The sequence below is a fragment of the Nitratireductor sp. WH36-1 genome (genome assembly GCF_058725515.1).
Map to the genome: position 1 here is coordinate 3116351 of NZ_CM178970.1, position 54938 is coordinate 3171288.

The window sequence follows — 54938 nt, forward strand, 5'->3', positions numbered from 1 at the left end:
TCGCCGATGGAAACCTGGTGCTTGAACAGCTTGGAATAGACCACCTCACCGGCGCGTAATGCGACGATGCGGATCGGCATGGTGATCGTTCCGGTCTTGCCAAGCGGGCCCGGCACCACGCGGCCGGCAACGGCGACCGTCATGCTGAACGCGCCATTGTTGTAGCTGCACTTGCGCGTCACATCGGTGATGGACGCCTGATAGATTTCCTGACCGGCCTCGCCCTGCGCACCCTTCTTGTAGGTGGTGAAATAGGCCGTGCCCTCGCGCAGCGAAACAGGCGGGCAGTAGGCGCGCAGCTCGCTCTCGAGGATCGTCTCGACCGGCTGATCGCCCGCCTGCGCGACCTGGGTCTGCGTGTTGTTGCCGGACTGCAGGTTCATGCCCCCGGTTGCGTCATCGGATTGACAGCCGGAAACAAAAGCGGCGGCGGAAAGCAGTATGGAACTGACGAAAAGACGATAATTGACCAAGTGACATGCCCCGTGAATCTGCGCGCGCCCGAAGCCGACTGAAGTTCAACCGGCAAAAGGCAGCGGAGAAATGACAGATTTCGGCGGCAATTGCCAGAAAACCCGTCATCGACAATCAATTTCCATGCGGTTTGAGTGGAAAACCGGTTCCCACCCGTCCAGATCATGCTCTATATCAGACGCGCGGCCGGAATGCGAAGGGCTCTTGTCCGCACCGGCTGTTCTTCCTCGCAGTTCATGAGGCAATACGACGTATGGCGACAGATTACATTAGCACGCGTGGCGACGCGCCGGCGCTCGGCTTTTCCGATGCAATGCTTGCGGGCCTCGCCCGCGACGGCGGTCTTTATGTTCCCCGCGAGTGGCCGCATTTCTCGGCCGATGACATTCGCGCCATGCGCGGCCTTTCCTACAGCGAGATCGCCTTCCGCGTCCTCTCCCCCTTCGTGGGAGACGAGATCGCTCCGGCGACCCTGCGCCGCATCATCGAGGAAAGCTACGCAACCTTCCGCCATCCGGCAGTCTGCCCGCTGGTGCAGACCGGCCCCAACGAGTTCATCCTCGAACTCTTCCATGGGCCGACGCTGGCCTTCAAGGACGTTGCCATGCAGCTTCTGGCGCGCCTGATGGATCATGTTCTGGCCGAGCGCGGCGAGCGCGTCACCATCGTCGGTGCGACGTCCGGCGATACGGGCGGCGCGGCCATCGAGGCCTTTGCCGGCACCGAGCGCGCGGATGTGTTCATCCTCTTCCCCGAGGGCCGCGTCTCGCCGGTCCAGCAGCGCCAGATGACCACGTCCGGCGCGCCCAATGTTCACGCTCTGGCCGTGAAGGGCAATTTTGATGATTGCCAGGCCCTGCTCAAGGACATGTTCAACGATCACGCCTTCCGCGACGGCGTTTCGCTCTCCGGCGTGAACTCGATCAACTGGGCGCGCGTCATGGCCCAGATCGTCTACTACTTCACCGCAGCCCTTTCGCTCGGCGGACCGGATCGCGCGATTTCCTTCACGGTTCCGACCGGCAATTTCGGCGACATCTTCGCAGGCTACGCCGCCAAGCGCATGGGCCTGCCGGTCGACCAGCTGGTGATCGCCACCAACGACAACGACATTCTCGCCCGCACGCTCGCCACCGGCGAATATGCGACCCGAGGCGTGGTCCCCACCACCTCGCCCTCGATGGACATTCAGGTGTCCTCCAATTTCGAGCGGCTGCTCTATTTCGCCTCCGGCGGAAATGTCGACGAAATCCGTCGCTACATGCAGTCGCTGAAACAGTCGGGCAGCTTCACCGTCGAGGAAAAGACGCTTGAGGCGATCCGCGCGGAATTCGCCGCCGGCCGTTCCGACATGGCCGAGACCGCCGGCACCATCGGCTCCGTGCTTGAGGAAAGCGGCTATCTGCTGGATCCGCACACCGCCACCGGCGTGAAGGTCGCGCGCGGACTTGAAGCGTCCAGCGCGCCCATGGTCGTCTTGTCGACGGCCCATCCGGCGAAGTTTCCACAGGCCGTCAAGGACGCCAGCGGCGTTGAGCCGCCCCTTCCCGCGTGGCTCGGCGATCTTATGGAACGGAAAGAATCCTTTACAGTCGTTCCCTCAGACTTAAAATTGTTGCAGGATCACATCAGCCGCCACGCACGTGCGGCGCGTTAAGTATTGTTCAGGGAGTCACGTCAATATGGGTGTTGAGGTAAGCCGTCTGTCGAACGGCCTGACGGTCGCCACCGAAACCCTGCCACATCTGGAAACCGTTGCGCTGGGCATCTGGGTCAAATCCGGCTCGCGCAACGAGTATGAGAACGAGCACGGTATCGCGCATCTCCTTGAACACATGGCGTTCAAGGGCACGAGCAAGCGCACCGCTCGCCAGATTGCGACAGACATCGAGGATGTTGGCGGAGAGATCAACGCCGCGACCAGCGTCGAGACCACCGCGTTCTTCGCGCGTGTTCTCAGCGCAGACATGCCGCTGGCGGTCGAACTCCTTTCCGACATCCTGACCGATTCCAAGTTCGATCCCCATGAGCTTGAGCGCGAACAGCACGTGATCCTCCAGGAGATCGGCGCTGCGCACGACATTCCCGACGACATCGTCTTCGACCGGTTCACCGAAACCGCTTTCCGCCACCAGGCGCTTGGCCGCTCGGTTCTCGGCACACCCGAAACCGTCCAGTCCTTCACCTCCGATCAGCTGCGCGGCTTCCTTGAGCGGCAATATTCCGCTGACCGCATGGTCATTGTCGCCGCTGGCGGCCTGAAGCACGAGGATTTCGTGCGCGAGGTGGAAAACCGGCTGGGCAGCTTCCGCAGCAAGGCCGAAGGCGTTGCCCCGCAATACGCCCATTATGTTGGCGGTGACTTCCGCGAGCATCGCGATCTGATGGATGCGCAGATCATCCTCGGCTTTGAGGGCCGCGCCTACCACATGCGCGATTTCTATGCCTCGCAGGTGCTCTCCACCATTCTCGGCGGCGGCATGTCGTCCCGCCTGTTCCAGGAAGTGCGCGAGAAGCACGGCCTGTGCTACTCGGTCTACGCCTTCCACTGGGGCTTTTCCGATTCCGGCATTTTCGGCATCCACGCCGCCACCGGAAAGAGCGACATCGAGGAACTCGTTCCCCTTCTTCTGGGCGAATTGCAGAAAGCCGGCCAGAGCATCGGTCAGGACGAGCTTGACCGGGCCCGCGCCCAGTATCGCGCAGGCCTGATGATGGCGCGGGAAAACCCCGCCAGCCGCGCATCGCAGATCGCCCGTCAGCTTCTGCTTTACGGTCGTCCCATCGACGTGGACGAGCTGATGGACCGCCTTTCCAACCTCACCGTGGACCGCCTGACGGACCTGTCTCAGCGTCTCTTCACCTCCAAGCCAACCCTCGCGGCCATCGGCCCCGTGGGCACGCTCGCACCGTTCGAGACGATCCAGGACGCACTTACCGATCAGGGGCCCATGCCGCGCAAACTCGCCGTGTAGGACCGCCCCGCCATATGTTGGACGTGCCCTTCTTCCGCCGCCCGCCTCCGGCGCTCAAGGGCGAAACAGTGTTCCTCAGGGGACCTGTCATGTCCGATCATGCGGAGTGGGCGGCACTGCGCGAGGAAAGCCGCAATTTCCTCGTGCCGTGGGAGCCGAGCTGGGCCTTTGACGAGCTGTCCAGAAGCGCCTTTCGACACCGGTTGAGGCGCTATCGCAGCGAATATGACAATGGCACCGGTGTCAGTTTCTTCGTTTTCGATGCCGGGACCGGTGCGCTCGCCGGCGGCATCACCATGTCGAACATCCGCCGCGGCGTCGCCCAGACCGCAAGTATCGGTTACTGGATGGGCGAGCGTTACGCGGGACGCGGCATGATGCTTGCTGCGGTGCATCTCATCATTCCCTTTGCATTCGAGACCTTGCGGTTGCACCGTCTGGAAGCGGCCTGTATTCCAAACAACAAACGATCTGTCGGTTTACTTGAAAAAGCCGGATTTCAGCGCGAAGGCCTGCTCAGGTCCTATCTCAGGATCAACGGTTCTTGGCGTGATCACTGTCTTTATGCGCTGGTCGCCGAGGAGCGTCATGTGCCTGCATTAGAAACACGAGGCTGATTTCCTTGTCGCGCTCAAACTTCTTCGCATCCCTTGCGACCATCGCCGCCATTGTCATCGCTCTTGTGTCCTCAATCGGCATGGCGCACGCCATCGAGCCGATCAAGATCGCACGCGACGACGTGGCGCTCGACCTCTCGGGCGCGGTGGAGATCTATCGTGGTCAGGGCGAAGCGTTTCAGGTGTCCACGGCGCCGGATGTCGATGGCATTGTGCGACGCATCGAGGTGGAAGCCCAGGATGAGCGCTCCACCGGCGACTGGGCGGTCTTTGCGCTCGCCAACACGACGGATCAGCAGCTCGACCGCCTGATTGTCGCCCCGCATTTCCGTCTGGTCGGCTCCGGCCTCATCTGGCCCGATCTCGGCTCCCAGCGCATCGCGGCGATCACGCCAAGTTCCGGCTTCACGCTCGACCGTCAGGAAAGTGCCGATGCCGATGAATTCCGCGTCACGCTCAATCCCGGTTCGGTCGTCACCTTCGTCGCCGAGCTTTCCTCGCCGAACCTGCCACAGATCTATCTTTGGGATCCCGGCGCATACAAGGACACGGTGAACGCCTACACGCTGTTCCGCGGCATCGTCCTTGGCATTGCCGGTCTGCTGGCCCTCTTCCTCACCATCCTGTTCGTGGTCAAGGGCACCTCGATGTTCCCGGCCACCGCAGCGCTCGCCTGGGCGGTCCTGGCCTATATCTCCATCGATTTCGGCTTCCTGAGCAAGGTCATCGAGATCACGCCCGGCAATGAGCAGATCTGGCGCGCCAGCACCGAAGTCGGCCTTGCCGCCACGCTGGTCATCTTCCTCTTCGCCTATCTCAACCTCAATCGCTGGCACGACCATTTCAGCTACGGCCTGCTCGCCTGGGTTCTGGGGCTCGGCATCATTGCCGGTTTCGCCATCATCGATCCCGCCGCCGCCGCCGGCATCGCGCGCATCTCCTTTGCGGCCACCGCCGTGGTCGGTCTCGGCATCATCGTCTATCTCAGCATTCAGGGTTATGACCGCGCCATCATGCTGGTGCCAAGCTGGGTGATGATCATCGCCTGGATGGTCGCCTCCTGGATGGCCATAACGGGCGTTCTCGACAACGACATCGTGCAGCCGGCCATCGGCGGCGGCCTGATCCTGATCATCCTTCTCATCGGCTTCACGGTCATGCAGCACGCCTTTGCCGGCGGTGCGCTCTTCCAGGGCCTGTTCAGCGATATGGAGCGCCAGGCGCTCGCCATTTCCGGTTCCGGCGACGTGGTCTGGGACTGGGACGTTTCGCGCGACCGCATCATCACCCGCCCCGATGTCAGCCGCCAGCTCGGCCTGCCCGTGGGGGCGCTTCACGGCCCTGCCCGCGACTGGCTGTCGAACCTGCACACCGAAGACCGCGACACGTTCCGCACCACACTCGACGTGGTTCTGGAGCAGCGCCGCGGCCGCATCTCGCAGAGCTTCCGCCTGCGCGGCGCGGATGGTCACTATCACTGGTTCGATCTGCGCGCCCGCCCCGTGATCGGCTCTGATGGCGAGGTCATCCGCTGCGTCGGCACCATGGTCGACGTGACCGAACAGAAGAAGGCGGAAGAGCGCCTCCTGCACGACGCCGTCCACGACAATCTGACGGGCCTGCCCAGCCGCGAACTGTTCCTGAACCGGCTCGACGCGATCATCTCCATCGCACGCACCGAACAGCAGGTGCGCCCCACCGTCTTCGTCATCGACATCGACCGCTTCAAGCAGGTCAATGACGAGCTTGGCATCTCGGTCGGCGACACGATCCTGCTCACCATCGCGCGCCGGCTCCATCGCCTGCTCAAGCCGCGCGATTCGCTGTGCCGTCTTTCCGGCGATCAGTTCGCCATGATCCTTCTGTCCGAGCAGGAGCCCGCGCGCATCGCCGCCGTTGCCGATGCGGTGAAACAGGCGATCCGCACGCCGGTCACCTTCGCCCGCCGCGAAATCGTGCTCACTTCCTCCATCGGCCTGATTTCCTGGACTGCCACGCAGGAGTCGGCCGAGGAGATGCTGAAGGACGCCGAGCTGGCCATGTATCAGGCCAAGCGGTTTGGCGGCGACCGCATCGAACCGTTCCGCCCGGCATTCCGCTCCATCGACAACAATCGCCTGCGCATGGAATCGGACCTGCGCCGCGCCATCGAGCGCTCCGAGCTCAAGCTCGTCTATCAGCCGATCATCCGCCTTGAGGACCGTTCCATTGCGGGCTTTGAAGCGCTCCTGCGCTGGGATCACCCCCGCCGTGGCGCCATTTCTCCCTCGGACTTCATTCCGATTGCCGAAAGTTCAGGCCTGATCGTTCAGCTTGGCCACTTCGCAATGCAGAAATCGGCAGAAGACCTCTATCGCTGGCAGAAGCAGTTCAGGGACACGCCGCTCTTCGTCTCGGTCAATCTTTCAAGCCGCCAGCTTATCCGGCGCGATCTTGTCGGCGACGTCCGTTCCGTCATCGCGCGCTCCGGCATCCGGCCGGAAGGCTTCCGGCTCGAACTCACCGAATCGATCGTCATGGACAATCCCGAGCAGTCCGCCCATGTGCTCCAGAAGCTCAGGAAAATCGGCATCGGCCTGTCGCTGGACGACTTCGGAACCGGGTATTCGTCCCTCTCCTATCTCTCCAGCTTCCCGTTCGACACGATCAAGATCGACCGCCGCTTCCTGGAAGATCACAGCCCCCGTGGGCTCGTTCTCGTCCGTTCCATGGTGCGCATGGCGCAGGAGCTTGAGCTCTCGGTCGTCGCCGAAGGCGTGGTCGACGAGCAGGACGCAGCACAGCTTGCGGAAATGGGATGCGATTACGCGCAGAGCTTCATCTTCGGCGAGCCCGCAGATGCAGAAGCCACCGACAGGCTCCTCTTCGAGCACACGACTGCTGCAAGGTCATAAGGCGAAGCATGCGCCTCAAGAGAGCGACAAACGCTCTCCTTCCCGGGCTTCATGCATAAGCCCGGGATGACCCGGCATGAAACGGGCGGCGACCTGCCCGGCAATTTTCATGAAACGATGAGCCGCTTCAGGCGTGGCCTGCCACCTGGCTCAGATTGGCCGCATCGACACCGATGGTAGCGAGAACGCCTTCATATTTGTGCTCGAGATCACCTTCGAAAACGAGCTGTGGCGTGGCCGGGCATGTAAGCCAGCCATTCTCGCCGATCTCCATTTCAAGCTGGCCTGCGCCCCATCCGGCATAGCCGAGCGCCATCAGCGCGTGGCGCGGCCCCTGCCCGAGCGAAATGGCCCGCAGCATGTCGACCGTCGCGGTCAGGCAGATGCTTTCTGAAACGGGCATGGACGATTCCACAACATAGTCATCCGTATGGAGAACGAAACCGCGGCTGCGGTCGACAGGACCGCCATTGCGCACCGGCATGTCGCGCGCTTCCTGCGGAAGCCGGATGGCTTCGGATTGCTCCAGAATGCCGAGCTGCACCAGAATGTCTGGAAAGGCGAGCTGCTGTGGCTGATTGATGATCAGCCCCATCGCGCCTTCCTCGCTATGGGCGCACAGATAGATGACTGCGCGCGCAAAACGCTCGTCGCGCATGCCCGGCATCGCGATCAGGAAGTGGTTTTCCAGATACGGAAGTCCCGTCATTCCCTTGCTATACCCTTGGATTTCACCCTAAATTTCCATGCAGACAGCCTAGCGCGTTTTCATGAAGCTTGAAAGGCGGATGTATTCCCGGACCGGCCCAGCGCTCACGCATTTATGATGCCAGTGCGCGCAAGCGTGTGTTGCCGCCCGAACCACGCCGCTGCACTCTTCATCCATGATTCGACACATCGCGCTCGCATTGCCCCTGTTTCTGGCTACGCCTGCCCTCTCCGCTTCCAGCCAATGGCAGCAGAGCGAGGGCGGGGCCGTGCGCATCGTCACCAGCGGCCTGCCCGACGCCGGGGGGCGTCTCAAAGGCGCGCTGGAGATCGAACTCAAGCCCGGCTGGAAGACTTACTGGCGCAACCCCGGTGCGGCGGGCATCCCGCCGCAGCTTGATGTTTCGCGCAGCACCCATGTCAGCGCAGTCGACATGCAGTTTCCGCCGCCACAGCGCATTCAGGACGGCGATGTGACATGGGCGGGCTACAAACACTCCGTATCGCTCCCCGTCACCTTCACGATGGACCGGCCGGACGCCGTGGCGCTGATCGACGCTGACGTGTTTCTGGGCATCTGCGAAACGATCTGCATTCCCTTCCAGGCGTCTTTCCTGTTCGATCCCGGAGCAGATGCCGATAACGCCGCCGACGCGCTCGCCGTTGAGCGCGCCTTTGCACAGCTGCCGGACCCTGCCGGCGCGGGCTTCGGGATAACGCATATCAGCCGCAGTGCCGACGCGCTGACCCTGACCGCCAGCCTGCCTGAAGGCGCACAGTCTCCCCTTCTTTTCATCGACCACAGCCTGTCGCGCCATCTGGGCACACCGAGACTCGCAGAACAAAAGAATGAGACGGCAAACTTCGTTGTTGAAATATTCGATGACGCAGGCGGGAAACTTGAAGGCAGCGCTCTTATATATACGCTGACGGCCGGCGAGAAAGCCGTCATGGGGGAATCCGAAATCCCCTAAAACAATTTGATTTTAAACGTTTTTCAGGAGTCCCAGATGAAAGTATCGGTTGGCGATCGCATTCCCGAGATCACCTTCAAGAAGGTTGAGGGAGATGGCGCGACGGATGTCGCAACGCCTGATTTCTTCGCCGGTCGCAGGATCGTCGTCTTCGGCGTTCCGGGTGCCTTCACTCCGACCTGCAGCAACAGCCATCTGCCGGGCTTCGTCGAGAACGGCGATGCAATCCGTTCGCGCGGCGCGGACGACATTGCCGTTGTCTCGGTCAATGACGCGTTCGTCATGAAGGCCTGGGCGGGCTTCACCGGCGCGCAGGACAAGATCACCTTTATCGCCGATGGCAATGGCGATTTCACCAAGGCGCTCGGCCTCGACATCGACCTGTCGGTCGCCGGTCTTGGCAGCCGCTCCAAGCGCTACTCGATGATTGTCGAAGACGGCGTGGTGAAAACCATCAATATCGAGGAAAATCCCGGCGAGGCCGAGACCAGCGGCGCCGCCCGTATCCTTGAACAGCTTCAGGCCTGATACTGAATGGAAAAGGCCGGTCGAGACATCTCGGCCGGCCTTTTTGCATCAATGGGCGCCTGCCCGCAGCGCTTCGCGCCTCAGCGGCGGTTCTTCTTGAACGGCTCCATGCCGGCCCGCGCCAGTGCGTCGGCGCGCTCGTTCTCGGGGTGGCCCGCATGGCCCTTCACCCAGTGCCACTTGATCTGGTGGCGGCGGCGCGCCTCGTCCAGCGCCTGCCAGAGCTCGGCATTCTTCACCGGCTTCTTGGCAGCCGTTTTCCAGCCATTGCGCTTCCAGCCCTCGATCCAGCCGGAAATGCCGTCGCGGACATAAACACTGTCCGTGTAGAGATCGACGTCGCAGGGCCGCTTGAGCGCACTCAGCGCCTCGATGGCTGCCTGAAGCTCCATCCGGTTGTTCGTGGTCTCGGCTTCGCCGCCCGACAGTTCCTTTTCCGTGCCGTTGAAGCGCAGCAGCGCGCCCCAGCCGCCCGGCCCCGGATTTCCCGAGCAGGCTCCGTCGGTGTAAATTTCCACGCTTGTCACTTTATGCCGATCCCATATTCCGAAGGTGAGCTGATTTTCCGGTGGAAGCGCAGACGGCGCACATATTCCATCGGGTCGCGCTTGTTCACCAGCGCGCCGTCAGGGATCGTCAGCCAGTCATAGAGCCGCGTCAGCATGAAGCGCAGCGCCGAACCGCGCGCCAGAAGCGGCAGCGCCGCAATCTCGGCCTGCTCCAGCGGCCGCACGGACTGATAGCCCTCGAGCAGCGCCGTCCCCTTGGTCAGATTGTAGGAACCATCCGCCTCAAAGCACCATGCATTCAGGCAGGTGGCGATGTCATAGGCGAGGAGATCATTGCAGGCGAAATAGAAATCGATGATGCCCGACACCTCGTCGCCGAGGAAGAACACATTGTCGGGGAAGAGATCGGCATGGATGATGCCGGTGGGCAGATCCTGCGGCCAGCCTGCCGTCAGAGCGGCCAGATCGGCCTCCACTTCGGACACCAGCCCCGGCTCCACTTCGTCGGCGCGCGGCTTTGCCTTCTCCCAGAGCGGACGCCAGTCGCCCACCGTCAGCGCATTGGGCCGCGTCAGCTCAAAGCCCTGCCCGGCGAGATGCATGCCGGCCATCGCCTTGCCCACTTCGCGGCAGTGCCTTGGCGCGGGCTTCCGCAGCCACATCCCTTCCAGAAAGGTGATCAGCGCAGCAGGCCGTTCGGCAATCTCGCTCACCACCACGCCATCGCGCCGGTGCACCGGCAGCGGGCAGTTCACGCCATTCTGTGCCAGATGCTCCATCAGCCCCAGAAAGAACGGCAGGTCCGAGCGCTCCACCCGCCGCTCATAAAGCGTCAGGATGAAAGCCGCCTTCGACGTGTGCAGCATGTAGTTGGAGTTTTCCGACCCTTCGGCGATGCCCTTGTAGGAGAGCAGGTCACCGACGTCGTATTCCTTCAGCAGCGCACCGAGTTCGAGTTCGGTAATATCCGTATAGACTGCCATGCTTATGCGTTGCCGTTCACAAAGGCCATATCGGCGCTGGTCAATTCCACGTCCCTGATGGCGCGCATGACGGGGAAATTCTCCGTCTCCTCGGCCGTGATCGCGAGCTCGACATTGATGTGGAAGCGCTCGCCGAACGCATCGATGATTTCGTTGACGATGATCTCGGGGGCAGAGGCGCCAGCCGAAAGGCCGAGCACGCGAATGCCGCCCACCTCGTCCCACGGGATCTCGGACGCGCGCTGTACCAGCAGCGAGCGCTTTGCGCCGGCGCGCTCCGCCACTTCCACCAGACGGCGCGAATTGGAGGAGTTCGGCGCGCCAACGACCAGAAACAGGTCCGCCCCCGGCGCAGCCTTCTTCACCGCCTCCTGGCGGTTCGTGGTGGCGTAGCAGATGGATTCGGCTGCCGGCGCATGCAGATCCGGAAAACGCTCTTCAAGCGCCTTCAGAATGTCCGCCGTATCCTCCACCGAAAGCGTCGTCTGGCTCACGAAGCCAAGCTCCACCCCTTCCGGGCGCACCAGCGCGTTCGCGCCTTCCACGGTTTCCACCAGCGTCACCGTGCCTTCCGGCAGCTGCCCCATCGTGCCGATCACCTCGGGATGGCCCGCATGGCCGATCAGAAGCACATGGCGGCCAAGCCGGTGGTGCCGCATGGCCTGCTTGTGCACCTTGGAAACGAGCGGGCACGTGGCGTCGAGATAGAACAGGTTGCGGTTCTGCGCATCGGCGGGCACCGATTTCGGCACGCCATGCGCGGAGAACACAACCGGGCTGTCGCGGTGTTCCTCGGGGATCTCGTTCAGCTCTTCGATGAACACGGCGCCGCGTTCCTGCAGGCCCTCCACCACATAGCGATTGTGCACGATCTCGTGGCGCACATAGACCGGAGCCCCGTATTTCTTCAGGGCCAGAACAACGATCTGGATAGCGCGGTCAACGCCCGCGCAGAAACCACGCGGACCGCAAAGCCGCACCGTCAGCTTCTGTTTTGTCATATCGGCAGCCGTCATCTGTCTTCCCCTTGCTCGGGCCGGAATTGGCGGTGTCAGGCGGTCAATGTCAAGAGCGCCGGCGATTTCTCCGCCACCAGACAAACAGCACCCCGCAAAGCGCCACTGCCAGCCCGTACCAGGTGATCGCATATTGCAGATGGCTGTTGGGAAGGTCGATGCGCGTCACGCCGCCCACGGGCAGACCGCCGGGATTGGGCGAATCATCGGCATCCATATAAAATGGCAGCACACGCGAGGCCTCGGGCAGCCCGGCCGTTGTCGCCATTGCCTTCAGATCCTTCCAGTAGAAGATGTTCTTGGCTTCGTCATTCTCGGGAACGATGAAGGACGGCTTCTCCTCAATGCCGTTGCGCGCCAGTCCGGCAACCCGCACACCGCCGACCACCTGCCCTTCGGCGCGTGCCTCGGCGTCCTTGCGGTCGAACGGAACGAACCCGCGATTGACGAAGATGAAGCGGCCATCGTCAAGCTTCAGCGGCGTGTGGACGAAATAGCCCGACTGCCCCTTCCAGGTCGCAAAATAATGGCGCTCGCCCGTGTGCCGGAACGCCCCCTCCACCTGGAGCGGGCGGTATTCCACATCGCCGCTCTCGGCATAGATCCGCTCCATGCTCTCCAGATCGACGGGATCCGCATTGACCCGCTCTTCGATCTGCGCGATCAGCGCTTCCTTCCAGTAGAGCCGTTGCACCTGCCAGGTGCCGAGCGCCAGAAGACAGGCAAGCACCACAAGGCTCAGCAGAAGCAGAAGCCAGGTCATGCCAGACCGGCGGAATGCAGTCGTTTCCGATGCGGCCATTACTGGTCCAGCTCTCCCTGAGCAGCCTTGTTGCGGTATTGCAGTGCGATCAGCAGCCCTTTCATGAGCCGCAGCGCCGTCAGGCACAGAACGATCGCCAGCGGGATCCACAGAAGGAAATGCACCCAGAGCGACGGTCCGAGCGAAACCTCCATCCAGAGCGCCAGCCCGACGATGAGAAAGCCGATGATCAGAATGACGAACACGGCCGGTCCATCGCCGGCATCGGCAAAGCTGTAATCCAGACCGCAATTGTGGCACCCGCGCCCCACGGTCAGAAAGCCGGAGAAGAGCCGCCCTTCCCCACACCGCGGACACCGTCCGCCGAGCCCCGCACTCACGGGATCGACCGGTGGCCAGATGGCCTTGTCGACGACAGGTTCGTCGCCACGCTCATTGTTCTCAGGCACCGTCATTCACATCCAATCCGGATTGCAGCCCCGCCCCATCGCGGATGGGCGTTTGATAAAGCCGCTTAACACAGTCGGCCCGGTCGGGTCGACGCCTCGCCCTGTCGCAGCGCGAAGGGTTTCACCGCTACAGGCAAATTGCGCCCCAAAAAAGAAAACGGCCGGGTCTCCCCGGCCGTTTCCATGTTCCCCCACTGGGCGGGATTACATATGTGCGATCGTCGCGCCCGAAGAGGCCCAGACATAGATGAAGACGAAGAGGAACAGCCAGACAACGTCAACGAAGTGCCAGTACCAGGCAGCCGCCTCGAAAGCGAAGTGGCGCTCGGGCGAGAAGTCGCCGGCCATTGCGCGCAGCAGGCACACCAGCAGGAAGATCGTGCCGATGAACACGTGGAAGCCGTGGAAGCCGGTCGCCATGTAGAAGGTCGCGCCATAGATGGAATCGGCGAACGCGAACGGTGCGTGCATGTACTCGTAGATCTGCACGGCGGAGAAGAGAACGCCGAGCGCCACGGTCAGCGCCAGACCCCAGATGAGGCCCTTGCGGTCATTCTCGAGCAGGGCGTGGTGCGCCCAGGTCGCCGTCGTGCCCGAAAGCAGCAGAATGATCGTGTTGTACAGCGGCAGGTGGAAGGGATCGAGAACCTCGACGCCGACGGGCGGCCAGGTTCCGCCGGTGAATTCGGCGCGCGTCTCCTGAACCAGCTCGCCCGGGAACAGGCTGGCGTCGAAGAACGCCCAGAACCATGCCACGAAGAACATCAGCTCCGAAGCGATGAACATGATCATGCCATAGCGCAGGTGAAGCGCCACAACACGCGTGTGATGGCCCTCGCGGCCCTCCTGGATCGTGTCCGCCCACCACGAATACATGGTGAACAGCACGATGAAGAGGCCGATCAGGAACAGCCAGTAATTGCTTGCGGCGAGATCGAAGCCGAAGATCGTGAAATCGGTCCCGTTCAGGGCCTTCATCCAGGCGATGCCGCCGATGGACATGACCAGGGCGCCCAGCGAACCCAAGAAGGGCCACGGGCTGGGATCGATGATGTGATAGTCATGATGTTTTGCGTGCGCGTCGGCCATGTCAGCCCCCGAGATTTTCGTTCTGATTGGTGTTTGTTTTGGGCGCGGCAACGACCGGCGCCTTCTTCTCAAGCGGGAAGAATGTGTAGGAAAGCGTAATTGTTTTAAGGTCTTTAAGTTCGGGCACGTTGACGATCTCCGGGTCGACAAAGAACACGACCGGCATGTCATAGGACTCGCCGGGTTGCAACTCCTGTTCGGTAAAGCAGAAGCACTCAACCTTGTTGAAATAAGCGCCCGCCTGCGGTGGCGACACATTGAACGTCGCCGTGCCCCAGGTGGGGTAGTCAGCCAGATTGCGCGAAACGTAGGAAATCTGCTTCGTTTCGCCCAGGCGCAGCGTGATGTCGCGCTGCACCGGCTTGAACTCCCACGGCACACCATTGGTGTTTGCGTCGAAACGCACCGTGATCGTCCGGTCCAGAATGGTGTCGGAATACTGCTCGACGCGCTGCGTCGTGCCCCCGTAGCCCGTCACCTGACAGAAAAGCTGGTAGAGCGGCACGGCTGCGTAGGCCATGCCCACCATGCCGCCAACGACCGCGCAGCACACGATCGCTGCCGTGCGGTTGCGGTTGCCCGCCTTCTCTTCCCGGTCTGTGGTTTCGCTGCTCATGTCACACCTACATGCCGCGCTCGAACAGGCCGGGGCCGATCTTGGCCAGGCTGCCGATATACACGATGACGACGAAAGCAGCGAGCGCAATGGCAAGCGCGACGGAGCGCTTGCGGCGCGCCTTCAGCTGAGCTTCGGTCGGTTTGACGAAATCCTTGTCCATCAAAGCCACCTCAGAAAACCAGGCCGAGGCTGACGAGCAGCCGGTCGACCAGAAGTGCCGTAAACAGCACGAAAAGATACAGGAGCGAGTAGCCGAACAGCGCCTTGGCGGGCTTCATGGCCGTGTCACTCTCCGGCATCCGCAGCACCTGCCAGGAATACCACACAAAGCCCACGCCCAGAACGGCGGCCACGACCCCGTAGACGAGGGTCGCAAAGCCGGCGACCACCGGCAGGAGACCGCTCACGGCCAGAAGCAGGGCGTAGATGAATATCTGTTTCTTGGTCGCCGCATGTCCCGCAACATTGGGCAGCATGGGAATGCCCGCCCGCTCATAGTCACCGGACTTGAACAGGGCCAGCGCCCAGAAATGCGGCGGCGTCCAGAGGAAGATGATGAGGAAAAGCACGAGGCTTTCCATGCTGACCGTACCGGTCACCGCAGCCCAGCCCACAACCGGCGGCAGCGCGCCTGCAGCGCCACCGATGACGATGTTCTGCGGCGTCGAGCGCTTCAGCCACATCGTGTAGACCACGGCATAGAAGAAAATCGTGAAGGCCAGCAGCGCCGCTGCTGTCCAGTTGGCCATCAGGCCGAGCGTGGCCACCGAAAACGCGGAGAGCACCAGACCGAAGCCAAGCGCCTCGCCTGCCGTCACGCGGCCGGCCGGAACCGGGCGGCGCGCGGTGCGCCCCATGACAGCGTCGATATCGGCGTCGTACCACATGTTCAACGCGCCCGATGCGCCGGCTCCAACCGCGATTGCGGCGATGGAGATCACGGCCAGCAGCGGGTTGGTAACGCCCGGTGCCATGGCCAGACCGACAAAGGCGGTGAACACCACAAGGGACATGACGCGCGGCTTCAACAGCGCAATGAAATCGCCCGGCGCCGCCTCGGAAAGGCGGTAAGCCGTGTCTTCCATCTGCTCTTGGTCAACCAGCGCCATGTCGTGCCCTTGTTTCATTAATTCGGCTGCGCGGCCCGTCTCTGCGGAAGGCCGCGCAGCCTTTACTCGTTACGAACTGCCTGCGATCAGCGGATCTTCGGCAGCTGCTCCCACTGGTGGAACGGCGGCGGCGAAGAAAGCTGCCACTCGAGCGTCGTTGCGCCCTCGCCCCACGGATTGGCGCCAGCCGGACGCTTCTTGGCGAATGCCTCGAACACGCCGTACAGGAACACCAGGACACCCACGAAAGAGATGTAGGAGCCGTAGGAGGAAACCAGGTTCCAGCCCGCGAACGCATCCGGGTAGTCGATGTAGCGGCGCGGCATGCCGGCCAGACCCAGGAAGTGCTGCGGGAAGAAGATGATGTTCACGCCAATGAAGGTGATCCAGAAGTGGATGCGGGCGATGAACGAGTTGTACATGTAGCCGGTCATCTTCGGGAACCAGTAGTACCAGGCTGCGAAGATCGCGAACACGGCGCCCATGGACAGCACGTAATGGAAGTGTGCGACCACGTAGTAGGTGTCGTGCATGGCCCGGTCCAGACCGGCATTGGCGAGCTGAACGCCCGTCACGCCGCCGATGGTGAACAGGAAGATGAAGGCGATGGCCCAGATCATCGGCGTGCGGAACTCGATGGAGCCGCCCCACATGGTGGCAACCCACGAGAAGATCTTCACGCCGGTTGGCACCGCGATGACCATCGTTGCGAACACGAAGTAACGCTGCGTGTCGAGCGACAGGCCGGTCGTGTACATGTGGTGTGCCCACACGATGAAGCCGACTGCGCCGATGGCGACCATTGCGTAGGCCATGCCGAGGTAACCGAAGATCGGCTTCTTCGAGAAGGTCGACACGATGTGGCTGACAATGCCGAAGCCGGGCAGGATCAGAATGTACACTTCCGGGTGACCGAAGAACCAGAACAGGTGCTGGAACAGGATCGGGTCGCCGCCGCCCTCAGGCGCGAAGAAGGTCGTGCCGAAGTTGCGGTCCGTCAGGAGCATGGTGATGCCGCCGGCCAGAACCGGGAGCGACAAGAGCAGCAGGAAGGCGGTGATCAGCACCGACCAGGCAAACAGCGGCATCTTGTGCAGCGTCATGCCCGGAGCGCGCATGTTGAAGATCGTGGTGATGAAGTTGATCGCACCGAGGATCGACGAAGCACCGGCAATGTGGATCGACAGAATGGCGAGGTCCATTGCGGGTCCGGGCTGACCGGAGGTCGAAAGCGGCGGATAGATCGTCCAGCCGCCACCGGTGCCGTAAGCGCCGGCCGGGCCCTGAACGAAGAGCGACATCATCAACAGAATGAAGGCCGGGGGCAGAAGCCAGAACGAGATGTTGTTCATGCGCGGGAACGCCATGTCAGGCGCACCGATCATGATCGGGATCATCCAGTTGGCGAAGCCGCCGATCAGCGCCGGCATGACCATGAAGAAGATCATGACGAGGCCGTGCGCGGTGGTGAACACATTGTACATGTGCTTGCCGGCGTCGATGGCTGCATCGCCTTCGTAGCCGTAGACCATCGCGGCAAGACCGTGGAAGATCTGAATGCCCGGCTCAGCCAGTTCCCAGCGCATCATAACGGACAGGAAGCCGCCGACGACGCCTGCGAAGATGGCGAAGATCAGGTAGAGCGTACCGATGTCCTTGTGGTTGGTGGAGTAAACCCACCGGGTCCATCCGGTTGGCTTGTGTTCGCCATGGGCGTCTTGGGTTGTAGCGCCTGCCATTTCCTACCGCTCCATTTCCTCTCTGGACGTCTGCCGGCTCATTCGCCTGCAGACGCAACTTTCGTATTGCCCTCGACTGCAGCCATCAGCGCCTTATTGGCGCCGGCGAGATCCTCGCCTGCTGCTGCAACCCAGGTGTCATATTGGTCTTGCGCCACGACGCGGATGGCGATCGGCATGTAGGCATGGTCCTTGCCGCAAAGCTCGGAACACTGACCGTAATAAAGGCCTTCTTTCTCAGCCTTGAACCAGGTCTCGTTGATACGGCCGGGAACCGCATCGACCTTGACGCCAAAGGCCGGCATGGCGAAGGCGTGGATCACGTCGCTGGCCGTCACGAGAACGCGAACGGTGGTGTCCACCGGAACGACGATCTCATTGTCGACTGCCAGAAGACGCGGATATTTCGCCTTGTCTTCCTTGCCTGCCGAAGCGCGCTCGTCTTCTTTCAGCATCAGCGAGCTGAAGGAAAGCGGCTCTTCGAGCTGGTATTCGTAATCCCAGTACCACTGGACGCCGGTCGCCTTGATGGTGATGGCCGGCTCTTCCTTGGGCGTGTACTGCGCCGTCAGAAGCTGGAAGGACGGGACCGCGAGGAACAGGAGCACGATCACGGGGCCGACGGTCCAGACGACCTCGATCAGCGTGTTGTGGCTGGTCCGCGACGGCGTCGGATTGGCTTTTGCGCGAAAACGCACAATGCACCAGGCCAGCAGCAGCGTGACAAGGATGGTGATCGGTACGATGAACCACAGAGTGTATTCCTCGAACCAGGTGATCTCCCGCATGATGCCGGTGGCGGCGGGTTGAAAGCGCATCTGCCAGGGCTCGGGTTGCGCAGCAACGGCGCCCGTGGCGAGAAACGGCAGAGTGGCAAGGCCAACAGCGATATTCTTCATAACCCTCGTCATCTCCCGTGGCGACACGACAAAACCGACCGTTCGATTTTGCCGCAAAGGGAATTCTGGCTTTTTATAGGCGCGTTCAAAACATACTCTTATTTGAACCGCAAGGCGGGCGCGAAATGCCACGTGCGGCATTTTTGCACCCCCATCGGCAGGCTCATAGCGCCGTCCTTCATCAAAGTGCAATACCACAAAGCGTCCAAGCGTCCCATTTCCGTCGGAATCATACGCAATTGTTTTCTTTGTCCCCGCATAAACAGGTTATCCCAATCTTTGCTGACACAGTCCCTTTTCGCCAACTGCAAACGCAGGATAAATTGTCCTGATTCGTACGGGAGCCAGGAACAATGAGTATGTCCTTCCTCAAATGCGCCGCGGCAGCGCTCGCGATGACCGTCTTTCCCGTACTGGGCGCTCAGGCCCAGCAAAGCGGAACGGTGCGCTCCACCCATGGCGCGTGGTCTATCCTCTGCGACACGCCGGCCGGCGCTTCCAGCGAACAGTGCGCCATGATGCAGAACGTGGTTGCCGAAGACCGTCCCGAGATGGGGCTTTCGGTCGTTGTTCTGCGCACCGCCGACGGAAAGGCGGAGATCCTGCGCGTTCTTGCGCCGCTTGGCGTCCTCCTTCCCAACGGGCTTGGTCTCAATGTGGACGGCAAGGACATCGGTCGCGCCTATTTCGTGCGCTGCTTCCAGGACGGCTGCTACGCCGAGGTGATCCTTGAGGATCAGCTCGTCGAGACCTTCAAGTCCGGTCAGTCGGCCACCTTCATCGTCTTCCAGACCCCGGAGGAAGGCATTGGCATTCCCGTCGATCTGAACGGTTTTGCCGCCGGTTTCGACGCCCTGCCGAAGTAATCTCACGACCGCCTGTCTGAACCGCTGCCGGATCACCACTGGATTGCACGCGCTCTCTTCCCTAAATGGAAGAGAGTTTCGACAGGATATTGTTCATGACCGCCAAATCGCTGCTTGATGCGTTCGACTGCTCGGCCGAACGACTCAAATCTCTCGTTTCCGACACGATCCGCGGCGCGGATGACGGGGAACTCTTTCTCGAATACCGGGAAGGAGAAGCGCTCGTCTTCGATGATGGTAGGCTGAAAACCGCCAATTTCAACACCGATCAGGGCTTTGGCCTGCGGGCCGTCGCCGGCGAGGCTTCGGGCTACGCGCATTCGAGCGAATTGTCGGAAGCGGCCCTGCGCCGCGCCGCCGATGCCGTTTCCACCGTCAAGGACGGTTATTCCGGAAAACTGGCCGCCGCCCCCGCCGGGACGAATCAGCGGCTTTACGGTGACGAAAATCCGATCGTTTCGCCCGGTTTCGAGGAGAAAGCGAAGCTTTTGCAGGAAATCGACGGCTGGTTGCGGGCAAAGGATCCGCGCGTGCGCCAGGTCTCGGCCTCGCTTGCCGCCTCCTGGCAGCATGTGGAAATTCTGCGCGCCGACGGCCAGATCGCGCGCGATATCCGCCCTCTCGTCCGGGTCAATGTGTCTGTCATGGTCGGCGATGGCGACCGGCAGGAGACCGGCTCCTACGGCATGGGCGGACGCAAGAGCTTTGGCGAATTCCTTGCAGAAGATTCCTGGCAGTTCGCCGCCAGCGAGGCGCTGCGTCAGGCGCTCGTCAATCTTGAGGCCGTCCCCTCGCCTGCCGGCACGTTCGACATCGTGCTCGCCAATGGCTGGCCGGGCGTGATGCTGCACGAGGCCGTTGGCCACGGGCTCGAAGGCGACTTCAACCGCAAGAAAACCTCCGCTTTCGCCGGGCTTCTGGGCGAGCAGGTCGCCGCCCGCGGCGTGACCGTGGTGGATGACGGCACGATTTCGGAACGGCGCGGCTCCCTCACCATCGACGATGAAGGCACGCCCACCGGACGCAACGTGCTGATCGAGGACGGCAAGCTGGTCGGCTACATGCAGGACCGCCAGAACGCCCGCCTCATGGGCATGGCGGCCACCGGCAATGGCCGGCGCGAATCCTATGCGCATGAGCCCATGCCGCGCATGACCAACACCTACATGAACAGCGGCGACAGGACGCCCGAGGAAATCATCGCCTCTGTGAAGAAAGGCATCTACGCCGTTTCCTTCGGCGGCGGTCAGGTGGACATCACATCCGGCAAGTTCGTGTTCGGCTGCACCGAGGCCTACATGATCGAAGACGGCAAGGTGACCCAGCCGGTGAAGGGCGCCATGCTGATCGGCAATGGCCCGGACGCCATGCACCGCGTTTCCATGGTCGGCAACGACATGAGCCTCGACAATGGCATCGGCATGTGCGGCAAGGCCGGACAGGGCGTGCCCGTGGGCGTCGGCCAGCCGCATCTGCGTATGGACCAGATGACCGTCGGCGGCACGCAGACCTGATCATGTTCGAGCGCATCGTCATACTGACCGGCGCAGGCATTTCCGCCGAATCCGGCGTGGACACGTTCCGCGACAGGAACGGTCTGTGGTCCAAGATCGACTATCGCGACGTGGCGACGCCCGAGGGCTTCGCCGCCAATCCGGTTCTGGTGCATGATTTCTACAATATGCGCCGGCGCAGGATCGCCGGGCTTGAGCCCAACGATGCGCACCGCGCACTCGCCCGGCTGGAACGCGAGTTCAAAGGCGAGGTGCTTCTGGTCACACAGAACATCGATGATCTGCATGAAAGGGCAGGCTCCACCAACCTGATCCACATGCATGGCGAACATCTGAGCGCGTTATGCGCCGATTGCGGGGTGCGCACTGCCTGGCAGGGCGACATGTCGGTGGAGACGCCCTGCCCTTCCTGCGGCGCGGTCGGCCACATGCGCCCGGATGTCGTCTGGTTCGGCGAGATGCCCTATCAGATGGAACGCATCTACACCGCACTTCGCGCCGCCGATCTCTTCATGTCCATCGGAACGTCGGGCAATGTTTATCCGGCAGCACAGTTCGTTCAGGAAGCCGGCCGCTCCGGCGCGCACACGATCGAGCTCAATCTCGAGCCCTCCGACACGTTCGATGATTTCGACGAGGCGATCCACGGGCCGGCAAGCCGCGTGGTCCCTTCCTATGTCGACATGCTCCTGAAGGGCTGATCAGAGCATCCTTCAGTCAGGCGGAAACGCCTTATCGCCGCTGCGGCTTCTTTTCCAGAAGCGCCACCGCTTCCACATGCGGCGACCAGAGGAACTGGTCGATGGGCGTGACGCTGGTGACACGATAGCCACCCTCGACAAGGATCGCCAGATCCCGCGCCAGCGTGCCCGGATTGCACGACACCGCCGCAATGCGCCGCACGGTCGAGCGGGCAAGCTGCCGGCACTGGAACTCCGCACCCGCGCGGGGAGGATCGAAAACCAGCCCGTCGAAATCCGCCAGCTCCTTGACCAGAAGCGGACGGTGGAAGAGATCGCGCTTTTCCGCCTTCACCGGCTTGAGCGACGGCCACTGCCGAGCGGCATTGTCGAGTGCGGCAAGCGCTGCTGCATCGCCCTCGGCAGCGTAGACCCGCGCCTTCTGCGCAAGCCGCAGCGCAAACGTGCCGCTGCCGGCAAAGAGGTCGGCAACGTGCTTGCAGCCTTCCAAGTGCCCCGCCACGAGTGCGGCCATGGCGTTTTCCGCCTCGGCGGTCGCCTGCAGAAAGCCGGCCGGCGGAATGGCCACCGGCACACCGCCGAAGAGCACGGCCGGCTTGTTGCCTTCCACGATGATCTCGCCATCGGCGGACAGCCGCGAAACCTGCTTTGAGAGCGCCATGTCCACCACGGCCCGGCGCTGCTTTTCACCAAGCTTTCCTGCGCCCACAACCGCTATGTCGAGGCCGGACACCGTCTCGGTCACCGTCATATGGAACGGTTTTGGCGTTGCGGCGATTGCCTTTGCCAGATCCCGCAGATCATCCAGCGCCCCCGTGATGCCGGGCGTGGCGACCGGGCATTCCTCAATCACGACGATGCGGTGCGTCTGCGCGGCGTTGAAGCCAAGCAGGATATCCGAGCCCAGACGCCGTGCGGTGAAGGTCACGCGGCGGCGCGTCTGCGGCGGACACGCGACAAGCGGCTCCACCGCCACATCGATGCCGCGCGCCTGCAGCGCGCGCTCCACCTTGTCGCGCTTCCAGGCGCGATAGGCTTCCTGTTCCAGATGCTGCACCGCGCAGCCGCCGCAATCGGCGAAATGACGGCACACGGGTTCGGCGCGCTCCGGTGCGGCCTGCTGTAGCTTCACCCTGCTGGCGCGCCCCTTGCGCACTTCGGCTTCCACCACTTCGCCCGGTAACGCAAACGGCACATAGACAGGCCCGGACGGCGTGACCGCCACGCCATCGCCCTGTGCACCCAGATGATCAATCGTCAGAGTTTCGCTCATCGGCTCCTGCGCCCGGCCAAAAGAAATTCACGGTTTCCGTCTCCGCCCTCTATGGGCGACGGTGCAAGCCCCACGGCCTGCCAACCGGCGTTCGTCCCCAGCCAATTCTCCAGATCCGCCGCTATTTCATCGGCCCGCGCCGGATCACGCAACAGGCCGCCCTTGCCGATGGCTTCCCGCCCCGCCTCGAACTGCGGCTTGACCAGAAAGATACCGTACGCGCCCGGCGCTGCCAGAGCGAGTGCCGGCGGCAGGGCAAGTTTCAGCGAAATGAAGCTCACATCCGACACCAGAAAATCCGGCGCGCGGCCATTCAGGTCTTCCGCCGTCAGATGCCTTGCATTCACGCCCTCGCGCGACGTGACACGCGGATCGCCCTCGATCCGGGCATCCATCTGCCCGCTGCCCACATCGATGGCCGTGACATGGGCCGCGCCGCGCTCCAGAAGCACCTGCGTGAAACCGCCGGTCGACGCACCGATATCTAGCGCCTCGGCCCCTTTCGGATCGAAACCGAAGACCTCGAGGCCGCGCAGGAGTTTTAGCGCCGCGCGCGATACATAGGCGCTCGCCGGATCATCGACACCGATCTCGACAGTTGGCGCGACCGTCTGGCCCGGCTTTTTCGCCGGTTTCCCGTCCACCATCACCGTGCCGCGCAGGATCGCGTCGCGCGCGCGGGCGCGGCTGTCGAAAAATCCTCGCTCTGCGAGAAACTGGTCGAGCCTCATCGGAGGGTCCTGCTGGAATTGCGCATTTGGGGTGCTTTACCCGCCTGTGGCGCGCCTGCCAACCAAAACCCGCCGTTTTCAGGCGCGCGCAGCGCTCTCCGCCTGCTGACCAAGAGCGGCAAACACGGTGCGCACGATGGCCGGGGCATCGAGGCCCGCATCCTCCACCATGCGCTCCGGCTTGGCGTGGCCGATAAAGCGGTCTGGCATTGCCAAGGGCCGCACCTTCACACCGCTTTCGAGCAGACCTTCATGCGCCAGGAAATTGAGCACATGCGAACCGAAACCGCCGATGGAGCCTTCCTCGATGGTGATGAGAACCTCGTGCTCCTGCGCCAGCCGGCGAATCATCTCCGTGTCCAGCGGCTTGGCAAAGCGGGCGTCGGCCACGGTCGTGGAAAGACCGGCCGCGTCCAGCTCGTCCGCCGCCTTCATGCAGTCTTCAAGCCGGCCGCCCAGCGAGAGAAGCGCCACCTTGGAGCCCTCGCGCATGATGCGCCCCTTGCCCAGTTCCAGCACCTCGCCGCGCTCCGGCATCTCGACGCCAATGCCATTGCCACGCGGATAGCGGAAGGCGATTGGCCCGTGATCATGTTCCACGGCGGTGCGCACCATGTGGCGCAACTCCGCCTCGTCCGCCGCCGCCATGACGACGAAATTCGGCAGGCTGGCCAGATAGGTGATGTCGAACGCACCGCAATGGGTGGCGCCATCCGCCCCCACGAAGCCCGCGCGGTCGATGGCAAAGCGAACCGGCAGGTTTTGCAGCGCCACATCATGCACCACCTGGTCATAGGCGCGCTGGAGGAAGGTCGAATAGATCGCCGCGAACGGGCGCAGCCCCTCCGTCGCCAGCCCGGCGGCAAAGGTCACCGCATGCTGCTCGGCAATGCCCACATCAAAAGTGCGTTCGGGAAACTCCTGCTCGAACATGTCGAGCCCGGTGCCAGATGGCATCGCCGCCGTGACGGTGACGATCCGGTCGTCCTCGCGCGCTTCCTGAATGAGCGACTGGACGAAAACCTTGGTGTAGCTCGGCGCGTTCGCCGGCGCCTTGGCCTGCGCGCCGGTGATGACGTCGAACTTGTTGACGCCATGATATTTGTCGGCGGCGGCTTCGGCGGGCGGATAGCCCTTGCCCTTCTTCGTCACCACATGGATGAGCACCGGCCCCGTGCCATTGTCGCGCACATTCTTCAGAACCGGGATGAGATGCTTGAGATTGTGCCCGTCGATGGGACCGATGTGGAAGAACCCCATCTCCTCAAACAGCGTGCCGCCGGTCACATAGCCGCGCGCATGCTCCACCGCACGGGTGATCGCGCGGTCGACGCCCTCGCCCAGATAGGAGGTGAGTTTCTTGCCGAAATCGCGCACGCCCTGATAGGCCCGCCCGGAGGCCAGCCGCGCCAGATAGGCGCTCATCGCGCCCTGCGGCGGCGCAATCGACATGTCGTTGTCGTTGAGGATGACGATCAGCCGGGCGTCGAGCGCGCCGGCATTGTTCATCGCCTCATAGGCCATGCCCGCCGACATCGCGCCATCGCCGATCACCGCGATCACATTGCGCTTTTCGCCAGCCAGCTCATGGGCGACGGCCATGCCGAGACCGGCGGAGATGGAGGTGGAGGAATGCGCGGTTCCGAACGGATCGTATTCGCTCTCCGAGCGCTTGGTGAAACCGTAGAGCCCGCCCTCCTGCCGCAGCGTGCGGATGCGGTCGCGCCGCCCGGTGATGATCTTGTGCGGATAGGCCTGATGGCCCACATCCCAGATCAGCCGGTCATCGGGCGTGTCGAACACATAGTGCAGCGCCACGGTCAGCTCGACCACGCCGAGCCCTGCGCCCAGGTGCCCGCCGGTCCTGGAGACCACGTCGATCAGTTCGGCGCGCAGCTCGTCAGCAAGCTGAGGAAGCGCATCCTCGGAAAGGCGTTTGAGATCGGCAGGAATGCCGACCGTATCGAGAAGTGGAGTCTCGGGTGGCGATTTCACGCGCGTCACCTCGGCTGTTTGCATCGCTTCGACATAGGACGTCAGCTATCCAAAGTAAACGCAATGCGATGAAACAGTACAGTTTCAAAGGAGCATAATTTTTCATGATGCAAATACAAAACAACCTCCGCACAAACAAATGTACAGAGGTTGCCGATATTTTGGATTTTCCGGACTCAGCTTTCGTCGAGTGGCTCGCTGCCGGCTGCCTGCCCTTCGCGTGAGAGGCGGATCTTCTCCACCTTGTCCTCGGCTGCCTTGAGCAGCTGGTCGCAGTGCTTCTTCAGCGCCTCGCCGCGCTCATAGATCCTGATCGACTGGTCGAGCGGCACGTCGCCGCGCTCGAGATCCTCAACGATCTTCTCCAGCGCCTCGAGCGCCTGCTCGAAGCTCATGCCCTTGATGTCGCTGTTGGCTTCTTCGGCCATCTCTCACCCCTTTAACAAGCGGCCGACATGCGCAGCGACCGACACGGAAAGTCCCTGCAGGTCGTACCCACCTTCAAGCAGGCTGACAAGGCGACCCTGTGACAAACGATCGGCCCGCTCCATCAGAACGCCCGTCGCCCAGTCGAAATCCTCGGCGTCCAGATTGATCTCGGCAAGCGGGTCGCGGCGGTGCGCGTCGAAGCCTGCCGAAATGATGATCAGATCGGGCGAAAACCGGTCGAGCGCCGGCAGAATGACCTTGTCGAACGCCTCGCGGAAAACCTCCGAACCGGAGCCGGCGGCAAGCGGCGCGTTGAAGATGTTGCCCGCCCCCGTTTCATGGGCCGCACCCGTTCCCGGAAAGAGCGGCATCTGGTGCGTGGAGCAGTAAAGAACGCTCGGATCGTCCCAGAAAATCTCCTGCGTTCCGTTTCCGTGATGCACGTCCCAGTCAACGATGGCGACACGCTCCGCGCCGTGCTTCTTCTGGGCATGGCGCGCGGCGATAGCCGCATTGTTGAACAGGCAGAACCCCATGGCGCGGTTCTTCTCGGCATGGTGGCCGGGCGGACGACCTGCCACGAACACATTGCCGGTATCGCCGGAAAACACGTCGTCCACGCCGGCCAGCGCGCCGCCGATGGCGGTCAGCGCCGCTTCAAAGCTCTTCGGACTGATGATCGTGTCTTCATCGATGCGCGCCATCCCCTCTTCGGGAATGTTCGCCTTCACCTTGTCGAGATGCTCCTGCGGATGTTTGTAGAGCACGGTCTCTTCATCGGCGAGCGGCGCTTCCAGCCGCTCCAGATAGGTGAAGGGCTCGTCGTCGAGCCGATCCACGATCACCCGTAATCGGTCCGCCCGCTCCGGGTGGCCGGGTGGTGTGATGTGCTCACGGCAGATCGAATGCGTGTAGAAACGGGTGTTCATGTCATAACTGTAATTGCCAAAGCATAACTTGGCCATGACAGGATTTCGCGCAGTGGTCGCATGTCAACAGGCTTTCACCCGGCCTTTTGGGCCGGATGGAAGCTTTCATGCCCGCTGCCACAGCCCCTGGGGCTGTTTTTCTTACATGATGTCGGTCGAAGCGATCTCGATACCGAAACCTTCAAGCCCCACATAATGGCGCTCGCGGGAGGCCATCAGCTTGATCGAGGAAATGCCCAGATCCTTCAGGATCTGCGCGCCGAGGCCGATTTCGCGCCACTCGCTCTCGCGCCGCAGGGCTTCGTCATGATCCTCGCGGCTCTCATTGCCGGCGGGACGGCGGCGGTTCTGATGGGCAACGCCCACTGACCCCTCGCGCAGATAGACCAGAACGCCACGGCCAAGGCCGTTCATGCGCTCCATGGCCTCGCGCAGGCGCTCTTCCGTGCCGAACACGTCCGTCACCACGTCCTCGGTGTGAAGACGCACGGGAATGTCGACGCCGTCGCGAATGTCGCCGAAGACGATGGCCAGATGCTGCATGGCTTCCCAGGGAAGCGTGTAGGCATGGGCCTTTGCAGGGCCGCTCGGCGTGTCGATGTCAAAACTCGCCACCCGCTCCACCAGCGTTTCCTGACGCTGGCGATAGGCGATGAGATCGGCGACCGACACCTGCTTGAGGCCATTCTTCTCGGCAAAGGCGGAAACCTGCGGTCCACGCATCACCGTGCCGTCATCATTGACCAGTTCGCAGATCACGCCAACCGGCGGCAGGCCGGCGAGCTTGCACAGATCGACAGCCGCTTCCGTATGGCCCGAACGCATCAGCACCCCGCCCTCGCGCGCCACCAGCGGGAAAATGTGTCCCGGTCGCACGAAGTCGCCGGGGCCGACATTGGGGTTCGCCAGATTGCGCACGGTCAGCGTGCGGTCATCAGCCGAAATGCCGGTGGTCGTGCCATGTTTGAAATCGACGCTGACGGTAAAGGCCGTGGAATGCGGCGCATCGTTCTCGGCCACCATCGGCGTCAGGTTCAGCCGCCGCGCTTCGCCCTGCGGCATGGGTGCGCAGACAATGCCGGAGGTGTGGCGCACGATGAAGGCCATGTTCTCGGGCGTGCAGTGCACGGCGGCGACAATCAGGTCGCCCTCGTTCTCGCGCCCGTCATCATCCATGACGACAACGATCTCGCCCTTTTCAAAGGCGCGCAGGGCTTCAACGACCTTCTTCTGGTCATAGGGCATGGGAAAACTCCTCAGATGCGACCGGTCTGGCCACGGTGCCGCAGATAATGATCGGCGATTGCGCAGGCCACCATTGCCTCGGCAATCGGCACGGCGCGGATGCCCACACAGGGATCGTGCCGGCCCTTGGTCAGAACATCGACCTCATTGCCGTCCCTGTCGATGCTCTGGCGCGGCGTCAGGATCGACGAGGTCGGCTTGACGGCGAAGCGCGCCACGATGGGCTCACCGGTGGAGATGCCGCCCAGAATGCCGCCGGCATTGTTGCTCAGAAAGCGCGGGGTTCCGTCATTGCCCATGCGCATCTCGTCGGCGTTTTCCTCGCCGGTGATCCGCGCCGCCTCGAAACCATTGCCGATCTCCACGCCCTTCACGGCGTTGATCGACATCAGATTGGCGCAGATATCCTGATCGAGCTTGGCGTAGATCGGCGCGCCGAGACCGGCCGGCACGTCTTCCGCCACAACCTCGATCACCGCGCCCACCGACGAACCCGCCTTGCGGATGCCGTCGAGATATTCGGTGAACACCGGAACCGAGTTCGGGTCCGGTGTAAAGAAGGGATTGTCCGCATTGCCGATGAAATCCCAGTCCCAGTTGGCCCGGTCGATTTCCTTCTCGCCCATGGCGACAAGCGCTGCGCGCACATTCATGCCCGGCACGACCTTGCGGGCGAGCGCGCCTGCGGCAACCCGCGTCGCCGTCTCGCGCGCCGAAGAACGGCCACCGCCGCGATAGTCGCGCAGACCGTATTTCGTCTCGTAGGTGTAGTCCGCATGCCCCGGCCGGAAGCGCCTGGCGATCTCGCCATAGTCTTTCGAGCGCTGGTCAACATTCTCGATCAGCATGGAGACCGGAGTGCCGGTGGTGATCAGCGTTTCGCCGTCCTCATCCGGCAGCACGCCCGACAGGATTTTCACCTGATCCGGCTCGCGGCGCTGGGTGACGAAACGCGACTGCCCCGGACGCCGCTTGTCGAGCTCGGCCTGGATCTCGGCCAGCGTGAAACGAATGCCGGGCGGGCAGCCATCGACCACGCAGCCTATGGCCGGGCCATGGCTCTCGCCCCAGGTGGTGACACGAAACAGATGACCGAATGTGTTGTGAGACATGAATGCAGGCTTCCAGAAAACAGACAGCCCGACCATCGAGCGCGTCCCCGAGAGCCGGTCGTTTCGCTTCTATTGGCCTTTGCGGGTGCGGTCAAACCGGATTGCCTAATGCGAAAGTTTTGACACAATTAGGTGGTTTACAAAATTGAAGGGATTCGCGCCCCGGATACGGGCGCCACATAGAAATCCGAGAGGTGTGGAATGCGCATTTTCGCCGCGGCAGTGGGATTATTAATGCTTGCCTCATCCGCCTTTGCCCTCGACGCCGAGGGCAAGGTTCGCAATGTGGACCCGGACAATCTCACCATCACGCTTGAAAATGGCCAGACCTACAAGCTGCCGAGCGAGATGGACGTTTCCGCCATTCAGCCCGGCATGGAAGTGGTTCTCGCCTATCGGGAAGTCGACAATGGCGTGAAGCAGATCACGGACATGCTTCTGCCCGAGTGAGCCTTACAGCCAGTCTGCCGAACCACTCTCAAACCGCAGGATGCGATCCTGCGGTATGGTGAGCGCAGCCGCTTCATCGCTGGACGCATGGCCCAGCAGGTAAAGAAGCGAGCGGATCACGCCGCCATGGGTGACACAGACGGTCGGCCCTGTGACCTCTCCGAGCCACGGCTTGATGCGCTCAGCCAGCTTTTCATAGCTCTCTGCATTGTCGCCCGGCGGGACAAATCCCCATTTGTCGTTTGAACGGGCTGCCGTGCAGCCGGGATTTTCCGCTTCCAGCTCGGCATAGGTAAAGCCCTGCCAGTCGCCGAAATTCAGTTCCATCAGCCGGGGATCGGTGCGGTATGCCTCGCGCGGCAGGCCAAGGCCTGCGCGCACACGCTCCATCGTCTCGCGCGTACGTCGTAACGGGCTTGCGACAAAATCAAAGCCATCCGCATTGTGATCGAGAAGATCGGCAAGGCGAATGCCATTACGGTCGGCCTGAACCTGACCAACCGCATTGATATCAGTATCGGCCTGCCCCTGAAGACGCTCTTCGGCATTCCAGGCCGTCTGGCCGTGTCTGATGATATAGAGGGTGGGAAGCACTGCGGGCCTTCTGACTTGGAGCATCGGACCGAAAAGCAGGAACCGGCTTTCGGGTATTCCGATGCTCCATCACTGGTTAGGATCGTCCTTTGCGCGTTCGAATGAACGCAGGCCGATCTACTCCGTCACGACAGAAATATCGGGAGCGTCCACGGCCTTCATGCCGACGACGTGATAGCCGGAATCGACATGCAGCACTTCGCCCGTCACGCCGCGCGAAAGATGCGACAGCATGTAGAGAGCGGAATCGCCCACCTCATCGGTGGTGACAACGCGCTTGAGCGGCGAGTTGTACTCGTTCCAGCGCAGAATGTAGCGGAAATCGCCGATGCCCGAAGCCGCCAGCGTCTTGATCGGGCCAGCCGAAATGGCGTTGACGCGAATGTTGCTGCCGCCCAGATCGACCGCCATATAACGCACGCTCGCCTCTAGCGCGGCCTTGGCAACGCCCATGACATTGTAGTGCGGCATCACCTTCTCGGCACCGTAATAGGTGAGCGTCAGGATGGAGCCACCATCGGTCATCAGCGGCTCGGCGCGCTTGGCAAGCGCGGTGAGCGAATAGACCGAGATGTCCATGCTGCGCAGGAAGTTGTCGCGGCTCGTATCGACATAACGGCCGGTCAGCTCGTCCTTGTCGGAGAAAGCGACGGCATGGACCAGGAAGTCCAGCTTGCCCCACTCCTTCTCGAGCTTCTCGAACACCGCATCGACGCTGTCCATGTCGGTCACGTCGCAGTGACCGGCGACGATCGCGCCCAGCTCTTCAGCCAGCGGCTCGACGCGCTTCTTCAGGGCGTCGCCCTGATAGGTCAAAGCAAGCTCTGCGCCGGCATTGGCGCACGCCTTGGCGATACCCCAGGCGATCGAGCGGTTGTTGGCGACACCCAGAATGAGCCCGCGCTTTCCGGCCATCAGGCCATTGCCACTTGTCATGGAATGGTTCTCCGAATTCAATTGCCGAAGCGTCATGCTTTCACCAGAAGGCGCGGCGCTTCATCACTCCAACTACCTGCATAGCACGACCGGGCGATTCCCGACCGCGCAATATAAATAAGCCGGCAGCCCTATCGCACAGCCCGGCGAAGGCATCAAGCCGATTGGCGGAACAATGCCTCAAGCGCCGGATCTCCGCCTTCCGGCAGCATGATCTGGATATGAGCGTAAAGGTCGCCGTTTCCATCGGTCTTCAGCGGCAGGCCGCGCCCTTTCAGACGCATGGTGCGGTCAGAACTTGTCCAGGCCGGAATGGTCAGCGCAAGCCGCCCCGTCGGCGTTTCAACGGGCACTTTCGCGCCCAGAACCGCATCACGCAGGCTCACCGGCAGATCCACATGCAGGTCCCGGCCCTCAACGCGGTAGCGCGGGTGCTTGCGGAAGCGCAGCTTGACCAGCGCATCGCCGCGCTCGCCAAACGGCGTCTCCTCGCCCTGCCCCTTGAGGCGGATGGTCTGGCCGTCTTCCACGTAGCGCGGGAGCTTGACCGCGATGCGCCGCCCGCCCGGGAAGATGGCCGTGACCTTGGAAGCCTTTGCAACGTCCTCGATATCGACATCCAGCGTCGCGTTCAGATCGCCCATGCCGCTCGGGCGCTTGTGTCCAGCGCCAGCGCGCCGTCCCTGACCGGCAGGTCCGCCCTGCTGCGAAAAAGCGTCACCGAAGATCTGGCTGAAAATGTCCGCGCCGCTGAAACCGGCCCCATCGGGACCGCCGCTTCTGAATTCGAAATGCTGCGCGCCCGGCCCGCCCCGGCCCGACCGCCGGAAACCGCCAAACGGATCACCGCCCGCGCCCCCGCCTTCAAAACCGGTGAAACGCGGCTTGCCTTCGGCATCGATCTCACCGCGGTCGAAAGCGCCGCGCTGTTTCTCGTCGCCCAGAATTTCATAGGCCTGCCCGATTTCTGCGAAGCGCTCCTTGGCCTTCGGATCGTCCGGCTTCTGGTCCGGATGATACTTCTTCGCCAGCTTTCGGTAAGCCGATTTTATCTCCTTGGACGAGGCGTTCTTGGCCACGCCCAACACGTCATATGGATTGCGCATGTGCAGCTCTATTCCTGATCGTTCCGCATTATACGGCAAAACGTTCGTGAATTCGGGGTGTTGTTCACTATATGCGTCTGGCTAGGAAGAAATTCCAGACCCCGCGCCCGAAACAGCCGCTAAACCGCTTCGAACGCCTGTATCTGCCATCCGAACTCGGGCGTTGGACAGACCGTCCCGCGATAAAGTCCGACGCCATCGAAACTTTCACGCGAGGTCACGAAGCGGCGGCAGGTGCCGGTCTCGTCATCGAAAATGGCGGTGACAACGCCGCGCACATCATTTTCCGGATCGTCCCAGGAAAGAGGCGGCGCGCCGTCGAGACTGTCGCCCATGCCGCCGACCATGGCGTGCAGCATGGCGTCCGTCCCTGTCGGCAGCGGTGCAGGCTTCACGGGTTGAGACATGAAGTTTTCCGGCATCGGCACCGGCGCAATGGAACCCGTCACAACCGAACGGTCCACATCCGGCGCTCCAGGATCAAGCGCCGAGACACTGCACCCGGCCAGAAGAATCACCGCTGCAGGCGCGACACAGCGCTGCAGAACACGCAGAGCCAAGGCCTTGCCCCGAACTGGCGCTTGCTTTGCCCCCGACAATCGGCATTCTCCCCGTAGATAACGCGAACCAGGCAGCCAGTATGATTGACGAGACGTTAAAATCCGGTGACTTCACCGAACGCAGCGAGCCTTTTCGGCTCTTTGCCGAATGGCTCGAGGACGCCACGAAATCCGAACCCAACGACCCCAATGCGCTGGCGCTGGCGACCGTCGATCCCGATGGAATGCCGAATGTGCGCATGGTGCTTCTGAAAGGGTTCGATGAGCGCGGCTTCGTCTTCTACACGAATTTCGAGAGCGCCAAGGGCGGTGAAATCCTGAGCGCGGAAAAGGCGGCCATGTGCTTTCACTGGAAGAGCCTGCGCCGTCAGGTGCGCATTCGCGGACCGGTGGAGCAGGTGAGCGACGCGGAGGCGGACGAGTATTACGCCTCGCGGCCGCGCGGAAGCCGCATCGGCGCATGGGCATCAAAACAGTCGCGCCCGCTGGAAAGCCGCTTTGCGCTGGAAAAGGCGGTTGCCGAATACACGGCCAAATATGCCGTGGGCGCAATCCCGCGCCCGGCGCACTGGTCGGGCTTCCGCATCGTGCCGAGCCAGATCGAATTCTGGCACGACCGTCCGTTCCGCCTGCATGACCGCGTGGTGTTCACCCGCGACGATCAGGGCGCGTGGCAGACGAAACGGCTCTACCCGTAAGCCTCAGGACGCCTTGCGGCTCATGAAAGCCATGAAGGCGGCGCGCGCCTCATCCGATTTGAGGCGCGCACGAAAATGCTCCGCCTCCTCGCGAATGCGCGCGATCACGTCGTCGCGCGGACCGCGTAGCAGATCGCGGGCAATCTTCAGCGCCTCCGGCGGTTTTGCCACAAGCGCCTCGGCAGCCGCAAACACCGCCTCTTCGAGCGCCTCTGCCCCCACAACCCTGTGAATGAGCCCCGCAGCACAAGCATCGGCTGCCGGCAACCCCTCGCCCAGAGCCAGAAGGGCAAACGCCCGCTGCTGCCCCATGATCGCCGGAGCGAGCAGGCTGGAGCCCGCTTCAGGCACCAGACCGAGATCGACAAAGGGCGTGGAGAACACGGTCGCGGGCGTCGCGAAGGTCAGGTCGCAATGCATGTGGATCGTCGTGCCGATGCCCACCGCAACGCCATCGACGCCGGAGACCAGAGGCTTTGCCGCCCCTGCAAGCGCCAGAAGGAAATCATAGACCTCCTGACCGCCCTCGCCGCCCGTGGCGACCGCCAGAAAATCGGCCAGATCATTGCCGGCGGAAAACGCGCCCTTCTGCCCCAGAATGACGTGGCAGCGCACGTCCGCATCCTCATCGCCGCGCTTCAGCGCTTCGGCCATCGCCGCATACATGGCGCGGGTGATGGCGTTCTTCTTTTCAGGCCGGTTCAGGCGGATCACCTGCACCGCACCGCGCCGCTCGATCAGAACATGTTCGCTCATGGTTTCTCCTCCTCCCGGAACATTCAGGCCGAAAGCAGCGCGTCAGCGGCCGCATCCAGACTGTCAGCGCCGCCGATCACCTGCTGCCTGAGCGTTGCCGTCTCCACGAGCAGGTTTTCCGCCATGAAACGCACCAGAACGGCGTGGTCGGGCCGGTCGCCGGCGGCAAGCGCCCGCGCGTTCAGCGCAACGCCGATAACCAGCGAGAAAAGCCGCAGATAAGGCGTTGCGCCGCAAAGCGCCTCGTTCACCCGCCCCTCGGAGAGCGCCTTGGTGAGATACGCCGTTGTCTCCTCCAGATCATCCAGCGCCTGGCCCAGCCTTTCCGCCGTTGCGCCAAGCCCCGATGCGTCCGAGAGCGCGGCATGGTCTGCCCGCAACTCGTTTAAGAATGCCGCCATCGCCTCGCCGCCCTGAAGCGGCAGCTTGCGCATGACGAGATCGATGGCCTGAATGCCGTTGGTGCCCTCATAGATCGGCGCAATGCGGGCGTCGCGATAAAGCGCGGCAGCGCCCGTCTCTTCCACATAGCCCATGCCGCCATGCACCTGCACGCCAAGCGAGGCGACATCCACGCCCACATCGGTGGAGAATGCCTTGGCCATGGGCGTCAGGATATCCGCGCGCGCCTGCCAGGCCTTAGCCTCATCGCCCTCACCGAGCCGCGCCCGGTCGATCGCGTAGGCGCAGGAATAGGTGATGGCGCGCGCCATCTGGGTCTGCGCCTTCATGGTCAAAAGCATGCGCTTGATATCGGGATGCGCCACGATCGGGCTCATGCCTTCGCCCTTAGAACCTGCGGCGCGGCCCTGCCGACGGTCCTGCGCATAGGCCAGCGCTTTCTGCGTGGCGGTTTCGGCAATGCCCACACCCTGCATGCCGACTGCCAGCCGGGCGTTGTTCATCATGGTGAACATGCAGGCCAGCCCGCGATTTTCCTCGCCGATCAGCCAGCCGACAGCGCCCGGCGTGTCGCCGAACTTGCCGTCGCCATAGATCATGGTGCAGGTGGGCGAAGCGTGAATGCCGAGCTTGTGCTCCATGGAGGCGCAGAAGGCGTCATTGCGCGCGCCGAGCGATCCGTCATCATTGACGAAGAATTTCGGCACCAGAAACAGCGAAATGCCCTTGGTGCCCGCCGGCGCATCCGGCAGCCGCGCCAGAACCAGATGCACGATGTTGTCGGTGAAATCGTGCTCGCCATAGGTGATGAAAATCTTCTGGCCAAAAATCCGATAAGTGCCGTCGCCCACCGGCTCGGCCCGCGCCTTGAGCGCGTTGAGGTCGGAACCGGCCTGCGGCTCCGTCAGGTTCATCGTGCCCATCCATTCGCCGGAAACGAGCTTTTCCAGATATTTTTGCTGCAGCTCGGGCCTCGCATGCTTGTCGAGCGCCTCGATTGCGCCGACCGTCAGCGTCGGACCGATGGCGAAGGCCATGGAGCCGGAATTCCACATCTCGAAGGCGGCGACCGAGAGAAGCGTCGGCAGCGCCTGCCCGCCGAATTCCTCGGGCGCGGCAAGCCCGTTCCAGCCACCCTCGCACCAGCGGCGATAGAGATCGGCCCAGCCCGGCGGCGTGGTGACGGCCCCGTCCTTCAACACCGCGCCCTGTTCGTCGCCCACCCGCGCCAGCGGCGCGATTTCTTCGGCTGCAAAGCGGCCTGCCTCCGCCACGATGGCGTCGACCAGATCTTCCGACAGATCGCCGAACCGGCCGCTGTCGAGGTCAGCGGCAAAGCCGGTGACGTGTTTCAGGGTGAAGGCGATTTCATCGACAGGGGCTCGGTACATGCTGCAATCCTCCTGATGTCCGGCGAGACCCTAGCCGTTCAGCAAAGCGCTCGCCATCATACATTGGCGCAAGATTGATATTTTCTCTTTACGTAAACGTCAATCTTAGAAAGCTTGCAGCGTCTGATACCAGGGTCGGATCACGATGCGGCCATCCGGTGGCACAAAGGAGGCTCCAAAGGTTCGACGGCACATCGAAGTCATCGAAAACCGGTTTCCACTTTTCGGTTCGGTGCGGTAGAAACCGGCCAACGGAAGGAACGCCCCATGCTTGCAAGACCGGAAAAACATCGCTGCATCGAATGCGGAAAGGCACTCGGCATGCCGGGCTTCACCTATCATCAGGGCGACATCGATAACGGCCCGGCCTACTGGACCGACCGCGGCATTCTTTGCTCCATCGAATGCTCACTGGCCCACCACAAGAAGCGCGCGGCCGAAGGCACCCTGCCCGACAAGCCCGCGCCCGATCCCTTCGAGACGGAATATCAGTTCGAGGACTAGGCCGCTGGGGCGACGCAGCACCTATTGCGCGAAATCCGAATTGCGCGCCCCGCCTCTCCAGCCCCTGAGGACCAGATCGGAATTGTGCTCTGCGCCGTCGAGAGACTGTAGTTCGAGATCATAGTTCTTTCCGAGATGCACCGTCTCGAAATCACGCTGCGCACTGCCCACGGGCCTGTCTCCACGCGCCGCCTCCCGCTCGTTGAGAACAGTCAGCGGGCAATGAAGCCCGACGAAATAGACATCGAATGGCGCAAGCAGCTCCTGAAGCTCGGGCAGCCATGCGTCGTCATCCAGAATATGTTCAAGGATCAGATTGTTCCCCGCCCTCGCATAGGCTGCCAGAGACGCGTGAAACCCCTTGAAGAAGGCGGGCCTGGCGGCCTGCCAGTCGAAATCGCCGCGCCGGAACCGCTGTAGCGGCAGAACTCCGGCATCGCGCAGATGGTCTATCGAGACATGCCAGAAAGGCAGCTCGATGCGCGCCTGAAGCGCCCGCGCAAGCGTCGACTTGCCGCTGCTCGAAGCGCCGTGGAGAAAGATGATCTGGGTCATGGAGAGCCTGGTGCCGTTGATACGCTTCTATCCGCCCCGCGTGACGGAAGATTGACATGAAGCGCAGTCTCAAAGCACGCGGCGGCCCGCTTCACCTGCTCCAACCATCACCGGCATTGAACGATTTCACATTGTCATCGGCATGAAAGGCGTCATGCGCGCAGTCGGCATCCCGCCTCAGCCTTCGCGCTCCACCGCGCGCCAGCCAATGTCGCGGCGGCAAAAACCTTCCGGCCAGTCGATCAGGTCCACCGCGCGATAGGCGTTCTGCTGCGCTTCCGTGACTGAAGCGCCAAGCGCCGTGACATTGAGAACGCGGCCGCCATTGGCCACCAGAACACCGTCCTTCAGCGCCGTGCCGGCGTGGAAGATTTCGACATTCTCGTCCGCAGCCGCGGCCTCGAGCCCGTGGATCGCCGTGCCTTTTTCCGGGCTTGCCGGATACCCATTGGCCGCCAGCACCACGGTAAGCGCTGCCTCGTCGCGCCAGCGGGCAGAAACATGCGCGAGCTGGCCGTCCACCGCCGCATTGAGAAGCGCCAGAAGGTCTTCCTTGAGGCGCATCATCAGCACCTGGCATTCCGGATCGCCGAAACGCACATTGTATTCGATGAGCTTGGGGCCGTCCTTGGTCAGCATCAGGCCCGCATAGAGAACGCCGGTGAAGGGTGCGCCCATCTCCGCCATGCCCTTGAGCGTCGGCTCGATGATTTCGGCCATGGTGCGCGCCAGAATGGCTTCGTCCAGCACCGGAGCCGGCGAATAGGCGCCCATGCCGCCGGTGTTCGGGCCGGTGTCGCCATCGCCCACGCGCTTGTGGTCCTGCGCCGTGCCGAAGGGCAGCGCCGCAGCGCCATCGCACAGGCAGAAGAAGCTCGCCTCTTCGCCTTCCAGAAATTCCTCCACCACGACCGAAGCGCCCGCCTCGCCGAAGCTGCCGTCGAAACACTCGTCGATTGCCGCAATCGCCTCGTCTTCCGTCATCGCGACGGTCACGCCCTTGCCGGCGGCAAGCCCGTCGGCCTTGATGACGATGGGCGCGCCCTGCTCGCGCACATAGGCGCGCGCAGCCAGCGCGTTCTCAAAGCGGCCATAGGCGGCGGTGGGAATGCCGTAGCGGTCGCACAGTTCCTTGGTGAAGCTCTTGGAACCTTCAAGCCGGGCAGCGGCGGCGCTCGGGCCAAACACGCGAATGTCCGCAGCGTTCAGCGCATCGGCAAGCCCCGCCACCAGCGGCGCTTCCGGGCCGACCACCACGAGGTCGACGCCTTTCTCACGGCAGAACGCAACGACGGCGTCATGGTCCGACACGTCGAGCGCAACGCATTCGGCATCCTGCGTCATGCCGGGATTGCCCGGCGCGGCATAGAGCTTTGTCAAAACCGGGGAGGCCGCAAGTTTCCAGGCGAGCGCGTGCTCACGGCCGCCGGATCCGATCAAGAGAACATTCATGCCACGCATCCCCACTTGTTCAATTGTCGCTTCGGGCTATGGCTCTTTGCCGCGAAAATCAAGGCGCAGATGCCAACTTCCCACGACAGAAACGCTTGACGCGCGCATCAGGCCTTGCCACTCCCTCCTGAAGGAGACAACAAGAAGGAAAATGCGTCATGGAAAAGATCCAGTCCCGTCAGGGTCAGGGCCGCGTCTCGGATGCCCCCTCCGGACACTGGGTCTATCGTGTCATGCCGCAGGCCATGTGGCCCTATGCGCAGCTCGCCCGCTGGGATCGCCCCATTGGCTGGCAGCTGCTTCTGTGGCCCTGCTGGTGGTCCGCCGCGCTGGCCGCAGCCGCCTATGCACGGCCCGGCGCGCCTCTGGAAGACGTACTGCCTTCGCTCTGGCACCTGGGGCTTTTCCTCATCGGCGCGATCGCCATGCGCGGCGCGGGCTGCACCTATAACGACATCGTCGACCAGCGCATCGATGATGCGGTCGAGCGCACCCGTTCGCGCCCCCTGCCCTCCGGTCAGGTCTCGCGCAAGCAGGCCTGGGCCTTCCTCATCGCGCAGGCGCTTGTCGGTCTTCTGGTGCTTGTCCAGTTCAACATCTTCGCCATCGCGCTGGGCTTTGCCTCGCTTGCGGTCGTGGCGATCTATCCCTTCGCAAAGAGATTCACGGACTGGCCGCAACTCTTTCTGGGACTTGCCTTTTCCTGGGGCGCGCTGATGGGCTGGGCAGCCGATTTCGAAAGCCTCACGCTTGCGCCCGTACTGCTCTATTTCGGCTCCATCCTCTGGGTGATCGGCTATGACACGATCTATGCGCATCAGGACAAGGAAGACGACGCCATTGTTGGCGTGCGTTCAACCGCGCGCCTGTTTGGCGACAGGACCCGTCAATGGCTGATCGCGCTTTATGGCGGCGCGCTTCTGTTCTTCGCCGTCGCCTTTGCGCTCGCTGAAGTGCCGATGCCAGCACTCGCCGGTCTGATCGCCGCCGGCGCGCATATGGCGCGTCAGATCCGGGTCATCGACATCGACAATCCGGACCAGTGCCTTGCGCTCTTCCGTTCCAACAATGTGGTTGGCTGGCTGATTTTCCTGGGCCTTATCGGCGGCAGCCTGTGGGCCGTCATCAGCCCACAGTTCTAAGGCAACTTTCCAAGACTGTTTTCTAAGGCTGCGGTTCAGTCGCGGGCGATGATCTCGTCGCCCCCGACAACCACGCGCACACCGAGGCTTCCGCATTTGCGGCGGGCGAGAAAGCGCGGACGGCGCGCACGCACCGGGCGGCCCTGACGGCGCTCCTGCGGTGGCGCGGCCTTCACTTCGCCAATGCTCTCTTCAAGCGCATGGGCAAGACCATCATCCTCGATCATGAGCATGGGCAGGCCAAGCGCTTCGGACCAGGCGCGCCAGTCAGCGGCCACATCGTCCAGATCGTCCGCCACCAGAAGCGGCACGCACAGCATCGGATCGGAATGGTGCAGTTCGAGCGTGACGGTCACGTCACCGAAATCATCTTCCATGGCGCGGGCAGCCACGCCACGAAATGCGCGCGGCGGCAGCGCAAAGGTCACCGGCAGGCCGCTCTGGCTGAGCAGACGCCGCATCCGCACACCACGCTGATTGATGGTGAAGGACACCTCACCGAATGCATCATGCGACGCATAGCTCACCGCCTGCGGCAGATGAAAAGGGTCGAGCCGCATCGCGCGGCCCGCCCAGACTGGCTTAAGCCCACCGTTCATGTCTTTGCCTTCCTGTCACTCCTGAGAGCCGGTTTTCCGGTTCTCTCACCGGGTCGTTTTCGACCTCGTTATGGGATGCACTCTAGCGATGGCCCGTTACCGGCAGGCTTAGAAAGTCAGTTAAATTTTGCTGACCTTACAATTGGTTAGCGATTTCCAACCGGGTGTAACGGTCTGGAAAGTCCCCTCACCGGAACGTAAACGGCATTGCCCAAAGGCCCGAAAGACAAGGGGTGGCGCATTGGGTTTCTGAACCCGCAAGTGCCCGCCAGAGCCCTCACGCTGCGTCAGAAAGCCTGCCTGCTCACTATTTAATTGCATGCGCAAGCAAATAAATTGACACCATCTGTGCAAATCAATATGTATGCACATGCAACCAGATGGAAACCAACCACCCGGCCCTGCCTGAACTGGAATCACGACTGCGAGAAGCAGCCACTCCACGCATCGCCGCCATGCCCCGAACCGCTCAATTCGAAAGGAATCCCCTCATGCACTGGTTATATCTCGGCATCGCCGTCATCTTCGAAGTCGCCGTCGCCATATCGGCTGGCAGGGCGCAGGGCTTCACCCAGCCATTCTGGACCGCCGCCACGCTCATCAGCGGCGCCATCGCCACGTTTTTCCTGAGCCTCGCCCTGCTCACCTTCGACGTGGGCGTGGGATACGCGATCTGGACCTCGGTTGCCGGCGTCGGCATCGTCGTGATCGGCGCACTCTTCTTCAACCAGCGGCTCGACTGGAAGAAGGGTTTTGGCATTCTCCTCGTCATTGGCGGCGTTGTCGGCCTGCGCCTCACCGGCGCAGCATAGTGCAACGGAGAGCCCTCCCCTCACTCGCCGGTTTGGCGCGCCTGCCGCTCCGCCCATCGCCTCAAGGAACCTTCCCCATGACCACCAACACCAACACCACGGGCAACCCCCGCGCCTGGATCATGCTGCTGCTGGCCGGCGCATTCGAGATCGGCTACGCCCTCAGCGTCGGCGGCAGCCAGGCCTTCACGGTCCCGTCCTGGTCGATCGCTGCCATCATCTTCTTCCTGCTGACGCTCTATTTTCTGAGCGCGGCTCTCAAGACCATCGATGTCGGCATCGGCTATGCAGTCTGGGCCGGCATTGGCGCGGTCGGCGCGGCAACCTTCGGCAGCCTGCTTCTCGATCAGCCGCTCACGCTCGGCCAGATCGGCTGGCTCGCCGTCATCATCGGCGGTGTGGTCTGGCTCAAACTGGCTGACAGCCCCAGATTTGCCGGCGAGCAGACCGGCGCAGGCTGATCGTCGCCCCCAAAGCCCCGCGGCGCGCCCCGCTGCGGGCGCTCCGCTGCGGGCGCTCCGCTTTCCGAAAAGCCCAGCCAAAGCCGAGGGAAGCGCATATCGACAGGAGAGCGGCTTGAAACAGATTTTGCATGCGCATACATCTGCTTCACCATCAGCCAACCGCCCGCAGGAGACCAAGCCATGCCCAGTTCAAGCGATGCCTGGCTCCGCCTGGTCCACACCGTCAGCACTGTGGAAAGCGAAATCGCCCGCATGCTGACCAGCGAGCACGGCATTGGCCTTTCCGAATACCGCGCGCTTCAGGCGCTGGCGAAGGCTCCGGATCGCGAACTGCGCATGCAGGATCTGGCGACCCATCTTCAGCTCAACCAGAGTTCGATTTCGCGCATGGTGGAGCGCATGGAGCGGTCCGGCCTGACGGTTCGCGACGTCTGTGCAGACGACAAGCGCGGCGTCTTCTCCGTCATCACCGAAAAGGGAGAGGCGCGGCTCGAAGAGGCCCGGGCCGATTACGAAGCCGCACTCTCAAGCGCCCTGAAGGAAAGCGGCCTTGAAGGCATGCTTACCGCAATACCCGCAAGATAGCCGCGCCCTTCCCAAGAGCAATTCCAGGAAAAGTGGAAACCGGTTTTCCGTCCGGAATTGCGCAAAAACAATGCATGAGAGCGTTTGCGCGATTCAACGAAAAGCGGAAACGCTCTAAGGCCTCACACGTCTGCCCGAACCCTGGGATCAGGACCCTAGATCACCTTGTGCGGGTTCATGATGCCAGCCGGGTCGAATGCCGCCTTCACCCGGCGCATCAGCTCCGTGGCGATGGCCGGCTGCGTGGCGACGAGTTCGTCGCGCTTCATCCGCCCGATGCCATGCTCGGCCGAGAAGGAACCGTTCAGATCGCGTACAATGGCGTGGATGGCGTCGTTCATCTCGCGGTAGAGCGCCAGATAGGCCTGCTTGTCGCCGCCCTCCGGCTGCGAAATGTTGTAGTGCAGATTGCCGTCGCCCATATGGCCGAAACAGACCACGCGGCAGCCCGGTGCGACCTTCTGTGCGGCAGGCCCTGCCCGCTCGATGAATGCGGGAATGTCCGAGACCGGCACCGAAATGTCGTGCTTGATGGAACCGCCCTCGGGCTTCTGCGCCTCCGACATGGACTCACGCAGATGGCGGAAAGCATTGGCCTGCCCTTCGTTCTGGGCAATGGCCGCGTCGACCACCAGCCCTTCCTCGAAGGCGACGGTCAGGATCTCTTCCATCAGTTCCTTGGCGTCGTCGGCGGAGCGGCCGGACGAAATCTCGATCATCACATACCAGGGATGCGCCTCTTCCAGCGGATCGACAGCGCCGGGCACATGCGCCAGCGTGAACGCCAGCGGCGTGCGCTCGATGAGTTCGAATGCCGTGAGCCCGTTGCCGGCGCGGTCATTGGCCATCTCGAAAAAGCGCAGCGCATCGGCTGGCGAAGGCAGCGCCGCCCAGGCCAGTTCCCGCCCCTTGGGCATGGGGAAGAGCTTCACCACCGCCGCAGTGATAACGCCGAGCGTGCCCTCTCCGCCGACAAACAGGTCTTTCAGATCGTAGCCGGTGTTGTCTTTCTTGAGCTTGCGCAGATCATCGAACACCTCGCCGCTCGGCAGCACCACTTCCACGCCGAGGCAGAGGTCGCGCGCCGTGCCATAGGCGAGCGCGCCCACACCGCCTGCATTGGACGAGAGATTGCCGCCGATCTGGCAGGAGCCCTGCGAACCGAGCGACAGGGGAAACAGGCGATCCTTCTCCGCCACTTCTTCCTGCAGCACCTGCAGAACCACGCCTGCCTCCACGGTGGCCGTGTTGGACTGCAAATCGATCTCGCGGATCTGATTGAGACGCGAAAGCGAGAGAACGATCTCATTGCCATCGCCATCGGGCATCTGGCCGCCCACAAGGCCCGTATTGCCGCCCTGCGGCACCACCGCCGTGCCGGTTTCGCTGGCCAGCCGCAGAATCGCGCTCACCTCGTCCACAGAACCCGGGCGCAGCACAAGCGGCGTCTTGCCTCCGAAAAGGCCGCGCGGCTCCTCCTCATAGGGCGCGATCTCGTCCGGGGCGGTCAGCGCATGGCGCTCACCGACGATTTCTGAAAAGCGGGCGAGCAGTGCGGCATCGATGGTCATGGATGGATGGGTTCCTCAGGAATTAGCTGTCACGGGGCGCGGCAGCGCGCGCCAGGCGATCATTGATGGCTTCGCCCAGCCCTTCAAGGGGCACCGGCTCCACAGCGATTGTGGCAGCGCCCGAACTGTCCAGCGCGAGAAGATGGGAGAAAAGATTGGTCGCGGCTTCCCGCAGATCTCCACTTTCGGAGAGATTGCGCAGCGCAACCGCCTTTTCCGCGCCCGCCACTCGCCGGGGACCGAAGGCCAAAAGCGCCTCACCCGCCTCCACTTGTGTCACGTTGAGCCGCATATGGGCGCTCGGCGCATAATGCGATGCGAGCATGCCCGGAGCCTGTACGCCCTTTGCCCCGCGCGCGAGCGGAAGACCGGCAACGCGTTCGATCTCTTCTGCCGCAATGCCGCCCGGCCGCAACAGCGCAATCCCGTCGTCCGAAACCTTCACAATGGTGGATTCAAGCCCCACCGGGGTCGGCCCGCCATCCACGATCAGCGGAATGCGCGCGCCCAGATCGGCCGCAACGGCCTGCGCCGTGGTGCCGCTGATGCGCCCGGATGTGTTGGCGCTGGGAGCTGCGACAGGCCGGTCCAGCGCCGCAATCACGCGCGCGCCGAACCCTCTGGGGCAGCGCAGCGCAATCGTGTCAAGCCCCGCTGTCACCAGTGGATGAATGCCCGATCCCGCGCGGTGCGGCAGAACCAGTGTCAGCGGCCCCGGCCAGAACGCATCGGCCAGCCTGCGCGCAAGCGGATTGAAATTGGCGATACGTTCGGCCATCGCGATGTCCGCCACATGGGCGATCAGCGGATTGAACTGCGGGCGCCCCTTGGTTTCATAGATGCGCGCCACCGCCTCGCCATTGGTGGCGTCGGCGGCCAGCCCGTAAACCGTTTCCGTGGGGATGGCGATGGCCGCTCCCTCACGCAACAATTCGACCGCCCGCGACAGGGCTTCACTCTCCGGCAGGATATCAGCCAAGCACCAGATCCTCATAAAAATCCCTCTGCTGAGTATCGCGCCTGCCCATGACGGGCAAGTTCGCCGGCAAGCGAGTTTGCTGAATCTTAAGGGATTTCGCGTTTGAGTGGTCAGGCGAAATGAAATGCGCGCCATAAACCGCCAATGACTGGGGGAGAAGAATGCGATCAGGGCTCGTGAAGCCACTGCTTGTCACCATGCTGCTTGTCGCGGCTGGCGACGTTCGCGCTTCATCCCTTCTTGAGCTGAAATCCGAAGAGCATCTGCACCAGCATTCGACCATCGCGCTCAAGGAGCTTGCGCTGGAAGAACGGCAGCCCGCACCGGATACGCCACCGCTCTCCTATCCCGGCCCTGCCCTGAGCGCCATGCCGGAGATAGCGCCCCACCACCTCTCCCCTTCCATGGTCGACATCGGCGCGCCCGCGCATTCGCTTGGGCCGGCGACAGGCGAAACCACGTCTTCCATTCCGCAGAGACCGCGCCAGTTGCCAAGGGTGATCCGCGGCGGCGAGACCGGTCCGGCTGCCCCGCGCTCTGCTTCCGCACCTCGAAAGACGGAGCAGGCCACGCCCGCTGCGCCAGAGCGCCGGCACAAGGCAAAACGTCGCGCCGGGACGAAAGCAGACAACGGGCCTGCCGCAGCACCTCCATCCGCAGCGCCACCTTCCGGTCAGCCCCTCGGCCGCCCCGAATAGTTCCTGCCATCAGGCTGTCAGGATGGGTATTTCAGCCCGGCTTGACCTTGCGCGCGCCGCAACGCACCCTCCGGCAACATTGTTCGGAGAAATTTCCCATGCTGACCTTCATGAAAATCCTGCATTTTTTCGGCCTCATGCTGGGGGCTGCCGGCGGCATGGGGGGCATGATGGTGGCCATCCAGGCCAAACGCTCCGATGGCGCGCCGCCGCAGGGTCTTCTGGCGCTGCGGCCGCGCTTCACCCTCATCACGCTGATCGGCGTCGTGCTCCTGTGGCTCACCGGCCTGTGGATGTGGCTCGTCCAGTATGACGGCGCATTGATGAGCACCGCCTTCATCCTAAAGCTTCTGGCAGCAGGTTTCATTCTGGTGGTCGCGATTCTCGGCTTCGTGGCCGTGAAGCGCGCCTCACCCGGCACGCCCCCGCCCGCCTATCTGCAGAAGCTCGGGCCGCTGGCAGGCCTCGCCTCCTATCTGGCAGTGGCGCTGGCGGTTTACGTCTTCGCCTAGGGTCAGGACCCTAAAGAACAGGGCCGGAAAGCGAAATCCGCTTCCCGGCCCATGTTCAATCATCTCTCATGCGCCCGAACGGGGCGCAGCGATCCTCTTACCCGGTGATCCGGGAGAAGTCGGCCACCTGGGCCGTCGCGCTGCGAATGCGGGCGAGCAGCGCCAGGCGGTTTGCCCGCACGGCCTCGTCATCCGCATTGACCATCACCCCGTCAAGGAAGGCGTCGACCGGCTGGCGCAGCGCCGAAAGGAAGGACAGCGCCTTCACATAGTCATTCTCCGCGATGGCCTCGCCGGCGAAGCGCTCCTGCTCTTCAAGACTGTCGAACAGCGCCCGCTCCTCATCCGTTGCAAAAAGGCCCGCATCCACCGTATCGGCGATGGTCGTGCCCTTCTTCTCCGCATCAGCGACGATGTTTGCCGCGCGCTTTGCACCGGCCAGAAGGTTTTCGCCATCGGTGGTGGCGAGGAATTCCGACAGTGCTTCCACGCGGCGCACGATCAGAAGCAGATCGTCGCTGTCTTCCGAAATCACCGCGTCGATCAGATCGTAGCGCGCGCCCTGATCGCGCAGATAAACCTTCAAACGGTCATGGAAGAAGGAGAGCAGATCGGCAATCTGCGAGTCGATGATCCGGCCGTTTATATTTCTACCAACACTTAAAGATGCGAAAGTCCCAAAAATAATCCCGACATTCTGCTTTTCCTTTTGAGCTTTATTGGCAGCAGAACCTACATCTTTGACAACATACTGCCGATGCTGCTCGCAGATAGATACTAGAGTAGAGAACAAGCTGTTCTCAATCACGATGCGGATCACGCCCAGCGCCGCACGGCGCAGCGCATAAGGATCCTTGCTTCCCGTCGGCTTTTCATCGATCGCCCAGAACCCCACGAGCATATCAAGCTTGTCGGCCAGCGCCACCGCGACGGAGACCGGATCGGTCGGCACGGCGTCGTTCGGTCCCTGTGGCTTGTAGTGATCCTCGATGGCCGCCGCCACCGCATCGCTCTCGCCCTGAAGGCTCGCATATTTGCGGCCCATGAAGCCCTGCAGCTCCGGGAACTCGCCCACAACTTCGGTCTGGAGATCGGCCTTGGCCAGATGCGCCGCGCGCACGGCCTCTGCCGGATCGGCCCCCACCAGCGGCGCAATTCCCTCCGCCAGCGCCGCGATGCGCGCCACGCGCTCGCCCTGCGTGCCGAGCTTGGCATGGAAAGTCACGCCCAGATGGTCGAGCCGCGCCATGCGCTGGTCGAGCGGCTTTGCAAGGTCGAGCCCGAACTTTTTGGCCGAGGCTTCAAGCTTGCCGAGATCAGGCAGATCCGCCTGGTCGGTCTTCCAGAAATAGAGTGCATCGGAAAGGCGCGCGCGCACCACCTTGCCATTGCCATAGGCGATTTCCTTGCCGCCGTCCTTCGCCTCGATGTTCGAGGTGATGACGAAGCGGTTGGAAAGTGTGTCCGTCTCGCCCTGCGGGCGGCAGACAAAGCACTTCTGGTTGGCGCGGATGGTCAGCCGGATAACCTCCGGCGGGATCGTCAGATAGTCTTCTTCGAACTCGCCGAGCAGCACCACGGGCCATTCCACGAGGCCCGAAACCTCTTCCAGAAGCCCCTCGTCTTCCACCAGCTCAAGCCGGTTCGCGAAAGCGAGATTGCGCGCGTCATCGAGAATGATGCGCTTGCGGCGGTCGGGATCGAGCACGACCTTCGCCGCTTCCAGCTTCTCCGCGTAATCCTCGAAACGGCGCACCGTGATGGCGTCCGGCGCATGGAAGCGGTGGCCACGGGTCACATTGCCGGCGCGAATGCCGTCGATCTCGAAATCGACCACCACCGGCTCCTCGGTCTCCGGACCGAAGGTGCACAGGATGGACTGAAGCGGCCGCACCCAGCGCAGGCTGCCGGGCTTTGCAGAAGCCGCACCCCAGCGCATGGATTTCGGCCATGGGAAATTGCGGATGATGCCCGGCATGATGTCGGCGACGATCTCTTCGGCCGCGCGGCCCTTCTTCTGGATCACCGCAACATAGAAATCGCCCTTCTTGGGGTCGGTCTGAACCTCGGCCTCATCGATGGAGGAAAGCCCTGCGCCACGCAGAAAGCCCTGGATCGCCTTTTCCGGCGCATCCGTGCGCGGGCCCTTGCGCTCCTCGCGCACATCCTTCGAGCGGGCGGTCACGCCGCGAATGTCGAGCGTCAGCCGGCGCGGCGTCCAGTACTCGGTCGCCGCCTCATAGGTGAGACCGGCATCCACGAGACCGTCTGTTACCAGCTTCTTCAGATCGCCGGCAGCCTTGCGCTGCATGCGGGCGGGAATTTCCTCGGAGCGGAGTTCGAGAAGAAGATCGGGCATTTGGGATCTCTGAAAAGCGGACTGTATTGGGTGCGGCAATAGCAACTCCGCCCGCCAATGTCACCCGCCACGACCCGGGAATGAACCTTTTCGTGCCGCAGCGCGACTGACCTGCATCAGTTCACACCCCGGACGAAGACAATGACAACCGCCTCAACGCTCCTGCATTCAATCGCGCTCAGCGCCTGCCTGACCATTCAGGCCGTGCCCGGCAGCAGCGAACGCCCCTCCGGCATACGCCGCGCCCTGCGGACCCTTTCGACACAGCAAACGGAACTCTGCGCCATGGCCGCTCCGGCCGACGCCGCACATCTTGCAGGCCTGATCGGCCGCGCCTGAAGGTCTTTTGTCCGGACCGGTGCTTCAGCTCATGTCGACAGGCGTCATCCAGCCAATCACCGCGCCACCCGGCTGGCGCAGAATGGCGATGCGGCCAACACCCGGCACATCGAAGGGCTCGCGCATCACCGATGCGCCGCCTGCCTTCGCTTTCTCAAGGGCGGCATCCACGTCATCCACCGAGAGATAGGACATCCAGTATTCCGGAACGCCGTCGAAATCCGGACCGGCCATGGTGAACATGCCACCCACCGGCGTTTCGCCAACCATGGCGATCCAGTAGGTCTGCCCGTTGCCCATGTCCATGTCGTCAAAGGTCCAGCCCACCGCATCCGCGTAGAAGCTCTTCATCTTCTCCGCGTCGCGGGTCATCAGTTCGTTCCAGTGGAAATGGCCATGCTGCGTCATGATCTCCTCCGTTGGCCCAAATGAAAAAGGGGCGCATCCATGATACGCCCCGCTTCATCATTCGCCAAAGGAGATTGATCAGGCCGCTGCCTTCTCCGCGCCGCCGGCATCGGTGAGCAGGAAGGCCTCACCGCAGGCCTTGGCCAGCTCGCGCACGCGCAGAATGTAGCTCTGGCGCTCCGTCACAGAGATCACGCCGCGCGCATCGAGCAGGTTGAACACATGGCTCGCCTTGATGCACTGGTCATAGGCCGGGAACACGCATTTGTGCAGATTGCCCGCTTCCGCCGGCGCACCGGCCTCCAGGATCGCGCGGCACTCGGCCTCGGCGTCCTTGAAGTGCTGGAACAGAATGTCCGTGTCGGCATATTCGAAGTTGAAGCGCGAATATTCCTGCTCGGCCTGCAGGAACACGTCGCCATAGGTCACCTTGGCGTCGCCTTCCAGGCCGTTGAAATTGAGGTCGTAGACATTGTCCACGCCCTGCACATACATGGCCAGCCGCTCCAGACCATAGGTCAGCTCGCCGGCAACAGGCGCGCATTCAATGCCGCAGACCTGCTGAAAATAGGTGAACTGCGACACTTCCATACCGTCGCACCAGCACTCCCAGCCAAGGCCCCATGCGCCGAGCGTCGGGCTTTCCCAGTCATCTTCCACGAAGCGCACATCATGCGTCGCCATGTCGAGGCCGATGGCCTCCAGCGAGCCGAGATAGAGCTCCTGCAGGTTGGACGGGTTCGGCTTCAGGATGACCTGATACTGATAATAGTGCTGGAGCCGGTTCGGGTTTTCGCCATAGCGGCCATCCGCCGGGCGGCGCGAAGGCTGCACATAGGCCGCGTTCCACGGCTTCGGACCAAGCGAGCGCAGCGTCGTGGCCGGGTGAAACGTGCCCGCGCCCACTTCCATGTCGTAGGGCTGCAGGATGACGCAGCCATGCGAGGCCCAGTAATTGTGCAGGGTCAGAATGAGGCCCTGAAACGAGCGCGTGGGGTGCGTGTTGGGCAGGTCGGTGCTGGGGGCGTTCACAATGCTTCTCCGGGTGGATTCCGGGCTTCTCCGGGGTGGATGCCGGCTCGTCCTATTCCGCGCCCCGGCAAGCGTCAAGGCGCGGAAGACACGAACTCAGTCCGGGAGCCGGATTTCCTGCCCTGCCCTGAGCAGATCGGGATTGCTCTTGAGCGCCGGATTGACCGCCAGAATGTCACGGAACCGCTCGCCATCGCCAAGCTGGTCGACAGCGATGGACCAGAGCGTCTCACCGGGCTTGATGGTGTACATCGCACCACCTGTCGCAGCGTTCTGCGGCGTTTCGGGAGCCTTCGCCTCGCTCTCGGGCTCTGCTTCCGGTTCCACCGTTTCAGGCGCAGGGGCCGTATTGGGCGCAGCCTCGGCTGTGGCGCTCTCGTCGGTTTTCACCGCGTCCGCCGGTGAAACCTCGGCAAGGCGCTTCCGGTCTTCTTCCGGCAGACCGTCCTTGAGCTTCTTCTCCACCTCGGCCAGCAGGTCCGGCTCGGGATCGAGATCGCGCGCATGCGCCCACTGATAGGTGGCTTCGAGCTTGCGGCCCGTGCGCCAGTAGGCGTCACCCAGATGGTCGTTGAGCACCGGATCTTCCGGCCGCAGCGCCACCGCGCGTTCCAGCTCGCTTGCCGCTTCTTCATAACGGCCAAGCCGGTAATGCGCCCAGCCAAGCGAATCGACGATGTAGCCATCATTGGGGCGCAGCTCGACCGCGCGCTCGATGAGCTTCATCCCCTCTTCCAGCTTCATGTTCATGTCGACCCAGGAATAGCCCAGATAGTTCAGAACCTGCGGCTGGTCGGGATAAAGCTCCAGCGCCTTGAAGAAATTCGGCTCCGCCTTCTCCCACTCTTTCAACCGCTCATAGGCGATGCCGCGCTGGTAGAAGAGGCTCCAGTCCTCGCGTTCCGGCTCTTCGACACGCTCGACCGCGCGGTCATAGACCTTCGCCGCCGATGCATAATCCTTCTGCACCGCATAGACGCGGCCCAGCGCCAGATAGGCGCGAATGTCGTCGGGATCCTGCTCGATTGCCGTATTGAGATAGGTCTCCGCCTCTTCATGGCGGTCGAGATCAGCCAGGTTCAAACCTGTTTGCAGTTCCGCAAGACGCCGCCAGGGCGACCCGTCGCCGATCCGCTCATAGAAGGCGATGGCCTTTTCCGGCTCGCTCTGCTGCTCGGCGAGCGAAGCAAGCTGGATCAGAATGTCGTCATTGTCGGGCGTGAGCACCAGCGCATAGTTCAGATAGAGCTTTACGAAGGGCTCGCCGCCGCCACGGTTGAGCGCGGTCGCGATGTTGAGGAGAATTTCGGCAGCACCCGCGCGCGCATCGGCCACCGGCACGACAACCTCTTCGCCGGCCTCGATGTTTTCACGCAGAATGGTCGTCGCAGCGCGGCCCGTAATATAGGTCTCGCCCTTGTCGAGCGCGGCGAGCGCCTTTTCCTTCTCGCCACGTGAGGCGAGCCATGCGGCATAGGTTTCAGCCGCGCGCATATAGGTGTCCGGGCCGGCGGATGCCGACGCCACGTCGCTCAGCAGAGCGTCGAAGGCCTTCTCTGCCTCTTCGTTCATGCCGCTCTGCATCTTGATCAGCGCATCATGATAGGTGCTGAACAGACGATACCACTCCGGCCCTTCCAGATCGTCCAGCGCCTTGAGCGCCTCGTCGGAATTGCCTTCGCCCACCTTGCTCCATGAAGACATGATGGAGGTGATCAGCCGGTCGAGATCCGATTCCAGAACCAGCTTCAACCAGTCTCCGGCCTCTTCGTATTTTTCGTTGCGCAGCGCATCCACCGCAAGGCCGAGGCGCGAAAAGCGCTCGATCTCGGGCACGGATTTGAGCGAACGCATATGTGGAAGCGCCGCCTCGAAACGGCCTTCCGAAACCAGCGAGAGAAGCAGGCTCTGCTGGATCACCTGATTATCGGGCTCGAAGGAAAGCGCGCGCTCGTAATAATCGATGGCGCTGTCGAGATCGTTGTCGGCTTCCGCCGCTCTGGCGGCAAGGAACGCGCCGGAGAAGGAGGAGATCGAGATCAGATCGTTATCGTCCACCCCGCCTTCCTTGGCAGACCCCGTCTGGGGTGCAAGAGCGAGAAATCCCGCCAGACCAACCGTTGCCAACAGTCTCGAGTTGATGCGCTTTCTCATTTACCGTCCCGCTGCATGCTGCCCTCGTCTCTTGCTCCTCCGCCAAAGCGAAGACGCTGGGAATCCCTTCCCGTCTTGCAGACAAGCATGGCCTTTTTGCGGAAGCGCTTCAACGTCAAGAATTACTTTAGGTCACCCGGCTGATGCAGAAGTCGATCACGTCAAGGAGCGCGTCTTTCTGCGGTGTATTCTCCAGCGGCGCGAGCGCATCGCGGGCGATTTCGCCAAAATGGCGCGCCCGGCCGATCGTGTCGCCGATCGCACCGTGTTTCTGCATCAGGGTCATTGCCTTTTCCAGCGCCGCGTCATCGCACTGGTTGTCCTCGATGGCGCTCTTCCAGAAGGCGCGCTCTTCGGGGCTGCCACGGCGATAGCTCAGGATCACCGGCAGGGTCACCTTGCCCTCGCGGAAGTCGTCGCCGACATTCTTGCCGAGGTCCGAGCTCTTGCCGCCATAATCCAGCGCATCGTCGACCAGCTGGAACGCAAGGCCGAGATTGGTGCCGTAAGAGCGTAATGCGGCGCGGTCGTTGCGGGTCGCGCCTGCGACCACGGGGCCGACTTCCGCCGCTGCCGAGAACAGGGCCGCCGTCTTCGCCTTGATGACCGCGAGATAGTCGTCCTCGGTCGTCTCCAGGTTCTTGGCGACGCTGAGCTGCAGTACCTCGCCCTCGGCAATCACCGAAGCGGCGGTCGACAGGATGTCGAGTGCCTCAAGCGAGCCGACTTCAACCATCATGCGGAACGCCTGACCGAGCAGGAAGTCGCCCACCAGAACGCTTGCCTGGTTGCCCCAGATCATGCGCGCGGTCTTGCGGCCACGGCGCAGGTCGCTTTCATCCACCACATCGTCGTGCAAAAGCGTTGCCGTGTGCATGAACTCGACGCTGGTGGCGAGCTTCACATGTCCCTCGCCCGAATAGCCGAACATCTGGGCGGCGGCGAGCGTCACCATCGGACGCAGGCGCTTGCCACCGGAATCGATCAGGTGCTTTGCAAGTTCGGGGATGAGTTCCACATCCGAGCCCGCTTTGGAGAGAATCAGCTCGTTTACACGCGCCATCTCGTCGGCGGTCAGCTCCATGAGGCTGGCGACGGAGGCGGCGCCGCGCTTGCCGTCAAGATTCAATACTACACCCACAGATGGTCCTCCAATTGCGGCAGGGCCGGAACTTCTTAGCCGGAACTCATAAACGTTCAACGCAATCTAGTTCCCCCTGCCCCACGGGAGCAAGCGGCGAATGCGCGCGGGGTAACCCCGGTTATTCACGAAGTCGTTTACAGCCGTGGCGCAAACTGTCAACGTCGCACCATGTTCGAGCTTGTCCGCACCAACGATCCCGTCGTCATTTCCTTCGTCCAGAGCCTGCTGCGCGATGCGGGCATTGCCTGTTTCGTCGCCGACCAGAACATGAGCATTCTGGAAGGGTCGCTCGGCATCTTGCCAAAGCGCATCCTGATAGACGAGGAAGACCGTCAGGCGGCCCATCAGCTGCTTGAGGATGCGGGCATAGAACACGAGATGCGCAGCAGCGACAGAGACAATGACTGACACGGTTCCCGACGCGGCCTGCAGCGTCGATTCTTTCCATCGAGACGCTTTCCGTCTGGTCCAGCCCGTGCGGCGCGGCCATCGCGCCGGCGTGGACGCGATGCTGGTGGCGTCCGCGCTTCCGGGCAGTTTCAGCGGTGCGGTCGCAGATCTGGGCGCGGGCGCAGGCGCTGCCGGCTTTGCCGTGGCCGCCCGCTGCCCGCAGACGCACATCACCCTTGTTGAAAACGCGCCCGAGATGGCCGGTTTCGCCCGCCGCAGCATCGCTCTTGCGCAGAACGGCGCCCTTGCCACCCGTATCGCCGTGCTCGAAGCCGACGTGACGCTGACCGGAACGGCCCGTGAAGCCGCAGGCCTTGGCCGCGATGCGTTTTCCGGCGTCGTCATGAACCCGCCTTTCAACAGCGCCAGCGACCGCGCCACGCCCGATGCGCTGAAGCGGGCGGCGCATGTGATGGCCGACGATCTGTTCGAGACATGGCTGCGCACCGCCGCCGCCATCACGGCGCCGGGCGGGCTTCTGGCGCTGATCGCCCGCCCTGCCTCGCTGGCCGCAATTCTTGCCGCGCTGGAGGGCCGTTTCGGCGGCGCGCGCATCGTGCCGGTGCATGGACGGGCTGAAAGCCCCGCGATCCGCATTCTGATTCGCGCCCAGAAGGGAAACCGCGCCGGCCTCACGCTGGAGCCGCCGCTTGTCCTGCGCGACCGCGACGACCAGGTAACAGAACGCGCCGAGGCGCTGACCAATGGCCAGGCGGCGCTTTTTGGTGATTGAGCGCGCTTCGCCATTGCACGGCCCGCGCAAATGCCTACATGCTTTTGAGTTGTAATCCCTGCCATCTGGAGCAACAGAGCCCTTGCGACGCTTCTTCAGCCGTCTTCTTCCCAAAAGCCTGCGCGGCAATACGGTCACCATTCCCGTGATCCGGCTTTCCGGCGCAATCATGCCGTCGAGCAGCGCCTTTCGCCAGAATCTGTCGCTGGCGACCACGGCCGCAGTGATCGAGCGCGCCTTTTCCATGCCGGATGCGCCGGCCGTCGCCATTTCGCTGAATTCGCCCGGCGGCTCGCCCGTGCAGTCCCGCCTGATCTTCCGCCGCATCCGCGATCTCGCGACGGAGAAGAACAAGAAGGTCTTCGTCTTTGTTGAGGATGTGGCGGCCTCCGGCGGCTACATGATCGCCATTG

Annotated in this window: 58 protein-coding genes (2 of these 58 running past the window's edge); 22 read left to right on the forward strand and 36 right to left on the reverse strand. The window is 62.7% G+C overall.

The window, feature by feature from the left end:
* Positions 1–383: the 5' portion of a hypothetical protein gene (locus tag AC4PTT_RS15090; RefSeq protein ID WP_492161551.1), read on the reverse strand. The gene continues 118 nt to the left of window position 1, outside the view; 383 of the gene's 501 nt are visible here — the first part of the coding sequence; its start codon is at positions 381–383; the stop codon falls past the left edge of the window.
* Between the two features lie 344 nt (positions 384–727).
* Here AC4PTT_RS15090 and thrC point away from each other — a divergent pair, with 344 nt between their 5' ends.
* The 4 genes from thrC to AC4PTT_RS15110 all read left to right on the forward strand — a co-directional run bounded on the left by thrC (position 728) and on the right by AC4PTT_RS15110 (position 6960).
* Positions 728–2131: a threonine synthase gene (gene thrC / locus AC4PTT_RS15095; protein ID WP_283799263.1), complete on the forward strand. Its 1404-nt coding sequence runs from the start codon at positions 728–730 to the stop codon at positions 2129–2131.
* Positions 2132–2156: 25 nt separating this feature from the next.
* Positions 2157–3449 carry a M16 family metallopeptidase gene (locus AC4PTT_RS15100; protein WP_206545854.1) on the forward strand — a complete coding sequence of 431 codons (1293 nt, stop codon included), beginning with the start codon at positions 2157–2159 and terminating at the stop codon, positions 3447–3449.
* Positions 3450–3463: 14 nt separating this feature from the next.
* Positions 3464–4066: a GNAT family N-acetyltransferase gene (locus tag AC4PTT_RS15105; protein ID WP_206547256.1), complete on the forward strand. Its 603-nt coding sequence runs from the start codon at positions 3464–3466 to the stop codon at positions 4064–4066.
* An 80-nt stretch (positions 4067–4146) separates the two neighbouring features.
* Positions 4147–6960, forward strand: coding sequence for an EAL domain-containing protein (locus tag AC4PTT_RS15110; RefSeq protein WP_206546027.1), 2814 nt, complete (start codon positions 4147–4149; stop codon positions 6958–6960).
* Positions 6961–7087: 127 nt separating this feature from the next.
* Here the strand turns inward: AC4PTT_RS15110 and AC4PTT_RS15115 are convergent, their stop codons facing one another.
* Positions 7088–7669, reverse strand: coding sequence for a YqgE/AlgH family protein (locus AC4PTT_RS15115; RefSeq protein WP_113154537.1), 582 nt, complete (start codon positions 7667–7669; stop codon positions 7088–7090).
* Between the two features lie 175 nt (positions 7670–7844).
* Here AC4PTT_RS15115 and AC4PTT_RS15120 point away from each other — a divergent pair, with 175 nt between their 5' ends.
* Positions 7845–8642: a protein-disulfide reductase DsbD domain-containing protein gene (locus AC4PTT_RS15120; protein ID WP_492161552.1), complete on the forward strand. Its 798-nt coding sequence runs from the start codon at positions 7845–7847 to the stop codon at positions 8640–8642.
* Positions 8643–8678: 36 nt separating this feature from the next.
* The gene (locus tag AC4PTT_RS15125; RefSeq protein ID WP_297562988.1) at positions 8679–9170 is read left to right on the forward strand and encodes a peroxiredoxin; all 492 of its coding nucleotides are present in this window, start codon (positions 8679–8681) and stop codon (positions 9168–9170) included.
* Between the two features lie 80 nt (positions 9171–9250).
* On the opposite strand, the gene rnhA is transcribed toward AC4PTT_RS15125, so the two are convergent.
* From rnhA to coxB, 11 genes are all read right to left on the reverse strand, one after another.
* Entirely contained in the window at positions 9251–9697 is a 447-nt protein-coding gene (gene rnhA, locus AC4PTT_RS15130) for a ribonuclease HI (RefSeq protein WP_113154534.1), read from the reverse strand.
* Entirely contained in the window at positions 9694–10662 is a 969-nt protein-coding gene (locus AC4PTT_RS15135; protein ID WP_492161553.1) for a homoserine kinase, read from the reverse strand. The genes rnhA and AC4PTT_RS15135 overlap by 4 nt, the downstream gene beginning before the upstream one ends.
* A 2-nt stretch (positions 10663–10664) precedes the next feature.
* Positions 10665–11678 carry a 4-hydroxy-3-methylbut-2-enyl diphosphate reductase gene (ispH, locus tag AC4PTT_RS15140; RefSeq protein ID WP_492161554.1) on the reverse strand — a complete coding sequence of 338 codons (1014 nt, stop codon included), beginning with the start codon at positions 11676–11678 and terminating at the stop codon, positions 10665–10667.
* 49 nt (positions 11679–11727) lie between these two features.
* Entirely contained in the window at positions 11728–12480 is a 753-nt protein-coding gene (locus AC4PTT_RS15145) for an SURF1 family protein (RefSeq protein ID WP_492161555.1), read from the reverse strand.
* On the reverse strand, positions 12480–12896 hold the full coding sequence (locus AC4PTT_RS15150) for a DUF983 domain-containing protein (protein ID WP_113154530.1): 417 nt from the start codon (positions 12894–12896) through the stop codon (positions 12480–12482). The genes AC4PTT_RS15145 and AC4PTT_RS15150 overlap by 1 nt, the downstream gene beginning before the upstream one ends.
* Before the next feature lie 198 nt (positions 12897–13094).
* On the reverse strand, positions 13095–13979 hold the full coding sequence (locus AC4PTT_RS15155) for a cytochrome c oxidase subunit 3 (protein WP_113154529.1): 885 nt from the start codon (positions 13977–13979) through the stop codon (positions 13095–13097).
* Position 13980: 1 nt separating this feature from the next.
* Positions 13981–14595, reverse strand: coding sequence for a cytochrome c oxidase assembly protein (locus AC4PTT_RS15160; RefSeq protein ID WP_492161556.1), 615 nt, complete (start codon positions 14593–14595; stop codon positions 13981–13983).
* A 7-nt stretch (positions 14596–14602) separates the two neighbouring features.
* A complete protein-coding gene (locus AC4PTT_RS15165) occupies positions 14603–14758 on the reverse strand; it encodes a cytochrome c oxidase system small membrane protein (RefSeq protein WP_204360791.1) in 156 nt (51 codons plus the stop codon).
* A gap of 10 nt (positions 14759–14768) precedes the next feature.
* Positions 14769–15707: a heme o synthase gene (locus AC4PTT_RS15170; protein WP_113154527.1), complete on the reverse strand. Its 939-nt coding sequence runs from the start codon at positions 15705–15707 to the stop codon at positions 14769–14771.
* Between the two features lie 86 nt (positions 15708–15793).
* Positions 15794–17446: a cytochrome c oxidase subunit I gene (ctaD, locus tag AC4PTT_RS15175; protein WP_113154526.1), complete on the reverse strand. Its 1653-nt coding sequence runs from the start codon at positions 17444–17446 to the stop codon at positions 15794–15796.
* Between the two features lie 38 nt (positions 17447–17484).
* Positions 17485–18345, reverse strand: a complete 861-nt coding sequence (gene coxB, locus AC4PTT_RS15180; protein WP_492161557.1) for a cytochrome c oxidase subunit II — start codon at positions 18343–18345, stop codon at positions 17485–17487.
* Between the two features lie 395 nt (positions 18346–18740).
* On the opposite strand from coxB, the gene AC4PTT_RS15185 reads away from it, so the two are divergent.
* The 3 genes from AC4PTT_RS15185 to AC4PTT_RS15195 all read left to right on the forward strand — a co-directional run bounded on the left by AC4PTT_RS15185 (position 18741) and on the right by AC4PTT_RS15195 (position 21426).
* The gene (locus tag AC4PTT_RS15185) at positions 18741–19211 is read left to right on the forward strand and encodes an invasion associated locus B family protein (RefSeq protein ID WP_224873325.1); all 471 of its coding nucleotides are present in this window, start codon (positions 18741–18743) and stop codon (positions 19209–19211) included.
* Between the two features lie 95 nt (positions 19212–19306).
* Positions 19307–20725 carry a metalloprotease TldD gene (tldD, locus tag AC4PTT_RS15190; protein ID WP_492161558.1) on the forward strand — a complete coding sequence of 473 codons (1419 nt, stop codon included), beginning with the start codon at positions 19307–19309 and terminating at the stop codon, positions 20723–20725.
* A 2-nt stretch (positions 20726–20727) separates the two neighbouring features.
* On the forward strand, positions 20728–21426 hold the full coding sequence (locus AC4PTT_RS15195; RefSeq protein WP_492161559.1) for an NAD-dependent deacylase: 699 nt from the start codon (positions 20728–20730) through the stop codon (positions 21424–21426).
* Between the two features lie 31 nt (positions 21427–21457).
* On the opposite strand, the gene AC4PTT_RS15200 is transcribed toward AC4PTT_RS15195, so the two are convergent.
* From AC4PTT_RS15200 to aroC, 7 genes are all read right to left on the reverse strand, one after another.
* Positions 21458–22699: a class I SAM-dependent RNA methyltransferase gene (locus tag AC4PTT_RS15200; protein WP_206993743.1), complete on the reverse strand. Its 1242-nt coding sequence runs from the start codon at positions 22697–22699 to the stop codon at positions 21458–21460.
* Positions 22696–23430: a TlyA family RNA methyltransferase gene (locus AC4PTT_RS15205; protein ID WP_475078942.1), complete on the reverse strand. Its 735-nt coding sequence runs from the start codon at positions 23428–23430 to the stop codon at positions 22696–22698. The genes AC4PTT_RS15200 and AC4PTT_RS15205 overlap by 4 nt, the downstream gene beginning before the upstream one ends.
* Positions 23431–23508: 78 nt before the next feature.
* Positions 23509–25449 carry a 1-deoxy-D-xylulose-5-phosphate synthase gene (gene dxs / locus AC4PTT_RS15210; RefSeq protein WP_492161560.1) on the reverse strand — a complete coding sequence of 647 codons (1941 nt, stop codon included), beginning with the start codon at positions 25447–25449 and terminating at the stop codon, positions 23509–23511.
* Between the two features lie 152 nt (positions 25450–25601).
* On the reverse strand, positions 25602–25853 hold the full coding sequence (locus AC4PTT_RS15215) for an exodeoxyribonuclease VII small subunit (RefSeq protein WP_113154519.1): 252 nt from the start codon (positions 25851–25853) through the stop codon (positions 25602–25604).
* Between the two features lie 3 nt (positions 25854–25856).
* Positions 25857–26783, reverse strand: coding sequence for a histone deacetylase family protein (locus AC4PTT_RS15220; protein ID WP_492162618.1), 927 nt, complete (start codon positions 26781–26783; stop codon positions 25857–25859).
* 141 nt (positions 26784–26924) lie between these two features.
* Positions 26925–28028 carry a 3,4-dihydroxy-2-butanone-4-phosphate synthase gene (gene ribB / locus AC4PTT_RS15225; protein ID WP_297558113.1) on the reverse strand — a complete coding sequence of 368 codons (1104 nt, stop codon included), beginning with the start codon at positions 28026–28028 and terminating at the stop codon, positions 26925–26927.
* Between the two features lie 11 nt (positions 28029–28039).
* A complete protein-coding gene (gene aroC / locus AC4PTT_RS15230; RefSeq protein ID WP_113156212.1) occupies positions 28040–29140 on the reverse strand; it encodes a chorismate synthase in 1101 nt (366 codons plus the stop codon).
* Positions 29141–29341: 201 nt separating this feature from the next.
* Between aroC and AC4PTT_RS15235 the strand changes: the two genes are divergently transcribed.
* Positions 29342–29590: a DUF1344 domain-containing protein gene (locus AC4PTT_RS15235; protein WP_113154517.1), complete on the forward strand. Its 249-nt coding sequence runs from the start codon at positions 29342–29344 to the stop codon at positions 29588–29590.
* Positions 29591–29593: 3 nt separating this feature from the next.
* Here AC4PTT_RS15235 and AC4PTT_RS15240 read toward each other — a convergent pair whose 3' ends face one another.
* The 4 genes from AC4PTT_RS15240 to AC4PTT_RS15255 all read right to left on the reverse strand — a co-directional run bounded on the left by AC4PTT_RS15240 (position 29594) and on the right by AC4PTT_RS15255 (position 32786).
* Positions 29594–30184 (reverse strand): histidine phosphatase family protein, encoded by a 591-nt coding sequence (locus AC4PTT_RS15240; protein WP_206545845.1) that lies wholly within the window; start codon positions 30182–30184, stop codon positions 29594–29596.
* Between the two features lie 117 nt (positions 30185–30301).
* Entirely contained in the window at positions 30302–31120 is an 819-nt protein-coding gene (fabI, locus tag AC4PTT_RS15245) for an enoyl-ACP reductase FabI (RefSeq protein ID WP_113154515.1), read from the reverse strand.
* Positions 31121–31275: 155 nt separating this feature from the next.
* Positions 31276–32226 (reverse strand): DnaJ C-terminal domain-containing protein, encoded by a 951-nt coding sequence (locus AC4PTT_RS15250; RefSeq protein ID WP_297563046.1) that lies wholly within the window; start codon positions 32224–32226, stop codon positions 31276–31278.
* A 119-nt stretch (positions 32227–32345) separates the two neighbouring features.
* Entirely contained in the window at positions 32346–32786 is a 441-nt protein-coding gene (locus tag AC4PTT_RS15255) for an RT0821/Lpp0805 family surface protein (protein WP_206545843.1), read from the reverse strand.
* Between the two features lie 80 nt (positions 32787–32866).
* On the opposite strand from AC4PTT_RS15255, the gene pdxH reads away from it, so the two are divergent.
* The gene (gene pdxH, locus AC4PTT_RS15260) at positions 32867–33484 is read left to right on the forward strand and encodes a pyridoxamine 5'-phosphate oxidase (RefSeq protein WP_283799254.1); all 618 of its coding nucleotides are present in this window, start codon (positions 32867–32869) and stop codon (positions 33482–33484) included.
* Positions 33485–33487: 3 nt separating this feature from the next.
* On the opposite strand, the gene AC4PTT_RS15265 is transcribed toward pdxH, so the two are convergent.
* Both AC4PTT_RS15265 and AC4PTT_RS15270 read right to left on the reverse strand, forming a co-directional pair.
* Complete coding sequence (locus AC4PTT_RS15265; RefSeq protein ID WP_113154511.1) at positions 33488–34240, reverse strand: crotonase/enoyl-CoA hydratase family protein; 753 nt, start codon at positions 34238–34240, stop codon at positions 33488–33490.
* Between the two features lie 23 nt (positions 34241–34263).
* Positions 34264–36033 carry an acyl-CoA dehydrogenase family protein gene (locus AC4PTT_RS15270; RefSeq protein ID WP_492161561.1) on the reverse strand — a complete coding sequence of 590 codons (1770 nt, stop codon included), beginning with the start codon at positions 36031–36033 and terminating at the stop codon, positions 34264–34266.
* 267 nt (positions 36034–36300) lie between these two features.
* Here AC4PTT_RS15270 and AC4PTT_RS15275 point away from each other — a divergent pair, with 267 nt between their 5' ends.
* Positions 36301–36537 (forward strand): hypothetical protein, encoded by a 237-nt coding sequence (locus AC4PTT_RS15275; RefSeq protein WP_113154509.1) that lies wholly within the window; start codon positions 36301–36303, stop codon positions 36535–36537.
* 21 nt (positions 36538–36558) lie between these two features.
* On the opposite strand, the gene AC4PTT_RS15280 is transcribed toward AC4PTT_RS15275, so the two are convergent.
* Both AC4PTT_RS15280 and purD read right to left on the reverse strand, forming a co-directional pair.
* Positions 36559–37092, reverse strand: a complete 534-nt coding sequence (locus AC4PTT_RS15280) for a chloramphenicol phosphotransferase CPT family protein (protein ID WP_492161562.1) — start codon at positions 37090–37092, stop codon at positions 36559–36561.
* Positions 37093–37269: 177 nt separating this feature from the next.
* A complete protein-coding gene (gene purD, locus AC4PTT_RS15285) occupies positions 37270–38544 on the reverse strand; it encodes a phosphoribosylamine--glycine ligase (RefSeq protein ID WP_283799252.1) in 1275 nt (424 codons plus the stop codon).
* A gap of 158 nt (positions 38545–38702) precedes the next feature.
* Between purD and ubiA the strand changes: the two genes are divergently transcribed.
* Entirely contained in the window at positions 38703–39686 is a 984-nt protein-coding gene (gene ubiA / locus AC4PTT_RS15290; protein WP_206545838.1) for a 4-hydroxybenzoate octaprenyltransferase, read from the forward strand.
* Between the two features lie 35 nt (positions 39687–39721).
* Here ubiA and AC4PTT_RS15295 read toward each other — a convergent pair whose 3' ends face one another.
* Positions 39722–40285, reverse strand: a complete 564-nt coding sequence (locus tag AC4PTT_RS15295; protein ID WP_113154507.1) for a DUF6101 family protein — start codon at positions 40283–40285, stop codon at positions 39722–39724.
* Between the two features lie 491 nt (positions 40286–40776).
* On the opposite strand from AC4PTT_RS15295, the gene AC4PTT_RS15300 reads away from it, so the two are divergent.
* From AC4PTT_RS15300 to AC4PTT_RS15310, 3 genes are all read left to right on the forward strand, one after another.
* The gene (locus tag AC4PTT_RS15300; RefSeq protein ID WP_492161563.1) at positions 40777–41097 is read left to right on the forward strand and encodes a DMT family transporter; all 321 of its coding nucleotides are present in this window, start codon (positions 40777–40779) and stop codon (positions 41095–41097) included.
* A gap of 77 nt (positions 41098–41174) precedes the next feature.
* Positions 41175–41558 carry a DMT family transporter gene (locus tag AC4PTT_RS15305; RefSeq protein WP_492161564.1) on the forward strand — a complete coding sequence of 128 codons (384 nt, stop codon included), beginning with the start codon at positions 41175–41177 and terminating at the stop codon, positions 41556–41558.
* Between the two features lie 183 nt (positions 41559–41741).
* Positions 41742–42146 carry a MarR family winged helix-turn-helix transcriptional regulator gene (locus tag AC4PTT_RS15310; RefSeq protein ID WP_492161565.1) on the forward strand — a complete coding sequence of 135 codons (405 nt, stop codon included), beginning with the start codon at positions 41742–41744 and terminating at the stop codon, positions 42144–42146.
* A 155-nt stretch (positions 42147–42301) separates the two neighbouring features.
* Here the strand turns inward: AC4PTT_RS15310 and AC4PTT_RS15315 are convergent, their stop codons facing one another.
* Together AC4PTT_RS15315 and AC4PTT_RS15320 are read right to left on the reverse strand one after the other, a co-directional pair.
* Entirely contained in the window at positions 42302–43717 is a 1416-nt protein-coding gene (locus tag AC4PTT_RS15315; RefSeq protein WP_283799249.1) for an FAD-binding oxidoreductase, read from the reverse strand.
* 22 nt (positions 43718–43739) lie between these two features.
* Complete coding sequence (locus AC4PTT_RS15320; protein WP_475078982.1) at positions 43740–44696, reverse strand: L-threonylcarbamoyladenylate synthase; 957 nt, start codon at positions 44694–44696, stop codon at positions 43740–43742.
* Between the two features lie 161 nt (positions 44697–44857).
* Here AC4PTT_RS15320 and AC4PTT_RS15325 point away from each other — a divergent pair, with 161 nt between their 5' ends.
* Both AC4PTT_RS15325 and AC4PTT_RS15330 read left to right on the forward strand, forming a co-directional pair.
* A complete protein-coding gene (locus AC4PTT_RS15325) occupies positions 44858–45394 on the forward strand; it encodes a hypothetical protein (protein ID WP_492161566.1) in 537 nt (178 codons plus the stop codon).
* A 98-nt stretch (positions 45395–45492) separates the two neighbouring features.
* Positions 45493–45906, forward strand: a complete 414-nt coding sequence (locus AC4PTT_RS15330) for a hypothetical protein (RefSeq protein ID WP_206993755.1) — start codon at positions 45493–45495, stop codon at positions 45904–45906.
* A gap of 97 nt (positions 45907–46003) precedes the next feature.
* Here the strand turns inward: AC4PTT_RS15330 and glyS are convergent, their stop codons facing one another.
* Entirely contained in the window at positions 46004–48265 is a 2262-nt protein-coding gene (glyS, locus tag AC4PTT_RS15335) for a glycine--tRNA ligase subunit beta (protein WP_492161567.1), read from the reverse strand.
* A 141-nt stretch (positions 48266–48406) separates the two neighbouring features.
* Between glyS and AC4PTT_RS15340 the strand changes: the two genes are divergently transcribed.
* Entirely contained in the window at positions 48407–48604 is a 198-nt protein-coding gene (locus tag AC4PTT_RS15340) for a hypothetical protein (protein WP_206545829.1), read from the forward strand.
* A gap of 24 nt (positions 48605–48628) precedes the next feature.
* Here AC4PTT_RS15340 and AC4PTT_RS15345 read toward each other — a convergent pair whose 3' ends face one another.
* The 4 genes from AC4PTT_RS15345 to AC4PTT_RS15360 all read right to left on the reverse strand — a co-directional run bounded on the left by AC4PTT_RS15345 (position 48629) and on the right by AC4PTT_RS15360 (position 53339).
* Entirely contained in the window at positions 48629–49012 is a 384-nt protein-coding gene (locus AC4PTT_RS15345; RefSeq protein WP_206545828.1) for a VOC family protein, read from the reverse strand.
* Between the two features lie 78 nt (positions 49013–49090).
* Positions 49091–50023, reverse strand: coding sequence for a glycine--tRNA ligase subunit alpha (locus AC4PTT_RS15350; RefSeq protein WP_204360896.1), 933 nt, complete (start codon positions 50021–50023; stop codon positions 49091–49093).
* 117 nt (positions 50024–50140) lie between these two features.
* Positions 50141–52198, reverse strand: coding sequence for a tetratricopeptide repeat protein (locus AC4PTT_RS15355; protein WP_492161568.1), 2058 nt, complete (start codon positions 52196–52198; stop codon positions 50141–50143).
* A 127-nt stretch (positions 52199–52325) separates the two neighbouring features.
* Positions 52326–53339: a polyprenyl synthetase family protein gene (locus tag AC4PTT_RS15360; protein ID WP_113154494.1), complete on the reverse strand. Its 1014-nt coding sequence runs from the start codon at positions 53337–53339 to the stop codon at positions 52326–52328.
* A 171-nt stretch (positions 53340–53510) separates the two neighbouring features.
* Between AC4PTT_RS15360 and AC4PTT_RS15365 the strand changes: the two genes are divergently transcribed.
* From AC4PTT_RS15365 to AC4PTT_RS15375, 3 genes are all read left to right on the forward strand, one after another.
* Positions 53511–53750, forward strand: a complete 240-nt coding sequence (locus tag AC4PTT_RS15365; protein WP_113154493.1) for a putative signal transducing protein — start codon at positions 53511–53513, stop codon at positions 53748–53750.
* Positions 53743–54525: a tRNA1(Val) (adenine(37)-N6)-methyltransferase gene (locus AC4PTT_RS15370; RefSeq protein WP_492161569.1), complete on the forward strand. Its 783-nt coding sequence runs from the start codon at positions 53743–53745 to the stop codon at positions 54523–54525. The genes AC4PTT_RS15365 and AC4PTT_RS15370 overlap by 8 nt, the downstream gene beginning before the upstream one ends.
* Positions 54526–54607: 82 nt before the next feature.
* Positions 54608–54938, forward strand: partial view of a S49 family peptidase gene (locus AC4PTT_RS15375; RefSeq protein WP_113154491.1) — the 5' portion only. 545 nt of this gene lie beyond the right edge of the window; only the first 331 of its 876 coding nucleotides appear in the window; the start codon lies at positions 54608–54610; the stop codon falls past the right edge of the window.

Coding starts and splice junctions, on each gene's coding strand:
- purD (WP_283799252.1), bottom strand. CDS start 38,544: ATGAATGTTCTCTTGATCGGATCCGGCGGCCGTGAGCACGCGCTCGCC.
- tldD (WP_492161558.1), top strand. CDS start 19,307: ATGACCGCCAAATCGCTGCTTGATGCGTTCGACTGCTCGGCCGAACGA.
- AC4PTT_RS15220 (WP_492162618.1), bottom strand. CDS start 26,783: ATGAACACCCGTTTCTACACGCATTCGATCTGCCGTGAGCACATCACA.
- AC4PTT_RS15330 (WP_206993755.1), top strand. CDS start 45,493: ATGCTGACCTTCATGAAAATCCTGCATTTTTTCGGCCTCATGCTGGGG.
- AC4PTT_RS15340 (WP_206545829.1), top strand. CDS start 48,407: ATGACAACCGCCTCAACGCTCCTGCATTCAATCGCGCTCAGCGCCTGC.
- AC4PTT_RS15370 (WP_492161569.1), top strand. CDS start 53,743: ATGACTGACACGGTTCCCGACGCGGCCTGCAGCGTCGATTCTTTCCAT.
- AC4PTT_RS15200 (WP_206993743.1), bottom strand. CDS start 22,699: ATGAGCGAAACTCTGACGATTGATCATCTGGGTGCACAGGGCGATGGC.
- glyS (WP_492161567.1), bottom strand. CDS start 48,265: ATGCCCGATCTTCTTCTCGAACTCCGCTCCGAGGAAATTCCCGCCCGC.
- AC4PTT_RS15100 (WP_206545854.1), top strand. CDS start 2,157: ATGGGTGTTGAGGTAAGCCGTCTGTCGAACGGCCTGACGGTCGCCACC.
- AC4PTT_RS15355 (WP_492161568.1), bottom strand. CDS start 52,198: ATGAGAAAGCGCATCAACTCGAGACTGTTGGCAACGGTTGGTCTGGCG.
- AC4PTT_RS15235 (WP_113154517.1), top strand. CDS start 29,342: ATGCGCATTTTCGCCGCGGCAGTGGGATTATTAATGCTTGCCTCATCC.
- AC4PTT_RS15345 (WP_206545828.1), bottom strand. CDS start 49,012: ATGACGCAGCATGGCCATTTCCACTGGAACGAACTGATGACCCGCGAC.
- AC4PTT_RS15135 (WP_492161553.1), bottom strand. CDS start 10,662: ATGGCAGTCTATACGGATATTACCGAACTCGAACTCGGTGCGCTGCTG.
- dxs (WP_492161560.1), bottom strand. CDS start 25,449: ATGCAAACAGCCGAGGTGACGCGCGTGAAATCGCCACCCGAGACTCCA.
- AC4PTT_RS15110 (WP_206546027.1), top strand. CDS start 4,147: ATGGCGCACGCCATCGAGCCGATCAAGATCGCACGCGACGACGTGGCG.
- AC4PTT_RS15115 (WP_113154537.1), bottom strand. CDS start 7,669: ATGACGGGACTTCCGTATCTGGAAAACCACTTCCTGATCGCGATGCCG.
- AC4PTT_RS15120 (WP_492161552.1), top strand. CDS start 7,845: ATGATTCGACACATCGCGCTCGCATTGCCCCTGTTTCTGGCTACGCCT.
- AC4PTT_RS15365 (WP_113154493.1), top strand. CDS start 53,511: ATGTTCGAGCTTGTCCGCACCAACGATCCCGTCGTCATTTCCTTCGTC.
- ctaD (WP_113154526.1), bottom strand. CDS start 17,446: ATGGCAGGCGCTACAACCCAAGACGCCCATGGCGAACACAAGCCAACC.
- AC4PTT_RS15315 (WP_283799249.1), bottom strand. CDS start 43,717: ATGACCATCGATGCCGCACTGCTCGCCCGCTTTTCAGAAATCGTCGGT.
- AC4PTT_RS15160 (WP_492161556.1), bottom strand. CDS start 14,595: ATGAGCAGCGAAACCACAGACCGGGAAGAGAAGGCGGGCAACCGCAAC.
- AC4PTT_RS15295 (WP_113154507.1), bottom strand. CDS start 40,285: ATGAACGGTGGGCTTAAGCCAGTCTGGGCGGGCCGCGCGATGCGGCTC.
- AC4PTT_RS15195 (WP_492161559.1), top strand. CDS start 20,728: ATGTTCGAGCGCATCGTCATACTGACCGGCGCAGGCATTTCCGCCGAA.
- AC4PTT_RS15145 (WP_492161555.1), bottom strand. CDS start 12,480: ATGGCCGCATCGGAAACGACTGCATTCCGCCGGTCTGGCATGACCTGG.
- AC4PTT_RS15125 (WP_297562988.1), top strand. CDS start 8,679: ATGAAAGTATCGGTTGGCGATCGCATTCCCGAGATCACCTTCAAGAAG.
- AC4PTT_RS15270 (WP_492161561.1), bottom strand. CDS start 36,033: ATGTACCGAGCCCCTGTCGATGAAATCGCCTTCACCCTGAAACACGTC.
- ribB (WP_297558113.1), bottom strand. CDS start 28,028: ATGCCCTATGACCAGAAGAAGGTCGTTGAAGCCCTGCGCGCCTTTGAA.
- AC4PTT_RS15300 (WP_492161563.1), top strand. CDS start 40,777: ATGCACTGGTTATATCTCGGCATCGCCGTCATCTTCGAAGTCGCCGTC.
- ispH (WP_492161554.1), bottom strand. CDS start 11,678: ATGACGGCTGCCGATATGACAAAACAGAAGCTGACGGTGCGGCTTTGC.
- ubiA (WP_206545838.1), top strand. CDS start 38,703: ATGGAAAAGATCCAGTCCCGTCAGGGTCAGGGCCGCGTCTCGGATGCC.
- AC4PTT_RS15280 (WP_492161562.1), bottom strand. CDS start 37,092: ATGACCCAGATCATCTTTCTCCACGGCGCTTCGAGCAGCGGCAAGTCG.
- AC4PTT_RS15250 (WP_297563046.1), bottom strand. CDS start 32,226: ATGCGCAATCCATATGACGTGTTGGGCGTGGCCAAGAACGCCTCGTCC.
- coxB (WP_492161557.1), bottom strand. CDS start 18,345: ATGAAGAATATCGCTGTTGGCCTTGCCACTCTGCCGTTTCTCGCCACG.
- AC4PTT_RS15305 (WP_492161564.1), top strand. CDS start 41,175: ATGACCACCAACACCAACACCACGGGCAACCCCCGCGCCTGGATCATG.
- AC4PTT_RS15105 (WP_206547256.1), top strand. CDS start 3,464: ATGTTGGACGTGCCCTTCTTCCGCCGCCCGCCTCCGGCGCTCAAGGGC.
- AC4PTT_RS15205 (WP_475078942.1), bottom strand. CDS start 23,430: ATGAGGCTCGACCAGTTTCTCGCAGAGCGAGGATTTTTCGACAGCCGC.
- fabI (WP_113154515.1), bottom strand. CDS start 31,120: ATGACAAGTGGCAATGGCCTGATGGCCGGAAAGCGCGGGCTCATTCTG.
- pdxH (WP_283799254.1), top strand. CDS start 32,867: ATGATTGACGAGACGTTAAAATCCGGTGACTTCACCGAACGCAGCGAG.
- AC4PTT_RS15275 (WP_113154509.1), top strand. CDS start 36,301: ATGCTTGCAAGACCGGAAAAACATCGCTGCATCGAATGCGGAAAGGCA.
- AC4PTT_RS15185 (WP_224873325.1), top strand. CDS start 18,741: ATGACCGTCTTTCCCGTACTGGGCGCTCAGGCCCAGCAAAGCGGAACG.
- AC4PTT_RS15310 (WP_492161565.1), top strand. CDS start 41,742: ATGCCCAGTTCAAGCGATGCCTGGCTCCGCCTGGTCCACACCGTCAGC.
- AC4PTT_RS15150 (WP_113154530.1), bottom strand. CDS start 12,896: ATGACGGTGCCTGAGAACAATGAGCGTGGCGACGAACCTGTCGTCGAC.
- AC4PTT_RS15170 (WP_113154527.1), bottom strand. CDS start 15,707: ATGGCGCTGGTTGACCAAGAGCAGATGGAAGACACGGCTTACCGCCTT.
- AC4PTT_RS15155 (WP_113154529.1), bottom strand. CDS start 13,979: ATGGCCGACGCGCACGCAAAACATCATGACTATCACATCATCGATCCC.
- AC4PTT_RS15325 (WP_492161566.1), top strand. CDS start 44,858: ATGCGATCAGGGCTCGTGAAGCCACTGCTTGTCACCATGCTGCTTGTC.
- aroC (WP_113156212.1), bottom strand. CDS start 29,140: ATGTCTCACAACACATTCGGTCATCTGTTTCGTGTCACCACCTGGGGC.
- thrC (WP_283799263.1), top strand. CDS start 728: ATGGCGACAGATTACATTAGCACGCGTGGCGACGCGCCGGCGCTCGGC.
- AC4PTT_RS15265 (WP_113154511.1), bottom strand. CDS start 34,240: ATGAGCGAACATGTTCTGATCGAGCGGCGCGGTGCGGTGCAGGTGATC.
- AC4PTT_RS15165 (WP_204360791.1), bottom strand. CDS start 14,758: ATGGACAAGGATTTCGTCAAACCGACCGAAGCTCAGCTGAAGGCGCGC.
- AC4PTT_RS15215 (WP_113154519.1), bottom strand. CDS start 25,853: ATGGCCGAAGAAGCCAACAGCGACATCAAGGGCATGAGCTTCGAGCAG.